The organism is Sutcliffiella horikoshii, from assembly GCF_008180725.1.
In the GTDB taxonomy this organism is placed as follows: domain Bacteria; phylum Bacillota; class Bacilli; order Bacillales; family Bacillaceae_I; genus Sutcliffiella_A; species Sutcliffiella_A horikoshii_B.
This window is the reverse complement of sequence record NZ_VTEV01000002.1, coordinates 403,700-461,370: the sequence shown is the minus strand read 5'-3', so window position 1 is coordinate 461,370 and position 57,671 is coordinate 403,700. Positions and strand designations below refer to the sequence as shown.

Below are 57,671 nucleotides of genomic sequence, written 5' to 3'. Positions count from 1 at the left end.
AAAAACCCATTCACGCTGGATCACATAACTTGCCAGGAAAAGGAGTCCATCCACTACTATTTTGATACCAACTTCCCCAAAACCGACCACCTCAAAGATGAGATACACCCCACCTGCAGATGCCAGCATTTGTGCAATGCTTAGGGAAAAGTATTTTACAATAGCATAAGAGCTAGTAGATTTGAATACCACCTTTCTGTTAACAGTAAAGTTGAATAAGGAAGACAGAACCCTCGCTAGCACAGTTGCCAGAATAATGTAAGATTCAACGAAAACACCATTTAACATCATAACAAAGAGGGCAAACAACAAAATATCCAAGCCAAATGAAAGGACAGAAGATAAGGCAAACTTTAAAAAGGTTGCGTATATTTTTATGGAATCTCTTATCGGCTTAAAGTGGGAAGATTTATTGTCTTCTAGATAGATAGTTTGGATTTTCACTTCTTCTATCTCAATATTATTCGGTTTGCATTCCATTAACATGTTCATTTCGAATTCATAGCGTTGGCCGGTAACATGAATCAGTTTTTGGATAAAGTGGGCCGGTATTCCCCTAAGCCCTGTTTGGGTATCGGAAATTTGCATTCCACAAGCTAATCGGGCGATGTTTTTCGTCAATACGTTTCCAAATTTGCTACGGAAGGGAATGTCCTTTGCTGAAAAGTTACGAACTCCAAGCACGAGGCTCTTCGGTCGCTCGCAAAGCCTCATGGCCACTTTTTTCATATCCTCGACTGCATGCTGACCATCTGCATCCAATGTAACAAGCCCCACAGAATGAGGACTGGTTTTTAAGAAGTGGGTAAAAGCAGTCTTTAACGCCTGCCCCTTCCCTTTGTTTACCTGATGCTCGAGGATGGTGCATTCTTTCCATTCTTTTATCATTTTAAAAATAGACGCACACTCTGGCTTGCTGCCATCATTAACCACCAGAATCTGCTTGAATCCTTCTTTTACAATGTCACGGATCAGATTTATGAGTTGTTTATCAGGATTATAGGCTGGAATAAGGACGGTAACTCCATTTGGATTTGTCATATTATCCCCCAGTTCCTCGCTTTTTTTAAATATGTAAATTTCTCTAGGTACAAATATATGTGTTATATGTATAAAGTAGTAAATCATTTGTAATTATTTTCCCTATTAAGACGTTTTTCTAACTTAAAATGGAGAGTTTTATAAATTATATTCTTGGTTGGTTTACCCTTTTTACACTTCTGGGTATGTAAATCTTATTACAGCACTCTAAGGAGGAAGTTGCATGAACGAGCAACGTAAAGAGGTTATTGGTTCTTATTTAATGGAAGAAGAGGCACTTTCTAAAATTGATTGGCTTCAATCGGAAGGCTACCAACCAGAGGAAATCTGGATTATTCGTGATAATCGAGGTATTGTTGAGCAATTTGGCAAGGGTGGATTCTCGCGTGCTCATGATGAAAGGGAAGCCCAACTGAATGAGTATTCTAGCATCAACCCAAGCAGTTCCATCGTTACACCAAAGAGCCTCTTCACACCGGAAAATAAAAGCGTTGCTGTTACGTTGATGGAGATGGGCATCGCAAAAGAGGAAGCCTACCGCTACGAGTTCGACGTAAAAGTCGGAAAAGTGCTTGTACTGGCAGAACCAATCTCAAGCATGAAACTACGTCAAAAAGCTTTGACAGAGAGCCGGATGGAAAGATATGCGACGGAAGAGCCTTCCCTGCATTTAGATGAAAGTACCGAACCCACAATGGCGGAGAAACCTGTAGTTTCAGAGGATAAGAGATTGGCAGAGTCAAATACCTCCATTAATCGTCCGATGCCTGATACGAATTTAGATGGGAGCATTCCGTTAGACGAGCAAATCTTGAGCGGGGATCCAGTTGAAACTGAGAAAGACTACGCCCGTGAAGAGGTTACTGCTCTCCATGACCAGGCAAGTGTGACGACTGAAGCAACTACACTGAATAGGACGGGAAATCCTGATTTGGAAATAGAGGAAAATTTGGCTAGAGAGCAACGAAATAACGGAAAGCGTTATGCCGAAAATAGTTCTGAGGAAGACGTGGACAAAGCGTTACTTTATGAGCACGGACAACCGTTCCCGATGGAAACACCCTATGAGGAAGATGTCTATGACAAGCGTGTGATTTCAGATGGCCCACTAGGTGTGGAGTTGGAGGAAACAGCTGGAGATATGAGCCGTAGTCAGGACGAAAAGCCGCTTTTCAGCTCAAAGGAAACACGGGACGCCTCTATTAAAACTAAAACTGTAAACTCTACGTCTGCAGTAAGTCGAGATGAGCGTTTAACAGAAACAGAAGACAAAGGACCCATTCTCTTTGAAGATACATTACAGGAAATCGAAAGAGACGAGCCGTTGGTAGATAGCTATGAACCTACATCTCATGAAACAGAGCAACCTGGTGACATATATGCTCCAGAAGAGGAGACATCCGTGCATATAGACGAGGAAACATACATGCAAGAGGAGAATGTCCGACATACAGAAGAGCGCGATGGCTCATTATTTGAAGAGGATCACTCAGAAGGACCCTTCTCAGACCGCAAAAAAGAAAGAATGACCCAAAAACGCAACAACCTATTCAATGGCGAAGACAACGACCTTTTTAGAAGATAAAATGTTTAAGAAAAGAGCAAGAAAAAGCAGAGCAGGGATTCCGTAGAATTCCTGCTCTGCTTTTTTTTTCGAAAAGGGGTCAGACCCCTAAAGGATTTTTGCCTTCGACGTCGAAACCCTCTTTCCACCTAGTTTAAACTTATAAGCTCACACTTTTTCCCGTCTCGCTGCTGCGGTAGATGGCGTCGATGATGAGAGAGACTTGCATGGCTTGTTGAGGTTTGACGATTAGTTCTTCGTGTCCGAGGCAGCTGTTTACGAAGTTTTCAGCTTGCGGGATACTTGGGTCGTCTTCGCCTGGCACCCAGTCCGCTTCTGTATTCAACAGCATCCCATGCTTCATCTGGTTGACGTGAAATGGGAACAGGTCCACTCCGCCGCTAATGCCGGAGATACTTACACTCTCTTCGTCCCCTTTTACATTCGCAGCCCAGGATGTTTCAAACAGCAATGAAGCTCCGCCTTCAAATTTGATATAAGCAGTCACGTGATCATCCACTTCAAACGTTTCATGATCAAAGCTTCCCCACTGGTTCACCTGCCCTGGCATTTTACTTAACTCATTATAAGTCGTTCCCATCACTTCCACAGGCTTTGGGTTTCCAAGCAACCACAAGGATAAATCCAACAGATGGCAGCCATAATCAATCAAGCTTCCTCCGCCCTGCAGTTCCTTGTTCGTAAATACACCCCACCCAGGGACCTTACGACGGCGCATCCCCTTAGCTCTTGCCACAATCGGCCGTCCTATTTCATCCGCATCCACCAAGCGTTTTGCTGCAACCGATTCTTTCATAAATCTGTAATGATACGCAATCGCAAGTTGTTTACCTGATTTTTCAGCAGCAGCAATCATTGCATCACATTCATCCGGTCGCATGGCCATCGGCTTTTCACAGAACACATGCAATCCTGCTTCTAGGGCCGCAATCGTAATCTCAGCATGGAACTTATTTGGCGTACAAATGGTCACCGCATCCACATGTTCAAACATATCCGCATAATGGGCATACACATTGGCAATCCCAAATTTCTCCCCTACCATCCTTGCGGTCTCTTCATTTACATCACTTATTGCCGTAATGGTCACTTTTTCTGCCATCTTTAAAAAAGTCGGGATATGCCGATTCTGTGCAATCCCACCAACCCCGATAATTCCCATTCTTAACTGACTCATACCTACACCTCATTTTTATGTATTCTTCAAAAATAATGATCCATAAGGACACTCTAGCTGTTGCTTGGAGCACAGGGCGAAGACTCCCGCGGGAGGAAGGGACAGGGGAGACCCCGCAGGCTTGCCGAGGAGGCTCCCGGACCGCCCGCGGGAAAGCGAAGCACAGTGCGGAAAGCAACAGCGGTGGTACCTATTTTACTAAACTACTCCTATACTCATTTGGCGTCACACCAAAAAACTTCTTATACACCTTACTAAAATACTTCTCATTCTGATAACCAATATGATACGCAATCTCATAAATTTTCAAAGTTGGATTTGCTAAAAGCTCCTTCGCCTTCTCCATCCGGATCCGCGTCACATAATCCGTAATGGTTTCATGATATTCTTGCTTGAACTTGCGGGAAATATGCTCCCGGCTCAAGTAAAAACGGTCGGCAATCTCCTGAAGCGTAATATCTTGTTGATAGTTGGCCCGAAGGTACTCCTCAATCTTTTCCATACTAGAAATGGAAACAGGCTCGGTGGAACGAACAGGAATCGTTTCCATATTGCTCACAGACCCCATTGTCCTTTTGACCAAGGCTTCTTCCTTCCACTTTTTCACTGCCCGCTCTAACGTCTCATTCAGCAGTTCCGGATCAATGGGCTTCAATATATAATCAAAACTTTTATAAGTAATCGCATTTCGCATAAACGTGTAATCATCGTACCCGCTGACCACAATGGTCACGCTTGGCAAATCCGATTCAGCAATCCACTTAAGCAGGCTGATTCCATCCTTTTTCGGCATAGCCATGTCAGTGAAAATAATTTCAGGGCGATGCTGCTTGATGAGCATGATCGCCTCGTCCCCATCCTCTGCTTCATAGATAATATCAATCCCGTTTTCCTTCCAATTTCCCAACAACTGCAGTCCGTCCCGCACATGCTTTTCATCATCCACGATAATTGCTTTCACTCTTTTCACCCCCAACTTCTAGCGGAAGCTTCAATGTCACCATAAAACCACCATTATAATGATTTTCTAAATGAAGCGATGCTAAATTATTGTAGTAAAGCTGCAAGCGTGTATGAATATTTTTCAATCCTATATTAGTCTCTTCTCCGTCAGAGGCTGGTTTCCCTTCTGTTAACAGGCGATAAATTTCTGTCAATCTACTTTCACTCACACCGGCACCGTTATCCCAAATGGCGAGATGAAGATACTCATCTGCTATTCTTCCATGAATGTCAATCTTTCCAACCCCTTCTCGAATATCAAATCCATGTTTAAAATAGTTCTCGATAATTGGTTGGAGGATCATTTTGGGGACCTCAATGTCCAGCGCTTGCTCTTCTATTTCCATCTCATATTCGAAATGCTCCCCGAAACGCTCCTTTTGCAGCAAAAGAAATGCCTTTAAATAATTGATTTCTTTCTTTAACGGGACCATATCCTCCTCCATATTCATCCCATATCTCATGATTTTCGAGAGGTGGGTTAGGAGGGTATAAATTTGCGGCACCTTATTCTTCAAGGCAAGCGTTCCAATCGATTGCAAGGCATTATATAAAAAATGCGGGTTGAGCTGCGATTGAAGCACCTTTAACTGATTTGTTTTATTTTCAATCTCCAACTTGTATTCCCTGTTGATTAAGAGATTAATTCGCTCCATCATCTGCTTAAAACGATATCCTAATATACCAATCTCATCATTTCCGAGTGATGGAAACTGCACATTCATGTTCCCCTCTTTTACTTGCTGAATATTTTGGAGCAACACCCTGATGGGAGACGTAATTTTAAATGAAACAATAAGCGAGGCTAAAATGACCAAGCATAACCCGATGACACCAAAGAGTATGTTAATTTTCGTGACAACAAAAGCATTGTCATAAAGGGTGGTGTAAGGGACCCTTTTCACCAAGATCCATCCACCTACCGCGAGCTCCGTCTGGTCATACATCATAACGCCTTGAAATTGCCCGTTGTCCCATTCCATCGTTCCCTGCGTTGATTCTGATTTCATAATTTCTGGAATCCATAGTTGCTCTTCCTTTTTGGAGGCAACCATTGGATTGGAGCTATAGATCAACTCTCCTGTTGCTGAGAGGATGAAAAATTCTTCCTTTTCCTTATTGTAAAGGTTCTCACTTAACTCCAATATTTTTTCCGTGCCTACTTCAAGGGTGATATAAGCAAGCACCGTATCAGAGGGTACATTCGTCAAGGCACGGTGAACATACAGAACATTTCGCCCCTCTTGTAGCTGAGTGGTGTCAATATTATAGTTGTAAGGACTGAGTTGAGCCCGTTTATATGCGTCTTCGTAGGCATTGGAGATGCGGTCAGAGAAAACGACCGTGGACCGTTTGGAGGCGGTGATCCCCCTATTTTCCTCTGCAAAAGCGATCTGCACCCTCGTGATGTTTTCTTCCGCGTATAGAATAGTCTGCAGGACGTTTCTGACAATTCCTATTGTTAAATAGTTATTTTCATTGTCAGGTGTCCTCATGTAGTTGATAAAATCGGGATTGTTGTAGAGTGATAGGGTGAGATTATTGAGCTCTTCAAGATAGTTTTCGAGATTTATTTTTCCTTGGTAGAGAAGGTTGCTGTTTTCTTGGACGACAAGGTCTTTGAATGCTTCTTTCGTTTGGTAGTATGTAATGATGATCGACGTTCCGAATGGGAGGATCGTGATGATTAAAAGGAGTGCGATCAGTTTGTTGCGTATGCTTTTTTTAAACATGGATCCTCACCTCCGAAGCGCTTACATTTTTATGAATCTCCTATACTCCTTGTTTCCTTCGTTCCAGGTGTTCGCTTTCCGCGGGACGGTGCTTGAGCCTCCTCGGCTTCTCCTGCGGGGTCTCAACCTACCGTTACTCCCCCGCTGGAGTCTCACACCTTGCACTACAGTCAACAAGGGGATTCTAAGGTATTAAAAGGTCTTTTATTTCTATAATAATTCAAAAACTACGTTAATTAGAGTGGAAAGCACGCAGACTTCCGCGGGAGAAAGAGACAGAGAGATCCCTGAGGTTTGCGAAGCTACTAAAATCTGAAATCTTATGTACTTAGTAATCTTTAGCTGTGGATTGGAGCAAAAGGCGAAGACTCCTGAGGGAGATAGCGGTAGCTTGAGACCCCGCAGCGGAGCGAGGAGGCTTAAGCACCGCCCCTAGGAAAGCGAAGCCATTTGCGGAAATCAACAGCGGTGTCTAATCAACAACCTATTTTCACAAACAATATCTTTCTTTTAATTATACCAGAAAAGCATGCCTGCTATGAGACATGCTTTTCGAAAATAGTGATTATTTTAGGTTATCCCAAGTAGTTTGGAAGCGCTCAAGAACTGTGTCGTAGTCGATTCTTCCAGCAGCGTATTCTTGGATTGTTGCTGCAAACTCTTTGTTTGCTCCATCCGGCCACATGAACCAAGTCCAAGGAACCGTTTTTTCCGCAGTAGAGTACTCAAGGATAGATTGACCAAGGTCACCAAGTCCAGCTGGCTCGATGTTATCGAATGCCGGGATGAAAGCGAACTCTTCAGTGATGTAGCGTTTACCAGTTTCAGAGGATACCATCCAGTTTAAGAATGTCTTTGCCTCTTCGATATTTTCAGAGTTTTTGTTGATCGCCCAGTTGTTTGGAACCCCAACAGGAAGGCTGTCTGCACTTGCATCATCATTGATTGGAATCGGAAGGAAGCCCATGTTCATGTCTGGATCTACTTCATAAATCATGTTTTCCGTCCAGTTACCTTGTTGAAGCATCGCAGTTTGACCACTTGCAAATTGCGTAACTTGTGTGTTGTAGTCTGTTGTTAATGGATTGTCGTTACCAAATTTGATTTCAGCATCAAGAACTTCTTTGAAGTCTTCGAAATGCTTGTTGCCAACGATTTTCTCTGATCCGTCATATAGACCAGCGATGAACGCTTCTGGATCGTCTTGTTGTGCAAATGGAATGTTAAGTAAATGTTGTCCGATTACCCACCATTCTGCATATCCAGCTGAGAAAGGTGTGATGCCTGCCGCTTCTAATTTTTCAGCAGCTGCTTTCAATTCTGTAATATTTGTAGGAGGTTCTGTGATACCAGCTTCCTCAAACAAGTCTTTGTTGTAGATAAATCCGTATCCTTCAAGGTTTACAGGCATTCCGTAAAGCTTGCCGTCTTCTGGATCTGTCATTGGTACTTTACCGATTGGTAGAACGTGCTCTGCCCATGGCTCTTCAGAAAGATCTGCTAAGTGCTCTTTCCAAAGCTCAAGCTCTTTGAATCCACCGTTGTTGAAGATGTCCGGTTGCTCACCAGATGCGAATTTTGCTTTTAAAGCAGCACCGTAATCTGCTCCCCCACCAACTGTTTCTAATTTTACTTTGATGTTCGGATGTTCTGCTTCGAATTCTTTGATCATTTCTGCTAATTGGTCAGCGATTTCTACTTTAAATTGGAAAAGATTCAATGTAACTTGATCTCCATCCCCAGAATTGTTGTCACTGTTGCCGGAAGAATTATCGCTAGAACAGCCTGCGAAAATTCCAACCACTAACGACAACGATAATAAAAGAAGTACTAAGCGTTTCATTGTATTGCCCCCCTTGTTTTAAATGAAAAATTTTATAGTAACTTGACAGTGGCCACAGTAAGGTTGCGGCCCATGCTAAGTCTACTTAACAGAACCTGCGGCAATCCCCTTGATGATGTGCCTTTGTAAAAATAAGAAGAAAATGATGATCGGTGCGATACCTAGCATTAATGCTGCAAGCCCCATATCCCACTGCTTCGTGTATTGCGCGAAGAATGAGCTTGTTGCAAGCGGAATCGTTCTTAGCTCAGCTGTCTGAAGAACAAGTAGCGGCAGTAGATAATCGTTCCAAATCCAAAGTGTGTTCAGGATAACCACTGTGACCGTAATTGGTTTGAGAAGTGGGAATACAATTCTCCAGAATACCCCAAACTGACTGCATCCATCAATTCGCGCTGCTTCCTCAATTTCCACCGGAACTGTTTTCACAAAACCGTGGTATAGGAAAAGAGAAAGCGGTACGCCAAAACCGAAGTACATGACGACGATTCCAGGGATACTATTGATAAGGTTTAGTGCGCCACCTAGCTTCATCAATGGAATCATAACCGTTTGGAACGGAATGACCATCGCAGAAACAATGATGACAAATAATATTTTACTAAACTTTCCGGGAGTGCGGACCATTTTCCACGCAGCCATGGAACTTATGACGACAATTCCGATATTGCTGAGAACCGTGATAATCAGTGAGTTCCAGAAAGCACGCGGGAATTGAATGATTTCCCACACTTTTGCATAGTTGCTAAAAAGGATTTCTGTCGGCAATGCAGCCGCGTCAATCAGTATTTCACTAAAGCTTTTCACTGAATTTATGATGACAAAGTAAAAGGGAATGAGGAATAGGATTGCCAGAAGGATTCCTATAACTTCAAGCACAAAGGTTCTTTTCGTATACTTTTGATCCATTATGCCTCAACCTCCCTTTTCTTTGTTGCCATTACTTGGAATGTCGTAAAGATTGCCACGACTACAAAGAAGATGATTGCTTTTGCCGTTCCAAGGCCATAACGGTTATTCTGGAACGCTTCTTGATAGATGTTAATGGCCACTGACTGTGTAGAGTTGAATGGCCCGCCGCCTGTTAAGCTCAGGTTCAGGTCGAATATTTTGAATGCCATCGCGATTGTCAGGAAGAAACAGATCGTGAAGGCCGGTAAAATTAATGGAATAATGATTTTAGTGATAAGGGTGAAGTTGTTCGCCCCATCAATTCTAGCCGCTTCCAATAAGGAATTGTCCACCCCTTGAAGGGCTGCGATGTAGATAATCATCATGTAACCGCTGATTTGCCAAGCGAATACGATGACGATTCCCCAAAAAGCTGTTGTTTCATCTCCAAGCCAAGGAAGCTTGAAAAACGAAAGTCCCGTAAGTTCTCCAACTGATGCAAATCCTCTGACGAAAATGAACTGCCAGATGAAACCGAGCAATAGTCCTCCGATGACGTTCGGGATGAAAAAGACGGTTCTTAGGATATTTTTCGTTTTCAATGCTGCATTAAGTAACAGCGCAAGGCCGAAACCTATCAAGTTACTAATGATAACTGCTGCGAACATGAACTTCGTCGTGAACATGAAAGAGTTAAAGAATACTTCGTCATTCGTGAAGATCCGCTTATAGTTTTCAAGTCCCACCCACTCAATAGCGGAACTGACACCATTCCAGGAAGTAAAAGAATAATAGATTCCCATAAGAAACGGGATAATTTGGATAACAAAGAAAAAAATAAGTGCAGGTCCAACAAATGCCGTGTACGTTAATATGCTCTTAAGTTTGGCTTTCCTTTTGGGATCGCCCTTCACATCATGCAACTTCATCCTGCCTGAACTATTCGGCACAACAGGATCCACTTTCGGTTCAATTTTAGTCTCCATCATTACTCACCGCCTATTTGTAAACGCTTTCCTACATTATAAAACGCTTCCACACCATTTCAGGGTCACTCAATTGACAACATAGGGGTACTGAATTGATAGAAGGAGGAGAGGTAGGGGGTTTCGACAGAGGGACAAAAATACCTGCTGGGGTCTGACCCCTTATGAAAATTTTTAATAATAATCTTATATTAATTTACAATTCCTAATGTTTCATTGAATATTCTGATATAATGGAAGAAATATGCTAATTAAATTTATTTATTGGAAAAGTAGGAGTACGATGACTATTAGACAGCAGTTTTCATTGTTTTTTGACCAGATGGCAGATATGGTCTTTTTGGTTGAGTGGAAAGATAACGAATTATGGTACACAAGTGTAAACCCATCTGCCCAACAGAAGCTTGGGATCGATATGGTGGGCAGAAGATTGGTAGATGTTCTTCCACATTCCGTTTTTACCTTACTGGACGAGAATTATACAAAGTGCATACAGTCAAAGCAGCCTGTAACCTACTCAGATTTGAATTTATTTGAAAGTCATCTTCCTGCTTCTGAAACAAGCCTCACTTTTATAGAGGAAGATGGAAAAACATTTGTGCTGGCGATCACCAAAGATGTAAGTGCCATGAAAAAGAAAGCGGAGGATTATATTTTTCTGGAATCGTTGGTAGCAAACACAGTGGATGCCATGCTTGTCATCGACGTGGAAGGCGCCGTTCTGAAAATTAATGGAGCATTTGTCCAACAATTTGGTTGGAGTGCTTCTGAACTAATCGGACAATCGTGGGAATCATTCCCCATTACACCAAGTGAATTGAAAACGCAAACATTGGATACGTTGGCCCTTATAAAGAAAAGGCAATCCGTTCCTCCACAAGAAACTGTCCGGCTTACAAAAGAAGGAAGGTCCATTCACACTTCTGTCAGCTATTCACCCATCCTGAATGAAGAAAATAAAGTCGTTGCCATTTCCATGATCTATCGCAACATCCAGCATTTAAAAGAACTTGAGGAAAAATTGGAAGAAAGCCATGACGCCTATAAATCACTATTTTCCTATCATAAGAACGCTGTATGTATGGTAAATGATGATGGAATTATTGAAAATATTAATGATGCCTGTGTGACCATTACAGGTTTTCCTAGCGAAGTCATCATTGGATTTAATATTGTAGAGTACGCCAAAAAGGTTGTTCCGGATTTAGACCTGAACAAGACGAAGCGTGGCGAGGTTACAAACTATGAGTTGTTATTCCCTGATTCTAAGGGACGCGAACTATTCTTGTCCGTCACTAATGTTCCTATTATTGTAAAAGGCGTTGTAAAGGGTACATATATCATTGCCCAAGACATTACGGAAAAACGTTTCATCGAAAAGGAAAGGGAAAAACTGCAGGAACAACTTACCTTTCAAGCCTATCATGATAGCCTGACAGAGCTCCCCAACAGAAGGCTACTAGAAGAAAAGATAGAAGAATCGTTGTTAAACGCTGAAAGAAGCCGAAGCATGCTTGCGTTGTTTTTCTTAGATTGTGATCATTTAAAAGAAGTAAACGACACTTACGGACATGAAATAGGGGATGAACTGCTCATTGCGTTCTCGAAAAGATTGGTGATGTCTATAAGAGAAGGTGATATCGTCGCACGATTAGGCGGTGATGAGTTTGTCATCTTGCTTCACGGCATAGAGGACATGACACAGGTAAACAAAGTGGCTGACCGGATTCTGACAACATTAGGGAACCCTTATACCATTCACGGTCACCAAATACATGCCACTTCCTCCATTGGCATCTCCACTTACCCAGCCAATGGAACAACCGTCAAACAACTATTCCGCAAAGCCGACCAAGCCCTCTACGCCGTCAAAAACGCCGGCCGCAACAACTACCGGATAAGCGTGATTTAGCGGGGTGTCGTGGTGAAGAAGTAAAGAGGGGTCTGACCCTCAGTCGATTAAAGCACTAACGCAATAAAGCTACCCGCTCCCCCGAGTGAAGCCTTCTCGGGGGTTCTTGTTTTTGTTGTATGTTATACTTTTTAAATATACTGATAATGAGGAGTGGTAGTTATGGCTAATCAGACGAGGATGATTGTACAGGAGTCTTTGGATGCGTTACTGGAGGATTCTGCTTTTTTGCCAGAGCTTGATGGAGATTCCAGGAAGCAGGCGTTTACCTCCCTGGGTGCGATCCTTTCTACACCAAACCATTTACATAAATCATTTCTGAGGATTGCGCTCGAAAATGGAAGCGTTGTCAGAATTCCCGCATTCCGGGTACAACACAACAATGCTCTTGGTCCTTATAAAGGTGGGATACGCTTTCATGAAACCGTCAACGAGGAAGAAGTCATTAATCTTGCATCCTTGATGACTTTGAAAAATGCCTTACATGACGTGCCATATGGTGGCGGTAAGGGCGGTATCGTACTAGATCCCCGTTCCTTTTCTGTGAAGGAACTCCATTTAATCTGCAAAAAATATGTTCAGTATTTTAGCGATATCTTAGGTCCAGACAAGGATATTCCCGCCCCGGACATGGGTTCAGGTGAACGAGAAATGGACTGGATGATGGCAGAGTACAAAAGCATTCGCCCAGGCCAGCCGTATAAAGGTAGTTTTACTGGTAAAAGTGTGATAAACGGCGGATCCCTCGGCCGCCGAGAGGCAACAGGGAAAGGCGTTTACTTTTCCTTCCGTTACTTGTTACATGATTTCCTAAAAGAACAGCGTAAATTCCTGACCAACAACGAAAACGTTTTTGCTAAGACGGCTTTGGATTATGACGGAAGCCCGCTGACTATTGCGGTTCAGGGATTTGGAAATGTTGGATCTGTTGCAGCACTAGAAGCTTATCAATGCCAGCATCTGCAAAATAAAGTGGTAGCAGTAAGCGACCGTAATGTCACTTTATATAATTCGGACGGGCTTGATATCCCGTCATTGGTAAAGTTCGTTGCACTCAACAGTGGAGATCTGCCAACTACTGAGAATCAATTAGAGGATGCTCAAATCAAAGCCACCATTCGCGACCGCGGGGACATCTTATATTTTGATGTGGACACGTTAATTTTAGCTGCACTCGAAGATCAAATACATGATGCAAATAAAGAAAAGATTAAAGCGCGGATTATTGTCGAAGGCGCCAATGCTCCAGTAACAAGCGAAGCGGACCAATACTTAAGTGACAAAGGGGTCATTATCATCCCGGATATCCTGGCAAATGCAGGTGGGGTCATCGTGTCCTATTTTGAGTGGATGCAAGGGCGTGAAACCCAATTCTATACCGAAGAACAGGTATACAAACTCCTGCTCGAAAAAATGAAAAACACCATGGACACCATACTGCCAGCCTTCTTCGGCGACCCCCACCCACTAAGACAAAACTGCTACATCCACTCCGTCATGAAACTCTCCACCGTCCTTTACAGGCAAGGGAAGCTTTATTGAGGTGTAGTGGTAAAGAGGTAAAGAGGGGTCTGACCCGCTGTGCGTTAAAGCATTAAAGAACCCCTCAAAAAAACCTGAAAAGAAGTTTGGTCCTCCCTTCTTCTTTTCAGGTTTTGGTTTATGAGATTAGTCGTTTTAGTTCGCTCGTATGTTTTTTGGGGCTTTGTTTCTTCTGCCTAACCAGCGACTTATGAGCGAATATAGGGCTATTCCCACTAAAGCACCCATGCTATCTAACAACACATCACTCACCTGGCCGCTTCTGCCGGGAACGAAAAGTTGATGAACCTCGTCAGAAATGGCGTAAAGGACAGAAATAATAAATGCCACGCCCATGCTCAACCAGCCACGCCCCCCGCTTCTTCTGACTGCATTCAATGTGAGAACCGCAAGCAGCATATAAGCAAAAAAGTGCGCGTTCTTCCTGACGAAGAAACTAATCTCATCTATGTGAAATTCTGCATCGGGTGCAACTTGTTCCACTACCTCATTTACTAACTCTGTAATTCCCCCGCTCAAATCAGCTGACTGTTCTGCGTGCTGAGCAGATAGAAAGAAAATCAATGCCATCCAACCGACAACTAGTGCCCAAGATATTACCGCAATCATTTTTTTCTGTAATTGCAACTGCATTCTTCTACTTCTCCCTCAAAACTGTTAATATTTTACTAGATATTTAGCAAGTATAGCACATCCCCTACCCTTACTCCACCAATGAATGAAACAGAAAAAAGCGGAAAATGCAGAGAGTCCTCTCCACATTTTCCACTTCTATTTTCTATACTATGCAGGTACTTGGCTACCTGATAATTTATCTCTAGATTTAGGTGTCTTTCTAATTTGACCCACGATAAATTTACCAAAAGGAGTCAAATTAAAGATACGAGCAATAAGCACTGGAACAAAAATCCCTGCAGCAAACAAGATGATAATATACAATCCCATATTCATTTTTGGCAACAAGGAATGAATGAAGTCAAAACCTAGGTAGTGCAACAGGTATATAGGAAATGAATATTTACTAATAAACATAACGATCTTCGGTACCTTCTTTACAAAGGAAAAAAGATAATAAAACATGAAAAATAGAGCAACTGTGTAAAACATGATGTCAAATCTAACAGATGTTAGCTGGTCTATTTTGCCTGTCGTATAGTTGTCTAGTAGATACACGAGACTGGCTATGGAAGCGATAATCGAAACAGGAAATGCCCATTTTCTATGATCCTTCACTTGTTTTAAATATCTTCCTACATAATACGCAACCGTAAAGTAAAAAATCCAACCTAGAAATGGAACACGTACTAACGAATACCACTCATGCATAATCGGTGGCATCATATCAAAATTGAAGTTGGCGGTATGCAAATACCTTGCATTAATGATAAATGCAACAGTGAGCATAATCCAAGCAGGTACATTTTTGAATACTTTCACAAATAGTGCATGAATAACAACAAATTGCAAAATGATAAGGATAAAATAACCATGCCAATACGCATACTGAATGTTGGTCAATGTTGCATCCAATACCGTCTTTGCGCTTGCATTTGTGGTAGCAATTTCATAGAGCGCGTAGATGAAAGGTATGGTTAAATACGGGAAAAATAAATACAAGAATCTTTTTTGAAAAAACTTTTTGGGTAGTCGGTCCCAGTAAGCATGACCAAGAATGACTTCAAATATCAAAATAAACATAGGGGTAGCAAACAATAAGGAAATTTGTACAATCTTCATTATATCTATCGTAGACTCTGGTAAGTCATAATTTACATAAGTTCTAGAAACAGCATGAATGAATACAACACTCAAGCAAGCAAGGGCACGAATCCAATATAATTCGTTAATATGCTTCTTCATACGTCCCCTCCTCTTAATAACAATTCACTATAGATTAACACGAAATTTGTCGAAATCTACAAGAAACCAATGTTTGTAATATGAAAGTAATAGTACAGACTTTTCATTTTTGCTGAAAAATTTTAAGTGACTTTATCATTTGGATGAAAAAAATGAAACATATCTAAAGATGTGTTAATATTGGATAAAATCTGTTTCTTAATGGGGGATCATCGGATGGCAATTTTAGTTACTGGTGGGGCTGGATATATCGGAACTCACACTTGTGTAGAATTATTAGATGCAGGGCACGAAATTGTAGTAATAGATAACTTCATGAACAGCAATATGGAGTCTTTACGAAGAGTAAAAGAAATTACAGGGAAAGAGTTTTCATTTTATGAAATAAATCTTTTAGATAAAGATAGATTAGCACGTGTGTTTCAAGAACATAACATAGACGCAGTCATTCACTTTGCTGGTTTAAAGGCAGTTGGTGAATCAGTAGAGAAGCCTTTATTTTATTACCATAACAACATTACTGGCACTCTTTTACTACTGGAAGTGATGCAGCAGTATGGTGTGAAAAATATCGTGTTCAGTTCATCTGCTACTGTGTATGGATTGCCAGAAAGTGTTCCAATCTCAGAGAGCTTTCCATTAAGTGCTACCAATCCATATGGTCAGACAAAATTGATGATTGAACAAATTTTACGAGATTTGTATGTCTCTGATCAGGAGTGGAGCATCTCGCTACTACGTTACTTCAATCCTATTGGTGCTCATGAGAGTGGACGTATCGGCGAAGATCCAAATGGTATTCCAAACAACTTGATGCCATTTATCACTCAAGTTGCGGTAGGAAAACTACCTCAGTTGCAAGTTTTCGGTGATGACTACAACACAGTAGACGGTACAGGCGTGCGTGACTATATCCATGTAGTGGACCTTGCAAAAGGGCATTTGAAAGCATTAGAAAATATCTTGGAAACAAAAGGTGTAGAAGCATATAATCTTGGTACAGGAACCGGTTATAGTGTACTACAGATGGTACAAGCTTTTGAACAAGCATCTGGTAAAGAAGTTCCTTATCAAGTAGTGGCGAGGCGTGCCGGTGATATTGGGGAATGTTTTGCAGATCCTACTAAAGCAAAAGAAGATTTAGGCTGGGTAGCAGAAAAAGATTTAGAGCAAATGTGCTCTGATTCGTGGAGATGGCAAAAGAATAATCCAAATGGTTATGAAGCGAAAAGCTAATATATTTTACAGAGGCGTTGCAGCACTTTCCGACTGCAATGCCTTTTATTTTACAAAAGCTCTTAAATAATACCAAATACAAACAAATTATTACAAATTGTAACAATTTTCAAAAAAGTACTAGGAAATTATACCCATATGACTATATAATATAACTTGTAGGGCTTATTACAAATTTTGGCTCTTGGGAGGGATATAGGGAGTTATGGGTAAACAACTGAATGTGATTCAACAGTACCAAATTAGCCTTACGACAATGGCTTTGTTGTCGAATAGGCATCCTCAGTATCAGACAAAGATAAAGGATATTGAAGGAGAGTTTTTGACGGATGAAACAGCTAGGGAAATCCTGCACAGGGGTTGTTTGAACGATTGCTGTACGTACGAGGGGCGAAGGGTGGCCACCATTTACTTTACCAATTACATTCAAAAAACGCCTATACTTATTGATGAAGCGGAGGGAATTATCGCCATTCCAACACATTCGCCAGATCAGGATGCATGCTGTTGGTTGTTCCTTCAACATCTAAAACATGTAGAAGCTGTTTCTCCGACAAAATGCATCATCGTATTTAACAACCTAGAAGAATTGGAATTAGATGTATCTGCCTCAACCATTTATGAACAAGTAAAGAAAGCTTCTGTCATCCTAACCCGATTTTGTTCAAGTAAACAGTTTAACTTTTCATTAAACCCTAAAGTTAAGCGCTCACGAAAGAATAGGTAATTATACGTTGTACATCATGAATTAGTAAGACATTGCTGCAACCTATCAGGGAGTATGGTTACAACAATCTGTTACTAATAAACTTGAACCCGGGCTCTCGGTTATAGAGAGCTCGGTGGTTAATACTCAAGTTCCTCATTTTTTAACGCCCTGAACGGGTAAAACAGAACTTTTTTCCAAATTACCCCCACGCTCCAAAACCCCAGATCCCAACAACACCCCTGCCACAATCAGTAAAAGACCTATTGAATGATAGACTGTCACTCTTTCACCTAGCATAAATACGGAGCCAATGAGTGCAAAAAATGGAGTGAAATTAAGAAAAATAGATGCTTCTGCAGGGCCAACCTTTCCGATTATAAAATTATAAGACATATGGCCAAGCGCAGTAGCAATGATTGCGGATGTAAAGAAAGCAAACCATATCTCCCCGGATAAGTTGGCAAACTCCTTTATCGCTCCCGGTTCTGTTATCAGCCCAATAATTAAAAGAATACCAGCCCCCATGACCAACATGTATCCTGTCAATAGCCGGGGATCGAGGGTCTTTGCAAGTTTACTAATAAGGATGAAGCTGAAGGCTTGGGTCAATATGGACACGAAAACATAAATATCTCCTATGTTGACTTCTGAAATCCCATTGCTTCCTACGAGAATGGTGATGGTCACTCCTGCCCCACCGAGGATGAAGCCAGTCCATCTTTGTATATTTGTTTTCTTATTAAGTAAAACAGTGGCTATCAGAGCCGTTAGGATTGGCCCCGCCCCTAAAATAATTCCCGCATTTGTGCCTGAGGTCCCCTTTAGGCCAAGGGATAGAAAGTAGTGATGGCAGACGACATTAAGCAAAGTAGCCAGAATGATATATTTAGTTTCCCTTTTTGTTGGCAGCCTGAAAAGTTTAAATATGGATAGAATCAGAAAAACTGTAAGTCCTGCTGTCATGACGCGAAAAGCTGTCATGGTGACCGGACTCAAATTTTCCACAAGTATTTTCACTAATGGAACATTCATGCCCCAGAAGATCATGATGAGGAGGAGTGCTAAGTAATATTTGGTGTTTTGCATGATGGGGACTGGCTCCTTTTTTATTTTTACATATCGTACCATAGTTTGGATTCAAGCATGAAGACATTTTTAAGTTCGGATTTTACTTGAGAGTGTCTTTATCCGTGCTATGAAGACACTTTTGAACTTATTTTCCCTGTGAGAGTGTCTTCATCCATATTATGAAGACACTTTTGAACTTATTTTCCCAGCAAATGTGTCTTCATCCACTTTCCCCTCCCAATATCAACCAAAAAAAGAGTGTGAACCAAGCGTTTACACGCCAGTCCACACTCTTTCCAAACCAAACTACTTATTAAATTTCAATCTTCTTCCCAGATACAACACGCCACCAAACACTACCATCACCGTTCCAAGCATGATGTAATTGAATGAAGATGTTGCTGTTTTAGGAAGCTTATTGCCTTTGCCAGGGTTTTCTCCACCTTTTCCAGGAGGGGTTTTCCCATTCCCATTTCCTTTACCAGGGTTTTCTCCACCCTTACCAGGCGGGGTACCTGGGTTGTTTCCATTTCCATTGCCATTGCCATTGCCGTTTCCAGGGTCCGTTCCTTCCTGCTCCCCGACTCTCACCACAACCGTCGTTAACGGCTCAAGTGTTATATCTTCTGCAGTCAATTCAAAACCGCTCTGCTCAGATACCTCAGCCACGCCAGCCTCATCAGCATCAACCACTACCACACCATCCGTCAAATCCTGCCCTAACGTCAGTGTTCTACTAGTAGTATCCGCATTAATGAATGTGTAATATTCGACACCCGCAGTGGACACGCTCTTGAACGCAACAACTAGATCTTGCTCCTTAATTTCAGGTGCATCAACCATTGTTACATTGGAATCTACCAAAGCACGTTCTCCTAGACGGAATGCATCCGAAGAGCGACGCAATTCGATTAAGCCTGTCGTGTATTCACGAGTCACATTATTTACTGGATATTTCTCAGCATCTGTTGCTTTTTCCCAATCGATTCGGTTGATGATATCCGAAGAATCATAGGAATCGTGGATAAAATAAGGATATACAAAAGGGTTACCTTCAGCATCAGTCATATAAGTGGACTTGTATGGTGCCTCTGTTGCATCTGCTCTCCATTGCTTCGTGCGACCAAATTCCTGGCCTGCATGCAAGAATGCGGTCCCTTGAGACGTTAATACCATCGCATTTCCTATACGGATACGTTTATGAATCTCTAAACTATTTTCCGGATCTTCCGGGTCTTTTTTGATAGATTGTGCAATTACGTCATGCAACGTTAAGTTGTCATGTGCGGCAATGTATTGAACCACATCACCTGGGTCATCCGCTTCGAAGTTATACGGCTGTCCTTTGATGTTATCAAAAATTTGCTGCACGTTACGCGCGCCGCCTGTAATGAATCGAGGCTGCCCTTCGCTTCCGAAGCCAGATTTCAATTCGTTACGGAATTCGTCCGAGAAGCTTCCGACAGCTTCTGTATCTTTCATCCATTGCTGGTCAGCCGCTTGAACCGGCTCGCCTTCATCACCGGCAAATGTTACCCAACCTTCCCCGATCATGACGATATTCGGGTTCAATTTTTTCGCTTCATCAAAAGCAAGTTGGATACTTTCTGCATCATGATCTCCCATCATATCAAAGCGGAATCCGTCCACTTTGTACTCGTCCACCCAATGCTTGATGGAATCTACCAGTACACGACGGGACATTTCATGAGTCGTACCAAGACGTCCGCCACCAAAGCTAGTTCTAGGCGTTCCGTCTGCATCCATGAAGTGGTAGTAGTTCGGTACAAGGTCCTCAAAAATGTGAACCTGTGCTGTATGGTTAAACACCACGTCCAGTACCACACCCATGTCGCGCTTATGAATCTCTTTGATTAGATTCTTGAATTCTTTGATTCTCAGTTCCGGATCCTCTGGGTTCTCCGAATACATACCGGATAGGGAGAAATAACCGTGCGGGTCATAGCCCCAGTTGTAATTCGTATCAGTGGAAGCATAATCAAGCATACGTTCACCGGATTCTAATTCATTACTAAAATAGTAACTCATTACAGGTAGCAGCTGAATATGAGTCACACCAAGGTCTTGAATATAATCCAATTTCTCTACAAAAGAAGCAAATGTACCGAACTGTGCTTTCAGGTCTTCCCCAATGTTCGGGTCAGACGTGAAGTCGCGTACATGTACCTCGTAAATGATTGTGTCTTCTCTCTTTTCAAAACCAGGAATGTCGGCATATTCAAGCTCAGGTCCGATAGAACTTACGTCCACAATTGCCGCTTTTCCTACTTTTTCGCCTGCTTCATTGTTCCAGGCTGCCATCGATTTTGCATAAGGATCCAAGGCAAGGTTCGTTACATCACCATGCGTAATTTCATAATGGTAATAGTATCCTTTTAAACTATCAAGGCCGGTATTATCCTCAGATAGCTTAACAGACCAAACACCGCGATCTCCTTTGACCATTTCAATTGTATCAACAACTTTATTTTGGTCTTTCTTGTCATAAAGCACCACAGACACATTGTCCGCTTTTGGCGACCACACTTTTAGCGTAGCCGTTCCGTCTTCATGCAATTCGGCTCCTAGCTTGCCATCATAAGCATACATTTCGTCAATGAGTTTCCATCCTGATTTTGCAGAAACCGTCACATCACCATAAGTAACATCAAATGGAAGCTTCTCTAAGTCAAACTCACCGTGAACATGGACTGTTTTTTCGCCTTCAATTGTTATATCTGTGAAGGTCACATCGTTTCCATCTACATCAACGATTTTCAACTGTTCTTTCAGTTCTGCTACATCTAAGCCTTCTGTTTTTGTAAAAGTAAGAGTGATCAGCTTATCGGACAAAACCTCTCCGGACACAAGCGCCAATGGCACGGTTCCATAAGGGTTTGTGTAGACCTTATCTTCTCCCTCTTTTACAAAAAGTTGATTGTATTGTTGTAACATTTCAAACGTCATATCTCCCGTTTGTGCTCCTGATTGTTTGTTCACAAAAAGGAAGCCGATTTTGTTTGCATCTTCTTTTAGCTTGATGTCATAGTAGGCACCATATTTTCCGATACCTGCTGCATCCGCAGCTCCATTCGGCCAGCCGTCAGACGGGGATTCTACATCTTCCCAATTCCATAATCCCCAACCATCATAGTCGGCGTTTGTTCTTTCATAATGAATACGGACCGTATTTTCTGGCAGGTCAGCAGGTTCATATAAAAATACTTCATCAGAGCCTTGTTTGATCCATACTTCATTTAAGTCTGGACTAAAGAGCTCAACGCCCTTATCTCCGCCATCCTTATCACCATTGGTAGTATTAAGGACAAGGAAACCGACATTTTGAGCTCCTTCTGCAAGCTCTACATCTACATACGCACCATATTCTGTGACATTTTCAGCTTCAAACGGTGTACCGCCTGATGGCCAGTTTTCAGATGGTGCCGCGACGTCTCCCCATAGCCATAAGCCAAGGTTTTCGTAGCTGTTGTCTGTGCGTTGATAGTGAATGCGAAGCGTATTTTCGGCGATTTCACCTGGTTCTGTTGGTTCTTCTTCCACAGGTGGTGCTCCGCCAACCACTTCAAGCAGGACAGTTCCGCCGTCTTCCATCGCTGGAATCGTGAAACTTACTTGTCCTTCTTCATTTGCTTGATACTCTTGACCGGAATAGTGGTCGGTTACCACTGCTTCGGAAGAACCGAAGTTCAAGGTTACTTCTTTATCAGCAGTTGTAGTATTTAATCCTACATAAACGGAATTTTCTCCGTACGTGCGGGAGAATACAAGGTATCCATCACTGTCAGATCCCGCTACCTTCTCGCGGTTTCCTTTGGCAAACGTGTTTGGATTTTCGTTACGGAAGTCGAGTACCTTTTGATAGTGCTCTAGTACATCATTACCTTCTACGTCATCCCAAGGCATGTTCTGGCGGTTGGTATAATACGGATAATCGTTCTTACCAGGCAAGCCCAGCTCTTCTCCGTAATAAATAACTGGCTGACCTTTTGCTGTCAATTGAAGCGATGCAGCCACTTGATACTTCCCTAGATCTCCTCCAACCATCTCATAGAAGCGGTCCTCGTCATGGCTTCCTAAAAATTGACCTAGTGTTGCCGTATTGTTCAATTTGCTGTTACGCGCCTCAAGCTTTTCCTGAACCGCATCTAGTTGCCCGTTTGCAAAGTCACGAGCATAGTTTTTAAAATCAAAATCGAGTAAAGAGTCCATCATTCCGCTGTTCAGGTAGCCTTGGTCATCATTGACATTTGCTCCCCATGCTTCCCCAATCAGCTTGTGCTCAGGCATTTCTTTCGTTAAAGCATTTTTGAACGCCATCCAAGTCGTGTCTTCCACATGTTTAACTGTGTCGACACGGAAATAATCAATGGTGTTGCCTTTTGCCGTCCTGGACTTTTCGATCCAGTCTGTCTGCCACTGAACCACCTGTTCACGGACATCCGCGTTTTCCGTTAGAAAATCCGGAAGGCCAGCAAGCTCACCGCGAATGGTGTCCGAGCCTCCATCACGAAGCATTCCGTCAAAACGTGCACGATCCTCATCTGTCGGGAAATTCGCCACACTGCTGCTGTCGCCTGGTTTCAATCCATAACCAGTGTGGTTCAATACCACGTCGACCATGATTTTAATGCCGCGTTCATGGGCCTCATCAATTAAGGCATGGAAGTCCGCCATGGAACCGAAATGCGGGTTTAATTCCCCGAAATTATCCGCCCAATAGCCGTGGTAGGCATAATATGGGGTATCCGTACCTTCGTTGTGTCGAACATCATATTTGATATTATCAACAACCGGACTGATCCAGATTGTATTAATTCCAAGCTCGTCCAAGTAATCAAGTTTTTGTGTAATACCTTTGAAGTCCCCGCCCTGATATGTACCAGACTTGCTTGTGTCATAACCAATTCCATGCGGATCATTGTTGGATGAATCTCCATCAAAGAATCGATCTGTTAGCATAAAATAAACTACAGACTGATCCCAATCGAAATCTGCCTCTTCACCAGTGAAGGTACGTGCCTGAACCTCTAAGGTTGCAGTCCCCTCATGGCGATTACCAAATTCATCAATCGCTGTGATAGGCAAGGTTTTGATACCTGCTGTAATATTTTGCTTAACTGCGACTGTCACTTCATTCAGTGCAGGATCAATTGTTACTTTCTCGTTGCCACCAATTTCTGATAGATTGATAGACATCTCACGAATTTTTGTGTCATTTTCAGATTCGATGTCCACTGTCACGACAGCGTTTTGGTTGTAATCGACCTTAGCCGGGGTAACCGAACCTGTCACGTTTAAATCTGAGGCCAAGTACTCCACAACGGATTTGCCATCCACTGTGTTATATGGGTCTGAAATTTCTTTTGTTTCTCCATTTACTGTTACCAAATAAGTATATTCATGCTCGCCTGTAGGAAGGTCGTTTACTGTATAAGTAAAACGCTCATTTTCCGGCTCTGCATTCATTTCATATTTTTCGCCTAGTATGGAAAGCTCGACTTTTTCGACCTTGTCCATGTCACCAGTTGCGTATAAGTCTTTATCACGGAAAAAGAAATCTGCGCTTCCGTCCGCGACAACAGGTGCACTGCCATCAGGGATTTGCGCAATTTGTTCCTGCTGACTTGTTACGTGTACTTTGGTGATGTCATCAATTTTATTGACCTTTATAGATCTATCTCCATCAAAGTCCTTTTCTTCCCAATCACCTTTACGGACAATGAAACCCACACTATCCGCATTTTCACTTACTGCAATGTTAGCAAAGGCAATGCCGTCCTTTACTTCTGTAAAGTCTATCTGGTCGTCCTTCACACCAGTTCCCCAGACCCACAGATTCCAGCCCTCATAATTTCCATCTGGCCGCTCGTAACTAAGTTCTATCCGCTTATCTCCCGTTTCAGCCACTGCTCTTGTTGGTAGATAGCCTGCAAACATGGAAACAACTAGAAGAACAGATAGTAGTACAGCCATTCCCCTTTGAAACCTTCTCTTCATATCCCTGCCCCTTTCGTAATCTTGATCTCAACAACCTTGATCGTGATGACTGACTTGCTAATTTGTGGAAGCGTTTGCACTATTAGGTAAGGTTCACCGAATTGCGGAACCGTTTGCGCAAAGTTGCACAAAAAGCAGCCCCACAACTATAAACCTACAAATTTATGCAAACGCTACCAATATTCTATTTATAACATACTATGATTTCTGAAAATTTTCAATTGGTTTTTTGATTTTGGGGATAGGCCCTCTACGACAAATTGCGACAAAACACCCCAAAGGTCCTATGTCATTACACCGCCTAAAAGACTACAATAGGAATGTACTTTTCATAAATCATGGAAAAAGGCAAAACTAGTGAAAGCTAGTGACGCAAAACTATAGGGACTTCAGTCTGTTTTTCATAACAGACCAGTTAGCCAGTTACCCGCACCAACCTCCGTTGATTTATGAGTGAAAAGGAGGTCCTGCTATGAAGACGGTAAGAAATTTACAGTACTTCTGGCACAATATGAGATCCCACTATTACACTGTCATTGCTGAAGATTGCCTCGACAAGGTCATGAAGCAGCAACTGGTGGAAAAAGCGGAATCCCATAGGCTAGAAGCAATTCAATGCAGAACGAAAATTCAAGATTTGACTTATTAAATCTTGATAGACAGCTAAGAGAAACAGACTTACAAAAAGAAGAGGCCCCGGGTTACGAGGCCTTTTTGTTCTGAAGATATAGTGAAGGGACAGGCACCCTGACCTAAAAAGATCGCCGTACCTGTCCCTTCTGCTCTTTAAATATGTTGTTCCGTTACTTTCGGTTTTCTAACAAATGCCATAATTCCCGCAATCAAGTATAGGACTGCTGGAATGATTCCAAAACCAAGGGTTCCAATTCCGATGACAAGTGCTGCTAGAATTAGCATGATACCTGCAAGTACAGGTTTTTTATTTCCTTTAATGGCAATGATCCCGATAACTCCTAGAATTAAAGAAATGATTCCAACTGTCAGTAGCGTAGGACCTGCCATAGACAATAAATCCATGAATCCACCCATATCCATGCCTTCCATAGCCGGATCTGCCGTCATTTCCTCTTCCATTATCTCTGTAAATTCAGGATCAGACATTCCCAAGTTCATCAACACTCCAAAAAGTGCCGTCAATCCACTAATAATCACTGCGATGACTGTCATCACTATCTCTGCTGTACGTTTCATTCTCATTTCCTCCTCTTATTATGTAACCTTATATGGGTTATACGTAGTTTAACTCCATAAGGTTTCAATCTTCATCAACTAATTTTATCACGTCAAAAAGAAGGATAAAATAGGAAAAAAATATATTGTTTTTCCAAGGTAGAAATTTGCTCTGCCCCTCTTATACCGAGGATTCGATAAAATCCACCTTAATACGCACATTAAAGCGCGGAAAATGTAGGAATTTTTGTTGTTTATATCAAGTTAATAAAAGGTATTTTCAAAGTATAGAAACATAGCAGAAATATACGAAAGAGGGGAAAACACTAATGAAGATTAAAGTGAAAAGCTGGAGAATGTTGACTGCCCAGGATAAATTGTTCATTCTTAAAGCCGTAAGCCGTCAATCGCAATCAAAAGTAAGTGCATAAACTCCACATTGAGAACAGGTCTCTTCCTAATGCCTCATTCCATACACTCTATATTCTACTAATTACTTCTACAAGCAAAGCCTGTACATCCAGTAACATGACCTGTTCTTAACTTAAATTTAAGATTCATACAATTCAATCGGCAGCCCGTCTGGATCAGAGAAGAAAGTAAATCTCCTCTTTGTATGCTCGTCTATTCTTATAGGTTCCACTTTTATCCCCTTCCCTTCTAGTTCCTGCACTGCTTCCACAATATCCGGAGTTTGAAAGGCCAGGTGGCGTAGTCCCTGTGCTTCTGGATAGCTTGGTCTTACAGGAGCATCCGGAAAAGAGAATAACTCCAATTGGGTGCCGTCCGGTAGAGCTAGGTCAAGTTTATAAGAATTTCGTTCCTCCCTGTATACTTCATTGATGATGGGAAAGCCCATCAGATTAACGTAAAACTCTTTGGAAATTTTATATTCGGAGCAGATAATGGCGATATGATGGATACCTGTCAGGTTCATTCTTTAAACCTCCCTTTTCTATTTCATCTTACAGAAAATTTATCGAAGACACAAAAATAGGACAGTATTCACTGCCCTTTCAATCATGTAGTCAACTCTTCTAAAATTAGCAATGACTTTTCCCGCCAATATTAATGCTGATTCCGAAAATATTGATATTGAACTTGTTTTCACATTTTTTGCAATCGCGCTTATCTTTGTGTTTTGGTTTGCAGTGTGTATGATGGTCTTTTTTCGAGCTAAGATAGTAGTAGCATTTCATATGTTGTTGCACCTCCTTTAAAAGATAAGTGACGGGTGGTTGTCAGGTGAAATTGGGCCCCGTCCCGCTACCTTTTCTATTATTCTATGTATGGTGGATAAGGTTGTATGGACTGATGTCCTGAAGGTGGAGTGGATTTTAATAGAGGATGATAGATTGATTTGTATTAAATGGGGTACAAATTCATTCATATTTTTTTATTAGTCACCATATATGTAGTCGTGAAACTTTTTTCTACTCGGAGGCTCATATGTGGTTAATATTGTTGGGGATAATTTATTTGTTTCTTGTTATTAAGGGCCATTTGTGGGCGATTATTGTGGTCATTTTGTGCACAGCTGTTATACTACCTGGTTTCAATCGGAGAGCAAAAATTTTTGTAAAAGAAGAGAACCATCTTCCTAAAAAAACTGAGGTATATAAACAAGGGGATATTTTTGGCCTTTACACAGATCCCCTTGCACTTCATCAACAAAAGAAGGAGCGCGAAAAGTTGGAAATGGAGGGTAGAAAGAAAATCTAACTTTTTGGGTTTCTACTAGACCCCTACCATCACTATAATTTTCCCATCTCCCACCTTGTAACTCTTAATTTTGCCAATAGGAATCTTTCTGACAAGCTCCCAACCATTAAAATCGATTCTAATGTGACCGCTTTTGTAGGTCAGATGTGGCGGTTTGTCAAAAATACGTTTATTAAGAATACTAAGGTTCAAAGGTTTAAGTTTCACAATCTTAAATATTATCTCTCTTCCTTCCATCTGAACCGGCTCGAGGGTAATGGAGAATGAGAGGTCCTTTTTAGTCACCTTAAGATCTGCTTCCGCTCTGCCAGTGACAATAATCTCATCTTCTGTAATTTCCACTGCAACTTCCTGCAGCTTTTCGTTTCTTCGAAGTACCTCTTGGAGCATGTAAGCAGTAATAGGGACCGGAATGACGCCACTCTTGATTTTATCAAAAAAATCCATGTTTATTATCGCCTGCTTTCATAGAACTTCACATTGCCTTAAATGGTACTTTACCCATCACCAATAAGTATTAAAACATCCCGTGCTCATTCGGTGATTCTTCCGGAATTGCCTGGCCGACATCCCACAATTCCACAATCTTCTCTTCCTCAAAACGGAAAATATGAATAACCGCGGCTCCGATGTCCTCAGGGTTCTGTTTGATATGGGAGTGGACAGCAACCGTATTTCCATCTGCAATGGCATGCTTCACTTCAAGCGTTTTATCAGGACTTTGAATTGCGTTCTCTTCCATCGCTACCATTAGCGATTCGGCGTCCCCACGAAAATAAGGATTGTGATGACGCAAATCAGTAGCAATGTGGCGCTCAAATGCTTCACGGATTTTTCCAGAGGCAACCAATTGGAGGAATGAGATGGATGCTTCTTTGTTTTGGTTTTGAATCATGATTGAATCTCCTTTTATCTTTATTTGTATTAATATAGTTCTCTATCACTTCATACAATACCTTCATTTGTGATTAGCTTTTGTATGATACTCCTTCTATCTGCTTTCTCTCAAAAAGTGTCATCAGTAATGGAGTGAAGACACTCTCATACACAAATCCAACTCAAAAGTGTCTTCATCTTTATTATGATGACACTCCCACATACATTTTCACCTGGAAATTGTCTTCATCTTTACTATGATGACATTCTCAAACGTATTTTTAACTCAAAAGTGTCTTCATCTGATCCATCATAAAAGTATTCTTGTAATCAACATTCCAATTAAAATTCATAGTGGCTCCACTGCCGCACTCCATTGCAATTCATATGCTTTTTTAAAGATCTCCCTATGGTCCGCTTCGGAATCGCTCCTTCAAGCCACTCATATATTGTGTTTGTATCAATTTTCTTATCGGGAAACAGCTTAGTAAGTTCCTTAACATTTCTCATAATAAGGGTATCCGATAATTCCATTTTCCCACATTCTTTACAGATACACTTGGTACCTGCAACGCTTATTTTAAATAATCCACAATTCTCGCAAGTATTACCTTTTCGTAGTTCATCGTATTCGTAAGAGGGCGGGAGAAAAAATGGGGCATCTATTAAATGCTGAGCTGTTATTTGTTCTGCTAATTCTTTATGATGGTTTATTAGTTTACCTGAGGTGGTGTTAATATTTTCGAGGAACCGATTAATTTGACTGTGGAATAGGAAAGGCTTATTAATTGGTGTTTGATATAGGGTGAATTCAGGGTTAATAAAGACGATTAAGGATTGAATAGGCAAGTTGCAACCGAGGCTTTGAAGTAGTTGGCGAAGTAACGACTCACTTCTAGTTAGTTGGATCAGTGGGTTTGTTACCTCTGACTGTGGAGGAATTTTAGTGTACAGTCTGTCATAATCATAGAAATAGTCACCTTCAAAGTTTTTGACTTCAAATAGATGAATAGTGTAGGGAGCAATAATTAACGTGTCAATTTGGAAAGTGCTTCTGTTTTGCTGTAGGAGAAGATCATTGAGGATTAGGCATTCGGATTGAATAGATGAGGTCAAACGATCAAATTGCACTTCCCCTTCAAATCCTTTACGAAGGGTATAAAGATGTTTCCTCTCTATTTCTGATAGTTTAATGCGGGTATTTAAATACTGGTAAACTTCCAGTTCGCGTGGTGTGGTTCGAGATTTATATAACATAGCACACTCCTTTCTGTATAAATATAACAGATTACTTGGAGATAGTGAGATTTTTTTAGTAATTTCCGGGAATTTTTATGTGCAATTCTAGAATCTTAGAGATTTTATTGCCATGAAGACATTTTCAGACTAGATTTCTTTTTGAAAGTGTCTTCATTCCCCTTATGAAGACACTTTCAAATCTTTTTTCCTTTTGAGATTGTCTTCATATCACCTATGAAGACAATTCCACTCAAATTTTTTGACCGAAAGTGTCTTCATCCCTTCACAACTCCAACCATTAAACCCCCTTACTAACCACAACCGACCTCTTCATCTGCCATCCCCGCATCAACGTAAACGTATAAATTCCAAGCGCCAGCCATATACAAACAAACGCAACTAAGTGCGCACTGGTAAATGGTTCATGAAACAAATAAACGCCCATAATCAGCTTGATAGTTGGCGCAAAATACTGCAGCAAACCGACCATCGACAGTGGGATTCTTTTCGCACCACTCGCGAAAAGTAGCAAGGGAATTGCCGTGACCACACCGGCAAGCAACAGAAGCAATGTTACATTTAATGAGTCACCAAAAGCTCCACCGCCACTGCTACTCGCCCCATGCACATCCCCCAAAAACAGCAGTGCAAATGGTGTAATCAACAGTGTCTCAATGGCCAATCCAATAAGCGCACCGACTTGCACCATCTTCTTAATCAGACCATAAAAAGCAAAACTTAAAGCAAGCATCATGGCCACCCACGGAAAAGTACCAAAACTGAAAGTCAGTACGAGCACACCGACCCCTGCTAGAATAATAGACAATGTTTGAAGAACAGAAAGTTTTTCTTTTAACACAATGACAGCAAGTAAGATACTCACGAGCGGATTGATATAGTAGCCGAGGCTCGCTTCTATGACTCGGTCAGCATTCACCGCCCAGATATAGAGACCCCAGTTAATGCTGATGAAAATTGAAGCAAGGCTAATCCCAATTAATCGCTTCCGGTTTCTAACCAGAGCCTTAAGCTCCATAGAAAACGCTGGTAACTTTCGCATCATAGCTAAAATTATCAGCATAAAGACGAGCGACCAGACAATACGGTGCGCCAAAATCTCCCCGGCAGGCACGTCATCTACTAACTTCCAAAATAAAGGGAGAATCCCCCAAAAAATATATGCTAAGCCCGCAGAGGCAACTCCTAATCCAAACTCTTTATTTCCTGTCGTGTCATTCATGGCTGTACCCTCTTTACTTAAGAATGTTTGTATTTAGTTTAGGGCCGATTACAAGGGATTGCAATGAAAACATTTCGAGGCGCGAAGAAAACTCCAGAGTTAATCCTCCCCCCTTTATGTTTAACCAACTCGCTTTAAAGGTATTGCAAAAAATGTAGTTTAATTCCTATACTAAATCCGGTCCTTATTACCTAGTGATATTGCTGATTTCTAAATTGGTTTTGTGATATAATCTATTAGGTTCTCAGATTACAAATAAAAGGTAGATTTTGAAAATGATACTATTGAAGATGAAGCTTGGAATTTTCAATTGTTTGTAGGAGGAAAGACTTTGCATCTTGATATTTTCCGTTTTTTTGAAAAGTTTATTTATGTAATATTTTTTTCTGTAATTTCTGTGCTTGTTGGAATAAATGCTTTTGTAACCAAAGGTCATGACTCAATTGCCCAAACTCCTACAAGCTACTTTGAAACATTGACATTTATTTTTGCTCTAATAATAATGGCATGTCTGTTTCGTTTTCGAAACTTAATTCTTAAAACTATTGCAAAGGTACCAGTGTCCCTTTGGATAATCACTATGTTAGCTGGGAGTTTATTAGTGCAACTTGCAGTAATGAAGCTTTTTGTTGTACATCCTACTTGGGATTTCGGTTCATTGGTTAATGCTGCAAAAATGTATATCGAAACTGGTGAGGTAAGCGATTATTTTTCCATTTACCCCAATAATGTTTTTTTATTTTGTCTATTGGTAATAGTCGGGAAGATTTTTACTCCTGATCTAGTAACCTATATGCTTTTTAATAGTTTTATCATATTAGTTAGTCAATATTTAATTTATCGCATTGCGTCCAAAGTAGCGGGGAAAACAGTCGGCATGATTAGTTTAGCTGTAAGTGTATTGTTTTTCCCGTATATCTTTTTCGCGCCAATTGTTTATACAGATACCATTTCATTGATTTTTTTATTGCTCCCATTAAATCTTCTTATCGATAAAAACGGTAAATTTAAACAAAATATCTATATCATTTTAGTTGCATCGGCAGTATTTGCTTTTGGTATGTTGCTTAAAGGATCCCTTATTATTTTTGTTATTGCATTCGGAATTACCTTATTACTTTCTATGAAAGGGTGGAAAAAGGTATATTTTTTGGTTCCTTTCATCATCCTCTTCGTGGTTAAAACATTATTTACTTTTTCGCTTTATCAGCTGGATATACTGGACGAGGAGCAACAGCAGAAAACTAGTTTCCCTGTTTCGCATTGGCTAGTGATGGCACAAAATGCTGATAGATTAGGAAAGTTTTCAGGAGACGATGTAAACTGGACGCTGGAACTCTTGAAAGAACATCCTAGAAGTGAAGTGTCAGCGATTCATTTTGAAGAGTTGAAACAGCGTGTTGGAGAAAAAGGTATTTACGGGAACGTTCTATTTAATTTAGAGAAGATTAAGCATACATGGACAGATGGAACCTATTATTCGTTGAATAAGTTAAGAAGGCATCCATTGGAACCGGAAAATTTCCAGCGACTAGTAGATTATAAATCTGGTGAATTGTTGCAAGCATTTGCCAGAGTGCAGCATTTGGTTATTTTATTGGGGCTGCTCTTTGTTATTCCTTTATTGAAGGAAAAAAAGACATTTGTGACGTTTTGTATGTTGGCTATTATCGGATATTTCTTTTTCTTCCTTTTATGGGAAACAAGGTCAAGGTATCTTGTAAGTGTCACCCCTTTAATCATTTTACTTAGCAGCATGGCTTACTTCAGGATAAAAGGAGATTTAATAGATGAAAAGACTCCTTAAGTTTGGAACTGTTGGCGTATTTAATACGCTTATTACATTTGCCAGCTTTACCATCCTTTATTATTTAGGATTAAATTATTTAGTGGCGAATGTTATCGGATACTGCCTTGGTGTTCTGAACAGTTACTATTGGAATAAAAGATGGGTGTTTCAAGATAACAGGAAAAGGGCTAGTATTTTTTATAAATTCATTGCAGTAAATGTTCTGACACTTGGAGTTCAGACCCTTTTCCTTTTCCTATTGGTTAACAAGCTTGGATTGCAACCAGTTTTGGCAAATTTGGTCGCTATAGGGGCCAGTTTATTTATTAACTACTTTTTAAATGCAAAATGGACGTTTTTTCAGGAACAGGAACAGAAAGCTAGATAGTGGAGGTTATTATGAGAGAATTAATATCTATTGTTGTACCAATGTATTTTGAAGAAGAAGTAGCGCAAGAGTGTTATAACAGGCTAAAAGGAGTCATGGATGCAGAAAACATCCGTTATGAATTCATTTTCGTAAATGATGGAAGCACTGATCGCACGCTTGATATATTAAGTGATATTGCGAGTATGGATCCTCAAGCGAAAGTGGTCAATTTCGCACGTAACTTTGGCCATCAAACTGCAGTAACCGCAGGCATTGATTATGCAAATGGCGATGCTATCGTTATCATCGATGCTGATTTGCAGGATCCTCCTGAGGTTATCCCAACCCTTTTGGAAAAATGGCGTGAAGGGTTCGATGTTGTTTATGCCAAACGGAAAAAACGTACGGGAGAAACGAAATTCAAACTACTAACCGCAAAATATTTCTATAAATTCTTGAATTACATGTCAGATATTGATATTCCAAAGGATACTGGGGATTTTCGCTTAATCGATCGGAAAGTTGCAGATGTTTTTAAGCAAATGACGGAGAGAAATCGGTTCGTTCGAGGGATGTTCTCATGGATTGGGTTTAAGCAAACATTCATTGAATACGAACGCGACGAGCGATTTGCCGGAGAAACAAAATACCCGTTAAAGAAAATGATTAAATTTGCTTCAGATGGAATTATTGCTTTCTCGACCAAACCTTTGAAAATAGTTATGTCACTCGGTTTCTTTTCTGTTCTTGTTTCCTTCGGGGTTTTGGTATACGCCATTCTAGTAAAGCTATTTGGGCAAGGGGTAGAAGCAGGCTGGGCCTCCATCATGGTCGCTATTACCTTTTTCAGTGGCATACAATTACTAGGGATGGGAATTGTAGGAGAATATATTGCGAGAATATATGACGAAAGCAAAAATAGACCTATTTATATTGTTAGAGATACGGTAAATCTGGAAAAGCAGGATGAGGTAGAAATTAAACAGACTGTTGGGACTAAATAAATTATGTTGAAGGAAGCACTAGGAGCAAGTCATAGTGCTTCCTTTTATTTACTGAAATTATTTACGATTTCGAGAAAGCACTTCCTCACGCTTCATTAATAAACATACTAATACTCCAACTACAGTACCAGCCAACATAACCATAAACAGGTAAAATCATCTAATATTACCCAACTCCTCTTATAAAATTGTTATAATATTATTGGATAGAACTTAATACCCAAAAACGATTAAAGGAGTACCTCGTAACATGGGAATATATAATCAAGAGCTAAACCTCAGAACCCACATTTCAAAGCACTTCCACTTACATCCCAAGTCAATTGAACACATCTTAAAAGACTATCATGTTAATTCTTCACTTAATCACGCATTGGTCTCTAGTTTAAAGGAAAAAATAATTATAAACCTACGGAACCATAAGGTGTGGGATCGATATTCAGATGAAGAAATTGAGAGATTAATTGAGCAAGAGCTGCGTAATTATATTGAAAGAAGCATAACCTCTAATCAAAACTTAATAGCAAGGACCAACGCAAATAAGCTCTATATAACAATCCGTTATTCAGGAACGGTTTTACTAACTATATTTCTACTAATTTATACTGTCTATCAAGTAATGGAAAAAGATCTCTATCATTCTATTAATAATATTCAGTATATCAAAAGGGTTATAGACCCTTCCGATATCTTACTTTTACTATTCATAGGTATTGTCAGTTTATTATTTACAGGACCACTACTTGAAAAAATGTACGGTTCAGTAAAGTTCTTATATCTTTTTTTTCTGCCAGGCTGCATTGTATTTCCTTTTCAAAATGGAACTATAGTTGAGCTTTTATTCGGTTGTATTAGTGGATCGATAGGCTTTTACCTTGGATTGACCGTATTAAGAAGAAGAGGAATAACCTTAAATAAGGTTTGGATGATATGGGGATACTTTTGCTTTTATCTAGCATTATTCTATTATAAAATAGGGGTTTTGTTTGACCCATTCCCACTAATTTCAGCCTCTATAATTGGATTGCTTTTATCAATATGGATAAAACCCAAAGTTCATGTAGTAAAGTGAACACATATAGCCGATATACCCCTTGCCAAATTTCTATATAACCCTCATATTTAAAGTTAGGAGGTGCGATATGCGAAACGATATACAACCTAATGAGCGGGCATATTCGACCAAAGAAGTGGCGGAAGAAGTGGGGATTGCCACCCCTACTGTACGAAAGTATGGACAGATACTAGAACGGAATGGGTACGAGTTTTTAAAGGATGGGGACAGGCGGATCTTTGTTGAATCGGATGTTAAAGCGCTTATAGCGCTACGCGATACGGACAAGCCTCTCGACAGCACGGCACGGGATATAGTTGATATGCAAAAAGAGCGCTTGGAGAACACCACTCAAACAGACATAGCGCTACCCGATACGAGCGAAACATTACCAAGTGATCCAGAACAAATGAAGGAGTTTTTTAAATACTTAGCGACCGAACTTGCTGCAGCACGTGAAATGAACATTCAGTTAAAACAAGATATGTCACAAATCAAAACGACGGTAGCCCAGCTTCAGCAGGACCATCACTTTATTAGTTCAAGTATCGGTAATTCGGCACAAAAAACGAATAACAAGATTGAGAAATTAACAGAAGAACAAAGAGAACACTACGAAACTCTTTTGGAACAAGAAAGAGAAAGAACGGAAATGCTACAGGAAGAAATCCAGAAAATGCGAGACGAACAGAAAAAAGAATGGGTTTCTCAGAATGATTTTAATAAGCGTCTAGAAGAAGAAATGCAAAAACGGGATAATGGTAATTGGGGTTGGCTATTGTCGTTGTTTAAGAAATGAGCGTATCGTCACGCGATATAAACCGACATGTACTATTTTGATTAATAAATCACTACATATATCCGATGTCTGATACAGGAGTAGTTAAATATCGTATCGCCTATGATGCATGCACAATGTAAACATAGGCGTTTTTTTGACTAAAGCTGGCTCTCTGAGTCACTTTTTGATGTTTTCACTCAACTTATTTCAACAATTTCCCGAGAAATATCTACAAAAATGACTTTGTGTCGACATCATAAGTCGAGTGCTGTTATTTGGTTAATGGCACTCAGAACCCGTGATCTGTCTTTATTGCTGTCCTAAAAAAAATAGACCTTAGTTATCTTTTTTAACCTCGGCCTACTCATTTCCTCTATTCTTCTTCCAAAACACTCATCAATGTATTCTTAAAACTATCATACACGTAAGACCATAGCATTTCCTCGCCTATATATCTCTGCCTTAACGTAGCAATGACTTCCTTTTGCTTTTCTGAAAAACTAGGATCTTCCTTAGGTGGTAGCGCCCCCCGGAGTTCGTCTACAATCTGTTGTACTTCAGGTGCACGCGGTCCCCATTTCCCCAAAAGTTCGCCTTGTTCGCTCAGAATTATTATCATGGGAATCGCCCGTCCCCCATTTGTCAGATGACGGTCAATTAGACTGGTGTCTGCGTCTCTCAGAGCAACTCGGAAATCTATGTCTGCAGCCTCAGCAAGCTTACGAATCACCGGGTTGATCATCATGGCATCACCGCACCAATCTTCTGTAATGGTAAGAAAATGCAGGGAGTGCTGTTGCAGCTTTTCTACCAATCCATCTGCAGGCAATTGGAACCTTTCATAGACACTTAAGCTTTCCTCTTTTAGCATACTCATTTCATCCATGTATGCTTGAATGGATTTTCCTTCTTGAAAAAATTGTTCTTCTGTTTTCATGCTGGTAACCTCCTTGTTTGAATAAAAGCTGTATAATCATCATAATTGTAGTCGTAGAAGTCAATTTATAGTGATATTATTTGTAATCGTCTAATTTTCGGGTTCCCACATGGCAATTTCATCCCCGGGCATGGCAACCACTAACCAACCATCTCCATCTTCATCTCCAGCTTGCCAACACTCATTATTGGTCATGCTTTCCATTAACGTACAATATTTTCCCGTGTTCAAAATGAATAAGTAGGTGCGGCGTTTCTTCTCCAAGGGATACATCAATCACTTTCTTTCTTCGCATGTCGATAATCCATTGGTACATTTCTTCTTCAGATCTAATGGGGATTTCCTGTGTAAGTTCTAGAGTGTCAGCAAATACTGTCCATTTACTTTCCATGTTTAGAAAGAGAGTGAGCGGTTGGCTTTCCATAGGATGCTGGTGGATAAAGAATACTTTTATTGAACCTGGGCCGACTCCAAATTCTAATCCATTTAATTGACTTCCTATAAATATTCGCTTTAACAATTTTTCTGCATAAGTTTTTTCTTTTATATTCATGTCTCTATACCGGTTTTCCTTAATGGTAAAGCCAGATCAAAGAAAGATACTCCTAACGAAATGCCAAAAGCGATAGAGACAGTTTTATAGTAATCTGGATTACTGAATTTAATTAAAAAACTCATACCAAAGATTACTACAAAATAAAAAATGAATCGGCGTAATCTCCTTCGCAGCTCTATACGTGATAACTTACTTGCTTTCCACAAAATTGCCAGGAGAAAATAACACAAAGATATAATTAAGAACATTGCGTAGCCACCAACCATTGCTGTTGCAAATGGGTGGTTTACTTCCTTGTAAACTAGGAAGAACGTTAGAATGGTGGTGATTGTGAAAATTAATAGGAATACGACAGAAAATCTCCTCATAGCTTAGACTCCTCTTCTAGTTATTTCCTACTAAAATTGATTATTTCAGAGAATGATTGGAAGCTCAAGAGAAATATTCTAGGGATTAAAAATAGTCTTTCCCCCCAATCCCCTACCGCTACCAAGGGTGGATTCTGCAAAATTCCTTCTGTTGTACTCAGAAAGCTAGTCCAATGGTAAAACTTCCAATGAACCATTTCTTTTTTATAAGGAAGTCGGCATTCTAATAAGGGCTTTGGGTGAATCGAGTTTTGACAAATTTCTGCATCCTTTAAGAAATAGTCCATATCTAACGGTTTGGAGTTGTAAGAACTTATTAATTTGATACAACCACCCCTGTTACCAACAGGTTTACCTCTACTCCTAAAAGGGTATATAAAATTGTTTATATTGAAAATTAATCTGATAGAGTATGCGGTCAGAATAAAAAGTAAAGAGGGTCGTGGGGTATGGCTAAGGGAGATTTATTGATTATTGGCGGCAATGAAGATAAGACCGGTTCAAAAGTTATTTTGTCGAAGTTTGCTTCACTGTGTAAAAGCCGCAAAGGCCCAATAGGAATTTTAACCACTGCTACTGGGTACCCGGAAGAGGTCGGGACTGAATATTATCATTTATTTCAGGAGTTGCATGGCGAGGCACCAGTACTTTTTCACTTAGATTCCAGGGAAAAAGCGGAAGACAGTGAACTTCCTACTAAGCTTGCCGGCTTGTCGGGATTGTATATGACAGGCGGAGATCAACTGAGGCTTACCAGCATCCTAGGTGGAACCTCTTTTTACAAGCACCTTATTCAGGAATGGAAAAATGGATTAATCATTGGAGGAACCAGTGCCGGAGCTGCCGTCATGAGTAAATTGATGATTATCTCTTCCAAACTTTTCGATAAGGATGACAATTCTATACTTGAAATGGGATCTGGGTTCGGCTTCATGGAAGACGTAATAATTGATCAGCATTTTTCGCAGCGGGATCGTTTTAGCAGACTAATGAGAGCGATCTCATTAAACCCTCAAATTATCGGTATTGGTATTGATGAAAATACCGCCATATGGGTCCAAAATGAGGGAGAGAAGTTTGAAGTCGTCGGCGAGTATAACGTGATTATTTTCGATGGCAAAAAATCTACATATATAGATGTAGCAGAAAACAAGGGAAATATGACCATAACGGATATACGCTTCCATACGCTTGGCGGAGGAGCAATTTTTAATTTAGCTAAAAGTGAACTAATTATCCCTTAAGGAGCGAAAGCAATCAATGAAAATTAATCGCGTCAGTTATTTATCTGGTCCCAATTTATATAGCTTCAGACCCACTATTTGTGTAGAACTTGATATTGAAGAGTTGGAAGAAAGACCATCAAACACCATCCCTGGCTTTACTGATCAACTACTTGAAGTCTTACCCTCCCTCTATACCCATACATGTTCGAGAGGCTATGCGGGCGGATTTGTGGAACGTCTAAAAGAGGGAACCTGGATTGGACACATCCTTGAACATATAGCATTGGAAATTCAGCACCTTGCTGGCATTAAAGTAAAACGAGGGAAAACAATTACAAGTGAAAAAAGAGGGATCTATTTTGTGACCTTTGATTATTTAGAACCCAAGTCAGGCTTTTATGCATTCGAGGCAGCACTTAAAATTGTACAAGCTATCCTAAATGGGAAAGAGACCAATGCGGAATCCTACATTCAGCATACTTCGAACCTTTTTTATGAATATAAATTGGGTCCAAGCACAGATTCCATTTATCAAGCTGCCCGCGCCCGAAAGATTCCGGTTGAACGGGTAGGGACTAACAGTTACTTAAGAATCGGCACAGGCAAAAAGCAAAAGTCCGTTCAGGCAACCATCACTAGCCAGTCCTCCTATTTGGCAGTGGAAAATGCTTGTGATAAGGATATGACCAAAACTTTACTAAAAGGTGCAGGTCTTCCTGTTCCGAAGGGTGTCGTCATTTCTGATGAATTTGACTTATTAAAGTCAGCGGAAGAAATCGGCTATCCTTTAGTCATAAAACCACTTAATGGGCGCCAAGGACAAAATATTATTACTGATATTAAAAATGACTCTGATCTATTGGCAGCCTTTCGTTGTGTATATAAAGAAGACACGCAATATATTCTAGAAAGATATTACAAAGGGATGGATTACCGCTTCCTAGTGGTAAACCATGAGCTTGTAGCGGCCAGTCTCCGCCTCCCACCGACAGTTATCGGAGACGGTGTTAGAACCATTTCCCAATTAATCGAGGAAGAAAATCTCGATCCGTTACGCGGGGACGGTCATGAAAAAGCCATGAGCAAAATCCCCCTTGATGATCGTACGACGGTGCATTTGGAAAAGAGCGGCTACTCCCTTCATTCTGTTCTGGATGTTGGTCAAACGCTAGAAGTGCTGGGGAATGCCAATCTTTCCACAGGGGGATCTGCCATTGACGTAACAGATGATGTTCATCCTGACTATAGAAAAATGGCGGTTGCTACTGCGGCCGCAGCAGGACTTGATGTTGCTGGAATCGACATCATTTCCACAGACGTTTCTGTCGCTTATAAAAAAGAGGAAGCGGCCATTCTTGAAGTGAACGCAGCACCTGGAATACGGATGCATCTGTATCCTTCAAAAGGAAAAAGCCGTGATGTTGGTGGAGCAATTGTGGACTATTTGTTTTCCTCCCGTGAAGAAGCAGCCATTCCCGTCGTTGCAGTCACAGGTACAAATGGGAAAACAACCACATCCCGTCTCGTCAAACATCTTTTACAAAAGGATAATGTAACAGTGGGACTTACATGCTCGGACGGCGTGTGGGTTGGAGATCAGCAACTTGATAAAGGAGATTGCAGCGGACCCATTAGTGCCAGAAAAGTGCTAGCTAACCCGAACGTAGATGTCGCAGTACTTGAAACAGCTCGCGGCGGCATGCTTCGAGAAGGATTGGCATTCCGCTATTGCGATGTAGGCATCGTAACAAACGTAAGCGAGGACCATCTCGGATTGAGAGGCGTGGAAACTTTGGATGACCTTCAAAGATTAAAACAAACCATTCCAGAAGTGGTGTTGCCTCAAGGTGCATGTATTTTAAATGCAGATGATCCTATGTGCGTGAAAATGGCACCACATACAAACGGAGAAGTTGTCTATTTTTCCTTATCCCATACAAACCCTGTCGTTCAGAAGGCAATAGAAGACGGCACGAAAACATGGTATGTGGAAAACGGATGGATTATGTTCAGTGAAGCAGGCAAAACGGAAAGGTTCCTTCCGGTTACCCATATCCCAATTACCATAAACGGTGCAGCGCGTCACAATATTGCAAATGTCCTATCTGCCCTTGCTGCTGCTTATTCACTTGGTCGCCCGTTTTCAGAGCTAAGAAGCAATATTATCACCTTTCTTCCTACCGAAGAACAAAACCCAGGCCGTTTCAATGTGGTGAGTGTTCAAGAAAGGACGATTGTGGTGGACTATGCTCACAATCCTGCAGGGTTAAAGGCGCTTTTTGAAACGATTGATTTATTGAAAAATGGACGACTAATCACTGTTGGTTCAGCCGCTGGCGACAGACAAGATCATGCCATATGTGAAATGGGCCGCATCATTGGAAGCTACTCCGACATTTTCATCATAAAAGAAGAAGACAACTTACGGGGAAGAACACCAGGAGAAACCATTTCTCTTCTCTCAAGGGGAGTCGAACAGGCAACAAGCGCAACTGCCGTTTACGTCCATTATAAAGAGCTTGAAGCGATGATCAAGGGCTGGGAACTCTCAGAGCCAGGAGATACTCTCGTGCTGCTTTATGATCAATACGCTTCGATTCAAATACTTTTGGAACATATCAGACAGGTTGAAGCTACCCGTGTTTTTGAAAAAATTTAATAACAAGAAGAAACAGTCCAGGCATTCTAGACTGTTTCTTTTTTTATAACGAGGATTGCGTCTACTATGCCAGGTGACAAACTAATTGATTGCTTCTTCTTCCTGTACCTTTGAGAAGAACCAACCTCCTGCTGCAATCAGAAGCAAAACCACGTAGAACGTTACTTTCCACTCTGTGGATTTTGGGAATGTTTCGGGTAATATACCTAATTGGGGATGTGCTAGTGTATACACTAATAGCTTTACCCCAACCCATCCGACAATGAGGAATGCAGCAATTTCAAGACCTGGTCTTGATTTCAATAATGCTACAAATAAGTTAGCTGCAAAACGCATAATAATTAACCCAATTAATCCTCCAGCAAAAATTACAAGAAACTTTCCTCCGTCTAACCCTCCAATGGTAGGAAGAGGTGTATCCGGCAATGTTACGGCAAGTGCAACCGCAGCTAGGATTGAATCTACAGCAAAAGCGATGTCTGCTAACTCCACCTTGAGTACGGTACCCCAGAAGCCGGCTTTCTTTTCCTTTTCTTTCTTTACTTTTTGTCTCTTAAAGACATATTTTCTAAGGATATGGTTCAGCGAAATGAAAAGGAGATAAATAGCACCGATTGCCTGTACTTGCCATACATCCACTAAAAATGAGATGACGAACAAAGATCCGAATCGGAAAACAAACGCACCAGCCAGACCGTAAAATAAAGCTTTTTTCCGCTCTTTTTCTGGTAGATGCTTCACCATAATTGCTAACACCAAGGCGTTATCAGCTGCCAAAAGTCCTTCAAGTGCTACAAGCAAGAGCAAAACCCATGTATATTCTAATAAAATGGATACATCCATCATTAAACCCCCTAAAAGCTGTTGGCTTACTAATAGCGTTTGCAACGCGGGAAATTTTTAGTGATGGAGGATTTAGGTAGCTAAATTTTGCTTAATGTAAAGGCTTATAAAAAATGAATTATCCCGTTTACTTACTATTCAAATTCGGATAACTGTGTTTGCTATTATTGATTTTTTCCAACCTGCCTCTAAAAAACGTATCCTGAAACTCTTGAATTCGAAATGGGATGATGGGGGATAAGTATGGTACACCAACCGATCGAAGGAACACCATATAAAGGAGCAAGAGCGTCGAGCCTACCACCATGCCAGTAATCCCAACAAAATTCCCAATCCATAAAAACGCAAAACGCAGTGTATTGGTAGGGGCTGCCATTTGTTTACTGGCAAGTAAAGTGCTGGTTAAATAGGTAATAGCCACTAGAATAAGGCTAAATGGATGTATTATTTTTGCTGAAACTGCTGTTTCGCCAATTGCTATAGTAGCCAACAAAGAAACAAAAACAATGGCACTCTGAGGAATACGAAAAATTGCATCAGCTAAAACTGTAAGTAAAAAGAATAAGGCAATCATACTCCAGAACGGGGAAAGTAACTCATCCCCTTTAAATAAAGTTTCAGCTATATTTTTAGGTAATCGGTCGGAATAGAACTTAGAAATCACAACATAAGCGCTTGGAATATAAATCGTCATAATAAAACTTATCAGCCTTATTAAGCGAATAGTAAAACGCCCCAGCTTTTGGTTATACTCATCTGGTGCTTGAAGAGAAGAGACAAACAAGCCTGGTAAAATAATCCCATATGGATTTCCATCAACTAGCACTACTACTTTTCCATCGTATAGGGAGGATGATATGACATCAGGACGTTCTGTGATTTCAGACATAGAAAATAGAAAAACCTTTGAGGGATCTTCCATGGCTTCTTCAATTAATTTTCCCTCTAGGACATAGTTAACTTTTAGTTTGTCTATACGCCTTTTAACTTCAGCTAACACATCTTGATCTACGACACCTTGAATGTAGAGAATTGATACGGAAGTTTTTGATAAGTTTCCAATATTCAGCGAGTCTGCACAAAAATGAGGAGTTTTTATCATACCGCGCAGTAAACCCAAATTTGTATTTAGTTTTTCCGTTAAGGCTACCATTGAGCCCTTCGGAGATCGTTCGCTTATAACTTGCTCCAAGTTTCTTTCTTTCATCTGAGCAGTTTTGGCAATGATCCCCCTAGTCAGTCCATCTATAAATAAGACAGTTTGTCCGTCTAGGAGAGCATCTATCACTTCTTGCATCGAGTCGGCAATGTTTACGCCTGCGGTTTTAATGATTTTTTGTGTAATGTGTTCGATGCTTTTTTCGTCCCAATGAATTTCTTCATGAAATTTTAAAAGAGGTTCAATTAGATGAGTTTCAATCTTTTCAGTATCTACCAATTCTTCCATGTACACGAGCGTCATACATATAGTATTTTCAGTGCCTACTTCTAACTTTCTTGTGGAAAGTGATGGTGTATGATAAAAGCATTTTTTAAGACCGTTTATATTTTTTTCGAGCTCTGGATGGATGGACTTATTCACGTATATCAATCACCTTACAAAAATTAGTATGTATTTTCCCTTTAGCAGTTGGTCGTTAACTAATATGCTCGTAAAAAGGGAAACTATACTGGAGATGGTGAGCTTACTTTACTTTTAAAATTTGCATCACGTTTAATATCGCGTCTAGTTCCTGACTAATTGAAATGGTCGTTTCACTATCAAGACCATTTTTAAGATAAGATTGATACAACCTTTCTTTTAATATCTCAACTAGATTTTCTAATTTTTCTTTTTGCATCTTATGCATAGGTATCTTCTCATTCCTTTGTATATTTAATTCCAGTTGTATTAAACTAAATATTGTTAACCTTTCCAAGGCTATTTATAATAATGAAGGCTCTGTTAAACACCGCTGTTGATTTCCGCACTAGGCTTCGCTTTCCTAGGGGCGTTTGGGGAGCCTCCTCGGAAAAGCGCCTGCGGGGTCTCCCCTAAACGCTATTTCCCTCAGGAGTCTTCGCCCATTGCTCCAATCAACAGCTAGGTTGCTGAAAAAATCAATAGTACGCTTTAACAGAGCCGTAATGAAAATAATAAATGATATCAGGTGGTCTCCGAGTCTATGAATCTTGATCAAATAAAATATATCTTAGAAGTCGCAAAAGAAAAATCGCTAACGAGGGCAGCAAATAATCTGCACGTGTCCACACCAGCGATAAGCAAGTCCATCTCTCAACTTGAAAAGGAATTAGGCATTTCTATCTTTCATCGTTCTCGCCAAGGCACTATCCCGACCTCACAGGGAAAAAAGATTATTAAAAGTGGACTTGAGATCTTATCTATAATGGATGATCTCCATAAACAACTAACAACAGAAAATACATGGAAGACACTCAGAGTAGGGTGCGGGCCATCCTTGACATATGTTATTTATGATGCGTATTTGCTTTTTATTGAAGAGCATCGTCACATTCAAGTAGAGATTATTGAAATGGACCAGGATGATCTATTAAGAGCGCTAAAATACAAGGAAATAGACATTGGGTTTACACAATTTGATGAAGAAGAGCTGAAGAATGCAAATATTCAAGATTCTATCTTTTATGATTTGCTTTATACTGGTCATGCATGCGTATATGTTAGTAAGCATTCCCATCTCTATCACAAGGATCATATCTATATGGAAGACATAAGGGATGAAAAAGTAGTCCTTTATAATTCTAAACGCGCTCGGCTCCTAAATGAAAAATTCTTAAAAAATGTGCAACCTTTCCTCACATCAAATAATGTAGAGGTTTTAAGGGATTCCGTCTTACATGGACATGCTATCTGTATTCTTTATGATTTTTCATTCAAAAATCATTTAGATGTAAGAAATGGTAATCTAGCTGTGATTCCGCTGGGCAATCCCAGTCTTATAAATTTTGATTTCTGGACATTTAGCCACAAGAATGTAAGCATGTCTGTTGAAGCGAAAAACTTTCAGCACAAGGTGATAAAGATGCTTCGGGGATAGTCCAGATTCATTTATAGAAAAGTAACGTTAAGCTTCTAATTCGCATAAATTAGAAGCTTATCTTTAACTTATTTATTTTTTGTGGTGATATATGCGTAGAAAACAAAAAAGCATGCAAGTTGAATGAGGACAATTATTTTATCGACAGGAAGTAATAAGCTACTTATGAATAACCCGATATTAACGCTCACTAAAAGCAGGTAATGTTTAAGTTTTAGTCGATTTGTTTTGTAACGATACTTGTGAAAAACTAAACTAGTACCACCTACATAAATAAGGGTTGATGCAAAAGCTATTGCTACCCATACATCTTTTCCAATGTCATATAAAAATCCCAGTTGAATGACCGAAGCAATAACACTCATAGACATAAATATTATTAAGTGCCCATAAACAATAAGTTGTCCGGAAGTTTTATATTCTTTATTGACTTTCTTTTCTAGCGTATCAAAATACTGCCACCACATTGCCATGACTAATGTAAATGTTAGGAGTAAAATCCCGATGCTGTTCCACTGATTTTTTTCTACCTCTATGATGGAAACGATACTTACAATAAATTCCCCAAAAAGGATAATGGTCAGTAAGCCGAATCTCTCTAATAGATGAGGAGTATTAATCGGTACTTTTTTAATATGTTTACGACCTATGAGCGGAACCACTATATCAACGGAAATCCCTAAGTACAATACAAAATACTTGATCCACGAGTCAAATAAAAGAGAACCTAACGAAATGAGTGCACCAATTAAAAAACCATAACCGAGGAACTTTGCAACCATTTTTCGTTCAGCTACTTCACGTTGAATGGCGGATATATACTGAATGGAAACAACCAATCGCACCCCTAAATATCCGATGAGAAAAGGGAGATAGTAGGTATCAAAATCAACGGAAAGACTTGCCGTCATAAGAATTACAAATACCATTTGTACACTCATCCATATGCGGTCTCTATTCGTATCTTCTCCATAACGGTTAACAAACAAGGTCTGACCTACCCAAGCCCACCAAATCGGGATAAATATTAGTATAAATTTCACCATATATTCAACAGGTATGGTCTGGTCTTCAACATGCAATAAAGTATGGGTCGCTGTTGCAATGGCAGCAACATATATTAAGTCATAGAATAACTCTATCCAGTTTACTTTTTTGTGAGGCACATAATCCCCCCTATTATTTATTCTTCTCTTTCTTGTACATCATGACAAAATCTTTTAACTGATTAGCAAATGAGCGGAGATGACTTATTGTTCTCTGATCAATTATCTGCTTAGTCTCACTATCTACTTTTTGATGCACGCCTCCTACCAGAACCTTAGGGCCGCTCATGACATTTGCATTCATCGCTACAAGAATTTGTCTTAGTTGCATTTGAGAAAGAGCTGTTCCAATACTGCCAGGAGTCGCACCGGCTACCGCTACAGGAAGGTTGGCAAATATGGAAGATTGAATGGGACGCGAAGCCCAATCCAACGCATTTTTCAATCCACCAGGTATTCCCGAATTGTATTCAGGCGTGACAATCAGAATTCCATCTGCTTCTCTAAGCTTTTCCTTAAAATCAATTACCTCTACAGGATCTCCACCTATTTCAAGGTCCTCATTAAATAAAGGTAATTTGTCAATTTCTACAATGGTTATTTCCATATCTCCTACTTCTTTTGATTCTTGTTTTATAGCTTCTAATAGCATTTTATTAAAAGAATCCTTCCTTAAGCTCCCACAAATCGATACAATTTTTAACATGTAGATCTTCCTTTCCTTCTTTATTTAAATGTCTTGTTCCACCATTTAGTTGCTTCTGTAATCTCTGAATCTCTTATTTCATGCCCATAATCCGTCATATGCAAGGAAACACGCGCGCCTAGATTGGTGAGATGGCTTTTTAGTTGTACTGCTTCACTCGGTAGTACCATTTGATCTCTTGCACCCGCGGTGATAAAAATGTCCAAAGCATCCAGTCGAGCTTCTTTAAAAGACTTTAGGGGATGACTTGGGTGTAATAATATAGCACTTTTGAATATTTCAGGTTGGTGAAGAATTAAACTGACAGCCATATTGGCACCGTTTGAATAACCAATTAGATGAATATTCTTTTTATTAAATGGATAGATGGAAGCTGCTTGATTCAGAAAATCCAAGAGGTCTATGGTTTTTGCTCTGATTGATTCTTCATCTATGGAACCGTCGATTTTCCGACTAAAGTAGCGAAACCGTCCATCCTCTATTACATCTCCTCTTACACCTAATACTGATAGAGAAACATCCACTTTACCTGCTACGGATAATAAATCTGTCTCCCTTCCGCCGGTTCCGTGTAATAGAAGGAATACTTGATCTGATTCACTACTGTTATGAAAGAAGTGCTTCAATATGGAAGCTCCTCCTTTTGACCATTACGATACAAAGGAGTCCGAAGTGGTTTTAATTTTGATTCAATTTCAGAGCGTTTAGGCTCCAGGAAAGTCGGCAAAGATAGTTGTTCCCCTAGACGGTCTTGTTTTTCATCCAAGGAAAACCCAGGTCCATCTGTCGCTATTTCGTACAGAATTCCGTTAGGCTCGGAAAAATACAACGAATGAAAATAATATCTGTCTACAAAACCGGAAGTCTTAAAACCCTCGTTCTTGATTTCTTCTATTGCTTTCTTCAATTCTTCTGAGTTTTCAACCCTAAAAGCTACATGATGTACACTTCCACGCCCCTGTCTCTCATCAGGAAGATCTTTTCTTTGTTCTACATGTATTTGTGACCCATTTCCCCCGGCTCCAGAATCTAATACATGTACCTCTCTAACGGGAGCGTCATCCACTTGAAAAGAGCCGATTTTTCTAAATCCCATCACATCAGTCAAAACCTGAATGGTAGGTTCAAGATATTTGACTGTCAATGTCACAGGGCCAAGACCAACAATGCCATACTGTTCCGGAATGTCCCACCGCGTCCATACCTTTCCTCCAGGTACACCATTATTTAGTTGATCAGAGATAAGTGCCATTTTGTGTCCTTCGCTATCACTGAAAGGAAGGATAGCATGCCCAAAACGCTTCGTAATTGGTTGATAGTTCACTCCTAATTTTTCAAACCGATTCTGCCAAAAGATTAAAGCATCATCTGACTTTACCCGCAGGGAGATGCTGGAGATACTGTTAGTACCCGGATGTTTTTTAGCCATATTGGGAATTTCAAAGAAGGTCAACTCTGTCCCAGGATTCCCATCCTCATCTCCATAAAACAGATGATAGTAAGCAGTATTATCTTGGTTAACCGTCTTTTTGACTAAACGCATTCCTAATATTCCTGTGTAAAAATCCAAGTTCTTTTCTGCATTTGCCGTTAATGAAGATACATGATGAATTCCCTTGATATTCAAAGGTTTTCCCCCTTTATGCTGCTAATGTGAAAATATTTATTTTTTAATCAATCATTAATAATCATCAAACGACTACAATTATATGCTCTTAATTACTTAAAGTAAATTCAATGATTTTAAACTTAAGTTAACTATTAGTTAACTAATTGGTGTTTTTACTTTTACCCCTTCCCCTTCTCAAAAAGAACGTTCATTCATATAAATAGAAATAAAATGGTTTTAAGGAGCGAAGTATATGGCCATTAAACCACTTGCGCTTCAAAGGGGAGATACGATTGGTTTGGTTACTTTGGGGAGTCCTCTTGATGCAACCACAATAAATACCAGGGTTCAATTTTTGCGGGATATGGGATTTAACGTTGTTTTTGGAAGGTATGTATATTCTATTGATGGGATTGTCTCCGCTCCTGCTGACAAAAGAGCAGAAGATCTCATGGATATGTTTAAGAATCCGAATGTGAAAATGATTCTTGCGACACGAGGCGGGACAGGTGTTCAACAGATTCTTCCTTACCTTGATTTTACTATCATCAGGGAGAATCCAAAGTTAATTTCAGGGTACAGTGATATTACCGTGCTGTTGAACAGTTTATATCAGTTCAGTGATCTCATTACGTTTCACAGTTTGATGCTTATTGATTTTCGAGCAGAAACACCGGCTTACAACTTTAATCAATTTTTTGCAGCGACTTCTACGTTTGTCTCCCCGCGAGCTATTATTAATCCACCAGAATTGGTGCGGATGGGGATAAATCCTGGAAATGTGACCGGGCCAATTGTTGGAGGAAATATCACTTCCATCGTGAATACGCTTGGCACGCCGTATGAAATTGATACAAAGGGCAAAATTCTTTTTCTAGAGGACACGCATACACCTTCCAACATGATTCTTCGCTACTTTACCCAACTGTCGATGGCAGGAAAATTTAGGGATTGCCTCGGCATTATTATGGGGGAATGTACGAATTGCCCGGTAGCATATAACACGTCCTATACAGATCTCATTAATTCTGTTCTAGTGCCGACGAGAAAGCCCTTGATTATGAACTTCGCCACAGGTCATGGGAGGTTCAAGGCCGCCATTCCGATTGGTGCTACTGTTAATATAAACGCTACGAATAATACGATAACGGTGATGGAGCCAGCGGTGTCGTGGGGACAGGAACCGTAACCCTTTTTGGAGAGTAATCTCGGTGATTCAGAAGGTTGGTTGTGTAAAAATATGGATTATCGTTCATTTGAATGGATTTATTTTATAATTGAGCGGGTTTATTGAATACTTTCAGTCTTTTATTGACTGATTCGTCTCGTTTATTGCATAATTCTGCTTCGCTCGATTAGCTTAGGGATCTCAAGCCACCAAGCATTATATCAGGTCTGCCAAATCAACGTTATCTTAATATACCATGCTGAAATAGTCGACATCTGTCTTCTTCTCCTCATTGTTAATCTTTAGGTAAAAGAAATAGACTTATCCAAACGTTTGTTTAAATTTTAATATGCAAAAATAATAACAGCTTTTACACCATTAAAGTCACTGCTCAAAGAAATCATACACTTTCTCCACGTCATACGTCTTAAAGACCAGTTCCTCCCGATTAAAGACCAAAACTACTGGAAACTGCTCGACTCCAATCTCTTTTTTGTAATCCACCACATACTCATCATCGTAGACAATCCAAGTGGCTACCACTTCCTCCTCTGTGAGATTGAGAACCTTTTCATAAAGAGGGTCTTGCAATTCTGGAGGCAATACAGCCCCTTCTTCATACATAACAACAAGTTTATAGCCATCTATATGTGATAGGAATCGTGTATATTGTTCTTGAAAGGTCATATCTAATAGGACGAGCTCCTTAGGCTTTCCTTCAAAACTTTCTCCCCTTGGTGGATTTACTAACACTTTTTGTCCCTTCTTAAGGTCTTTAAGAAATGCTTCTTTCCCATTCTCGTATTTGATTGTGGTCTCATCCGTAATCTGAGCTAGGTAGGAGTAACCCTCTTCTGTTCCATTCGCTCCTTTCCTATCTCGCTTTTCCCACTCCGAAATATCCACCTCCACACTGTCCCCACTAACATTCCAAACCGTTCCGGTCATTTTTTCATCGTCATAATGAGTATTTGGATTCTCCTCACCACCAACTGCATTGCTACCACAAGCGGTAAGAACTGTAATGCTAAAAAGTATTAACACCAAAAATGAATGTCGCATAATTTCTCCTCCTGGTATGAAAGGGTTAGGTACTTCGACCCACCCTTTATTTTCCTTATCTTTTCTTCGTGGAACAACAGCTGATATCCTTCTTTTCCCAAAGTTCAAATTAAAATCACTCCTGGTGGGGCACTATAAGCGTAACTGGAGGGATTAAAAATGAAGAAGTTTACCTTACTTTTTTGTATAGCATGCTTTCTATTTGTTGGTTTACAACCTGTTTCATCAGTAGAGGCCACACAAGTTGCAACTCAACAAGTACCAAGTTACGCAAAGTGGGGACAGCTCGCGATGAAACGAACAAAAGAGACCTATCCAAAAGCGGAAATTGTGGACTATTCACATCTCGGAAGACAGGAAGGCCCAATATTAACAACGGAGAAATTCAGGCTTTGGTTAGAAGAAGGGGAGAAAGAGTTCGGGGTGAATGTAACGATTAGCTTTTATAAGGAGACGGAGTCGGTTAAAGAGGTGAAGTTGGAGGAGATAAAGCGGAAGGGGAAAAGGAAAAAGCGTAGGTAGTGGGAGATAAGCAAGTTGGGGAGTAGCTCTAGGTTACAATATAGGGCTACTTCATATGTATTGTTTATTGACTAACTATTTTAGTTAATAAAATAAAAGGTATATTTTTGAAAATTATATATTTTCATCCACTTAACTGTTATAGTTAAATAGACTCTCTATAGAAGGATGTGGGACATGCTAGTTAAATCACGTACTATGTCAAGGGAAATGCAAATCTACTTATCGTTGAATGCCCGAATGACGCTGCATGAAAAGGAACAGCAATACTTGTGGAACTTGGAGAAAGGTTATGAAGGAGAGTGTATGTTTGATGCCCTGACTGAAAAATTAGAGGGTTGTAATCACTTCATTTTGAATGACCTCTTGCTAAAGCATAATAACACCACATTTCAAATTGACTCCTTTATTATCACTCCCCGGAATGCTTATCTTTTTGAAGTGAAGAACTTTGAAGGGGACTATTATTATGATGCCTCCTCTGATCACATGTACTTTAAATCGTTATCTAAGCCCAAAGAAGTTACCAATCCCCTGACACAACTAAATCGTTGCAACTCATTGCTTCGCCAACTGCTGAGTAATTTTGGATATAATATCCCCATTCTCGCTTCCGTGGTTTTCATCAACTCCGAATTCACCCTGTACCAATCACCTCTTGATAAACCTTTTATTCATCCAACTCAAATAAACAGATACCTTAAAGGCTTAGAAAATACTTCTTCTGGGCTGAATAACAAGCATACGGAGCTTGCTGAAAAACTAACGTCCCTTCATATGGTGGATTCTCCTTTTAAGAACTTGCCAGGTTATTCTTATGATCAAGTGAAAAAGGGGTTGGTGTGTGCAGGATGTGCCTCTTTGTCTGTATTTATTGAGGGGCGGTCTGCGCGGTGTGTGAGGTGTCATAAGGTAGAGGCGCTTGAGGAGATTGTGCTGCGACATGTGCGGGAGTTTAGGATGTTGTTTCCGGTGAGTAAGATTACTACTAGTGGAATTTTTGAATGGTGTGGGAGGGGGATTTCTAGTAAGACGATAAATCGCATATTAGATAAACATTTTTCAATTAAAAGAAGCCGTAGGTGGAGATATTACGAATAGAATTATGGAATGCTTGTGAGAGAGAGGATTTTGGGGATTTCAGACATTATTAGTTTTATAGATTGGATTTCTGGTGAATAGATGATTTCTATTAGACATTTCTCTTGCTGTAGGTGGGGGTTTGGGCGATTAGAGCGCTTCTATTAGACAGTTCTTGGCTTTCACACGGCTATTCGGGCAAATAGAGCGCTTCTATTAGACAGTTCTTGGATTTCAAACCGAGCTTCGGGCGATTAGAGCGCTTCTATTAGACAGTTCTTAGCTTTCGAACTGAGCTTCGGGCGATTAGAGCGCTTCTATTAGACAGTTCTTGGATTTCGAACTGAACTTCGGGCGATTAGAGTGCTTCTATTAGACAGTTCTTAGCTTTCGAACTGAGCTTCGGGCGATTAGAGTGCTTCTATTAGACAGTTCTTGGATTTCGAACCGCGCTTCGGGCGATTAGAGCGCTTCTATTAGACAGTTCTTAGCTTTCGAACCGAGCTTCGGGCGATTAGAGTGCTTCTATTAGACAGTTCTTGGCTTTCGAACTGAGCTTCGGGCGATTAGAGCGCTTCTATTAGACAGTTCTTGGCTTTCACACGGCTATTCGGGCAAATAGAGCGCTTCTATTAGACAGTTCTTGGATTTCACACGGCGATTCGGGCAAATAGAGTACTTGTATTAGACAGTTCTTAGCTTTCGAACCTGGTTTTCGGCGAATAGAGCTCTCCTATTAGACAATTCTTGCTGCCACACATCGATTTCGGCAATTAGAATGCTTCTATTAGACAATACCGCGGTTTCCAATCAACCTTCGGGAGTATAGAACTTAGGCACCGTGCCTGCCCCATCACCCCACAAAAAAGAGAGGCGTCCACAACACGGACGCCTCTCCCCTTAATCAAAAACCTAATTCTCCTGCACTTCCCTACGGTTCTTCTTAAACATCTTCGACAACACTTCATACACAATCGGCACAATAATCAGTGTCAACAATGTAGAACTTGTCAGTCCACCAATAACGGTAATACCAAGGCCTTTTGAAATCAGACCACCGCCACCGTCAATTGCTAGAGGGATTAGTGCTCCAATCGTCGCGATAGCTGTCATCAAGATTGGGCGTAAACGGGTTGCGCCTGCTTCTAGGATGGCTTCGCGCATTGTCAATCCGTCACGCTCCATGTGGATGATGCGGTCGACAAGTACGATCGCGTTCGTTACAACGATACCAATTAGCATGAGTAGTCCCATCATAACTGGAACGGAAATCGTCTCTCCTGCAAGTAACAGTCCAACAAAGGCTCCGATTACTGCAAACGGTAACGAGAATAGAATCGCAAATGGTGCTACTCCTTCCCCAAATGTCACAACCAGGATGAAGTAAACAATCGCAATCGCTGCAAGCATCGCAAGACCGAGCTGCGTGAACGTTTCTTGCATGTCTGCTGTCACACCGGCAACTTCCATTGTGACGCCGCTTGGCAGTTCCACATCACTGATTGCGTCATCCACTTCTGCTGTTGCTTTGGAAACGTCATCTCCAATGACCGTTCCGCTGACAGATGCATAGTATTCGCCTTTTGATCTAGCTAGGGTATTCAACGTGGTGCCTTCTTCTACTTCCACAAGTTCTGAAAGTGGCATCGTCCCACCCATAGCAGTCGGTACTTCTGTTTCTAACAATTCATCAATTGATTTTGGCTGTTCTTGTTGTTCTTGTTTTACAATGACATCAAGGGTTTTGCCGTCTTTTTCTACATTTGTCAGTACTTCTTCAAATTGCGGACTCAGCATCATTACGATTTGACCTGCTGTCAGACCGTATTGAAGCAGCTCATCTTGACTAACTTTCAAAGTATGCTCCACATACGCTTCCTCGGCAGTGGACGAAACATTTTCTAAAGAATCTGTTCCGCTCATCGCGTCTTCTACCTTTTTCACCGCTTCATTTAAGTTTTCAAGGTTTTCACTAGAGAATGTGTAGCTAATCTCGTTTGAAGCCATGGCTCCAGTGGCGAAATTTTGGCTTTTCCATTCACCGGATTGGCCGATATTGAACACATAGTCTTCCACTTCTGTTCTTGCTTCTGGGAAGTTTTCCATGTCTTTGTCAAAAATAAGGTACATCAACACACCGTCAGATCCGCCGCCCATCATGGCCATCTGTTCATTGGCTCCTTCTGTAACAGATAGCTGGACAATGTCGATATCGTCACGTTCCATCATGGCTTTTTCGACTTCTTCTACGTTCTCAAGAGTCTCTTCTTTTAACTCCCCTGCTTCTGGTGTATACGTCAAGTACATGACTTTTTCTTCTTCGCTTCCTAAAAAGCTGAATCCGATCAGAGGAGTCAAGCCAAGACTTCCGACCAATAGTACAATCGCTAAAATAGACGTTATGATTTTATGGTTCAACGACCAGTTCAAGACACCTTTGTACCAGTTTGCAAGTTTTCCAACTTCCTTATGGCCGCTTTCTGTCTTTTCGCTATAGAGCTTTTTCTTGAAAAGGAAGTGCGACATCGCCGGAACGATGGTTACCGCCACAATTAGTGATGCACCAAGCGCAAAGGTCATTGTTAGTGCAAACGGCATGAATAGCTCTCCTACCATTCCACCAACAAAAATTAACGGAGCAAATACAGCAACCGTTACAAGCGTCGAGGAAAGAATAGGCTTGAACATTTCAAGCGTTGCTTCCCGAACTAGCTCGCGGCCCGTTAATTTTTCTTCCTTCAGGTGCAATCTTCGATATATATTTTCCACAACAACGATGGAGTCATCGATAACACGACCGATTGCAACGGTTACCGCTCCTAGTGTCATGATATTCAACGTAATTTCCATCCAGTTTAAAAGTAAAAATGCCATGAAAATGGACACCGGAATGGACACGATCGAGATAAGGGTCGATTTAATATCCCTTAAGAATAAAAGGATGATTAAAATCGCAATCGCTCCACCAAACAAGGCTTTTTCCACCATTGTTGACACGGATTTCTCGATTGGTTCTCCTTGGTCAAGCGTGACATCCACTACTAAACCATCGATACGTTTTTCTTCTTCTTCCATTAATTCTTTAACTGCATTCACCACATCCACCGTGTTTGCTTGTGGATGTTTCAACACTTGAATCGCAATAGCGTCTGCTCCATTCGTTCTGGAGACAGATTCCACTTTACCAATTACTTCGATTTCAGCAATATCACTTAATTTTACAAAAGGAACTTGAACTGTTTCGGACGGAGTGACTGGAATCAGCATTTCCTCCAGTTCCGCTGCGGTCATGAATTTCCCGTCAACCGAAACGGCTTCTTCTCCCTCTTCAAACTCGTAAAGTCCTAAGGAAACATCCAAGTTGCTTGCTTGAATCATCTGTTTGACATTGTCTTCGGTTAACCCAAGTTCCGTCATACGGTCTGTGTTATAGCGAAGCTCGACTTCTTCTATATGCTGTCCGGCAATAGTTGCAGATGCAACACCTTCAAGCTTTTGAATTTTCGGAAGCAAGGATTCTTCCACAGTTGCGGAAAGTTCCACGATATCCTCAGTTTCACTGCTTGCACTTAAGGCAACAACAGGCATCATGTTCATGCTGATGGCCGTGACCATCGGTTCTTGCGCACCCTCAGGCAGTTCCACATCGTCGAGTGCGGAAGCTAACTCGCGCTTCGCCTCATCCATATCTGTTCCATATTCATATTCAATCTGTAAGTTTGCAATGTTGGAATACGAATTGGAATAAACAGCTTTTACATTGTCTAGCCCTTCCGCCACCTGCTCAAGCGGGATCGAGACATCCTCCATTACGGTTTCCGGTGTTGCTCCAGGATAAACATCCATCACCACTAAAAATGGGATCGAGATATCTGGAATCGTTTCCGTTTTCATTTTTGTACCGGAATAGATTCCTGCTACGGTAATGATAATAGTCAGTAACCATACTGCCAGCTTATTTCTAATTACAAAATTGACTAACCCTCTCACGGTTGCACCTACCCTTTTATTGACTTTATATACTCCATTTCATATACTAATGACTATCCGGTCATATGTCAACGAATTAGTATAGGAGAAAATACATGTCTAAAAAACAACTAATTATGGAAAAAGCGACAGAGCTGTTCGCGAAGCAAGGTTTTGAAGCAACTTCCATCCAACAAATAACAGAACAATGCGGCATATCAAAGGGGTCTTTCTACCTGTCTTTCAAATCAAAAGACGAGTTGATCACTGAGATGCTTGACCACTTTTTCATGGAGGTCACAACAGAAACTGACCAGTTAGTCAATTCTAGTAAAAATGATCCCCAATTACTTTATAAATTCTACCAATTGATGTTTCACTTCTTTGCAAAACACGCCGATTTTGCAAAAGTGCTTATAAAAGAAATGCCCCATTCTTTGAATCAGGAATTACTGATCAAATCCCGTTCTTATGATATTCAGACTTCCAAGAACATCTTGGTAATGGTGGAGAGTATTTATGGAGATAAGGTTCAGGCAACCAAGTTTGATCTTGTTTATTGTATCAAGGGGTTTCTGCGAATCTATTCGGAGCTGTTTCTTTTCTACGAGGTGGATTTGGACATGGATTTGCTGTGTCAGTCACTCGTCGAGAAAACGGACAGCCTTGCGAAGCATTCTAACATTCCATTTATAACGGAGGAACTGGATTTTTATTTGAAAAATGCAGAGAAAATTGGGGATTCTGGTTCAAGGGAAGACGTGCTTGCTTTGGTTGATGGTAAGGCTGCGGAAGTAGAAGATCCGGTGGTTAAAGAATCGTTACAGATGTTGCGCGAAGATATTATGGAACCTTCCCTGCCGCTTGCCGTTCGGAGAGGATTGATTGAGAACGTGCGGGTTCACGCTGACGGCAAATGGGTGGCGTTGGTGTTGGATCGGTGGTTTGGGTTTTAGGGACAGGCAACGCGACCCATTGAGGGGCGGCGAGCC

The 57,671-nt window shown here is 40.6% G+C and carries 48 protein-coding genes and 1 riboswitch (1 of these 49 cut by a window edge); of the genes, 19 read left to right on the top strand and 29 right to left on the bottom strand.

Features of this window, described 5'->3' with window-relative positions:
• Positions 1-1,041: the 5' portion of a bifunctional glycosyltransferase family 2/GtrA family protein gene (locus tag FZC76_RS06165; RefSeq protein ID WP_148987372.1), read on the bottom strand. Its footprint begins 33 nt before the window's first position; only the first 1,041 of its 1,074 coding nucleotides appear in the window; it begins with the start codon at positions 1,039-1,041; its stop codon lies beyond the left edge, outside the window.
• 223 nt (positions 1,042-1,264) lie between these two features.
• Here FZC76_RS06165 and FZC76_RS06160 point away from each other — a divergent pair, with 223 nt between their 5' ends.
• Positions 1,265-2,626, top strand: coding sequence for a general stress protein (locus FZC76_RS06160; protein ID WP_148987371.1), 1,362 nt, complete (start codon positions 1,265-1,267; stop codon positions 2,624-2,626).
• A 139-nt stretch (positions 2,627-2,765) separates the two neighbouring features.
• On the opposite strand, the gene FZC76_RS06155 is transcribed toward FZC76_RS06160, so the two are convergent.
• From FZC76_RS06155 to FZC76_RS06125, 6 genes are all read right to left on the bottom strand, one after another.
• Positions 2,766-3,803: a Gfo/Idh/MocA family protein gene (locus FZC76_RS06155; RefSeq protein WP_148987370.1), complete on the bottom strand. Its 1,038-nt coding sequence runs from the start codon at positions 3,801-3,803 to the stop codon at positions 2,766-2,768.
• Between the two features lie 190 nt (positions 3,804-3,993).
• A complete protein-coding gene (locus tag FZC76_RS06145) occupies positions 3,994-4,764 on the bottom strand; it encodes a response regulator transcription factor (protein WP_148987368.1) in 771 nt (256 codons plus the stop codon).
• Complete coding sequence (locus FZC76_RS06140) at positions 4,742-6,538, bottom strand: sensor histidine kinase (RefSeq protein ID WP_148987367.1); 1,797 nt, start codon at positions 6,536-6,538, stop codon at positions 4,742-4,744. The genes FZC76_RS06145 and FZC76_RS06140 overlap by 23 nt, the downstream gene beginning before the upstream one ends.
• A gap of 565 nt (positions 6,539-7,103) precedes the next feature.
• Positions 7,104-8,381 carry an ABC transporter substrate-binding protein gene (locus FZC76_RS06135; protein WP_148987366.1) on the bottom strand — a complete coding sequence of 426 codons (1,278 nt, stop codon included), beginning with the start codon at positions 8,379-8,381 and terminating at the stop codon, positions 7,104-7,106.
• A gap of 81 nt (positions 8,382-8,462) precedes the next feature.
• Positions 8,463-9,290 carry a carbohydrate ABC transporter permease gene (locus FZC76_RS06130; protein WP_148987365.1) on the bottom strand — a complete coding sequence of 276 codons (828 nt, stop codon included), beginning with the start codon at positions 9,288-9,290 and terminating at the stop codon, positions 8,463-8,465.
• Positions 9,290-10,201, bottom strand: a complete 912-nt coding sequence (locus tag FZC76_RS06125) for a carbohydrate ABC transporter permease (RefSeq protein ID WP_148987511.1) — start codon at positions 10,199-10,201, stop codon at positions 9,290-9,292. The genes FZC76_RS06130 and FZC76_RS06125 overlap by 1 nt, the downstream gene beginning before the upstream one ends.
• A 340-nt stretch (positions 10,202-10,541) precedes the next feature.
• Here FZC76_RS06125 and FZC76_RS06120 point away from each other — a divergent pair, with 340 nt between their 5' ends.
• Together FZC76_RS06120 and FZC76_RS06115 are read left to right on the top strand one after the other, a co-directional pair.
• Positions 10,542-12,170 carry a diguanylate cyclase domain-containing protein gene (locus FZC76_RS06120; RefSeq protein WP_187441964.1) on the top strand — a complete coding sequence of 543 codons (1,629 nt, stop codon included), beginning with the start codon at positions 10,542-10,544 and terminating at the stop codon, positions 12,168-12,170.
• A gap of 162 nt (positions 12,171-12,332) precedes the next feature.
• On the top strand, positions 12,333-13,712 hold the full coding sequence (locus FZC76_RS06115) for a Glu/Leu/Phe/Val family dehydrogenase (RefSeq protein WP_148987363.1): 1,380 nt from the start codon (positions 12,333-12,335) through the stop codon (positions 13,710-13,712).
• A 135-nt stretch (positions 13,713-13,847) separates the two neighbouring features.
• On the opposite strand, the gene FZC76_RS06110 is transcribed toward FZC76_RS06115, so the two are convergent.
• Both FZC76_RS06110 and FZC76_RS06105 read right to left on the bottom strand, forming a co-directional pair.
• Entirely contained in the window at positions 13,848-14,345 is a 498-nt protein-coding gene (locus tag FZC76_RS06110; protein WP_148987362.1) for a VanZ family protein, read from the bottom strand.
• A 150-nt stretch (positions 14,346-14,495) separates the two neighbouring features.
• The gene (locus FZC76_RS06105) at positions 14,496-15,572 is read right to left on the bottom strand and encodes an acyltransferase family protein (RefSeq protein WP_148987361.1); all 1,077 of its coding nucleotides are present in this window, start codon (positions 15,570-15,572) and stop codon (positions 14,496-14,498) included.
• Between the two features lie 216 nt (positions 15,573-15,788).
• Here FZC76_RS06105 and galE point away from each other — a divergent pair, with 216 nt between their 5' ends.
• Positions 15,789-16,808, top strand: coding sequence for a UDP-glucose 4-epimerase GalE (gene galE / locus FZC76_RS06100; RefSeq protein WP_148987360.1), 1,020 nt, complete (start codon positions 15,789-15,791; stop codon positions 16,806-16,808).
• Positions 16,809-17,013: 205 nt separating this feature from the next.
• Positions 17,014-17,535 (top strand): competence protein ComK, encoded by a 522-nt coding sequence (locus FZC76_RS06095; RefSeq protein ID WP_148987359.1) that lies wholly within the window; start codon positions 17,014-17,016, stop codon positions 17,533-17,535.
• 135 nt (positions 17,536-17,670) lie between these two features.
• On the opposite strand, the gene FZC76_RS06090 is transcribed toward FZC76_RS06095, so the two are convergent.
• Both FZC76_RS06090 and FZC76_RS06085 read right to left on the bottom strand, forming a co-directional pair.
• A complete protein-coding gene (locus FZC76_RS06090; RefSeq protein ID WP_148987358.1) occupies positions 17,671-18,603 on the bottom strand; it encodes a DMT family transporter in 933 nt (310 codons plus the stop codon).
• Positions 18,604-18,891: 288 nt separating this feature from the next.
• Positions 18,892-24,603 (bottom strand): pullulanase, encoded by a 5,712-nt coding sequence (locus tag FZC76_RS06085; protein WP_148987357.1) that lies wholly within the window; start codon positions 24,601-24,603, stop codon positions 18,892-18,894.
• Between the two features lie 337 nt (positions 24,604-24,940).
• A riboswitch (cyclic di-GMP riboswitch) is annotated at positions 24,941-25,034 on the top strand.
• A 41-nt stretch (positions 25,035-25,075) separates the two neighbouring features.
• Here FZC76_RS06085 and FZC76_RS22895 point away from each other — a divergent pair.
• Complete coding sequence (locus FZC76_RS22895; RefSeq protein ID WP_187441963.1) at positions 25,076-25,252, top strand: hypothetical protein; 177 nt, start codon at positions 25,076-25,078, stop codon at positions 25,250-25,252.
• 137 nt (positions 25,253-25,389) lie between these two features.
• Here FZC76_RS22895 and FZC76_RS06080 read toward each other — a convergent pair whose 3' ends face one another.
• Positions 25,390-25,815 carry a DUF4064 domain-containing protein gene (locus tag FZC76_RS06080; RefSeq protein ID WP_148987356.1) on the bottom strand — a complete coding sequence of 142 codons (426 nt, stop codon included), beginning with the start codon at positions 25,813-25,815 and terminating at the stop codon, positions 25,390-25,392.
• Positions 25,816-26,344: 529 nt separating this feature from the next.
• Positions 26,345-26,731, bottom strand: coding sequence for an SMU1112c/YaeR family gloxylase I-like metalloprotein (gene gloA2 / locus FZC76_RS06075; protein WP_148987355.1), 387 nt, complete (start codon positions 26,729-26,731; stop codon positions 26,345-26,347).
• 512 nt (positions 26,732-27,243) lie between these two features.
• On the opposite strand from gloA2, the gene FZC76_RS06070 reads away from it, so the two are divergent.
• Positions 27,244-27,516: a hypothetical protein gene (locus tag FZC76_RS06070; protein WP_148987354.1), complete on the top strand. Its 273-nt coding sequence runs from the start codon at positions 27,244-27,246 to the stop codon at positions 27,514-27,516.
• A 15-nt stretch (positions 27,517-27,531) separates the two neighbouring features.
• Here FZC76_RS06070 and FZC76_RS06065 read toward each other — a convergent pair whose 3' ends face one another.
• The 4 genes from FZC76_RS06065 to rarD form a co-directional block, all read right to left on the bottom strand.
• Positions 27,532-27,963 (bottom strand): hypothetical protein, encoded by a 432-nt coding sequence (locus FZC76_RS06065; protein ID WP_148987353.1) that lies wholly within the window; start codon positions 27,961-27,963, stop codon positions 27,532-27,534.
• A 70-nt stretch (positions 27,964-28,033) separates the two neighbouring features.
• Entirely contained in the window at positions 28,034-28,411 is a 378-nt protein-coding gene (locus FZC76_RS06060; protein WP_187441962.1) for a nuclear transport factor 2 family protein, read from the bottom strand.
• 323 nt (positions 28,412-28,734) lie between these two features.
• Positions 28,735-29,649 carry a nuclease-related domain-containing protein gene (locus tag FZC76_RS06055; RefSeq protein ID WP_148987352.1) on the bottom strand — a complete coding sequence of 305 codons (915 nt, stop codon included), beginning with the start codon at positions 29,647-29,649 and terminating at the stop codon, positions 28,735-28,737.
• 280 nt (positions 29,650-29,929) lie between these two features.
• The gene (gene rarD, locus FZC76_RS06050; protein WP_148987351.1) at positions 29,930-30,871 is read right to left on the bottom strand and encodes an EamA family transporter RarD; all 942 of its coding nucleotides are present in this window, start codon (positions 30,869-30,871) and stop codon (positions 29,930-29,932) included.
• Positions 30,872-31,202: 331 nt separating this feature from the next.
• Here rarD and FZC76_RS06045 point away from each other — a divergent pair, with 331 nt between their 5' ends.
• The 5 genes from FZC76_RS06045 to FZC76_RS06025 all read left to right on the top strand — a co-directional run bounded on the left by FZC76_RS06045 (position 31,203) and on the right by FZC76_RS06025 (position 35,887).
• Positions 31,203-32,678 (top strand): glycosyltransferase family protein, encoded by a 1,476-nt coding sequence (locus FZC76_RS06045; protein ID WP_148987350.1) that lies wholly within the window; start codon positions 31,203-31,205, stop codon positions 32,676-32,678.
• Positions 32,662-33,048, top strand: a complete 387-nt coding sequence (locus FZC76_RS06040) for a GtrA family protein (protein WP_148987349.1) — start codon at positions 32,662-32,664, stop codon at positions 33,046-33,048. The genes FZC76_RS06045 and FZC76_RS06040 overlap by 17 nt, the downstream gene beginning before the upstream one ends.
• A gap of 11 nt (positions 33,049-33,059) precedes the next feature.
• Entirely contained in the window at positions 33,060-34,034 is a 975-nt protein-coding gene (locus FZC76_RS06035) for a glycosyltransferase family 2 protein (RefSeq protein ID WP_148987348.1), read from the top strand.
• 250 nt (positions 34,035-34,284) lie between these two features.
• Positions 34,285-35,106, top strand: a complete 822-nt coding sequence (locus FZC76_RS06030) for a hypothetical protein (RefSeq protein ID WP_148987347.1) — start codon at positions 34,285-34,287, stop codon at positions 35,104-35,106.
• Positions 35,107-35,176: 70 nt separating this feature from the next.
• On the top strand, positions 35,177-35,887 hold the full coding sequence (locus FZC76_RS06025; RefSeq protein ID WP_148987346.1) for a MerR family transcriptional regulator: 711 nt from the start codon (positions 35,177-35,179) through the stop codon (positions 35,885-35,887).
• A gap of 355 nt (positions 35,888-36,242) precedes the next feature.
• On the opposite strand, the gene FZC76_RS06020 is transcribed toward FZC76_RS06025, so the two are convergent.
• The 3 genes from FZC76_RS06020 to FZC76_RS06010 form a co-directional block, all read right to left on the bottom strand.
• The gene (locus FZC76_RS06020) at positions 36,243-36,806 is read right to left on the bottom strand and encodes a thioredoxin family protein (protein ID WP_148987345.1); all 564 of its coding nucleotides are present in this window, start codon (positions 36,804-36,806) and stop codon (positions 36,243-36,245) included.
• A 184-nt stretch (positions 36,807-36,990) separates the two neighbouring features.
• The gene (locus tag FZC76_RS23410; RefSeq protein WP_262372445.1) at positions 36,991-37,359 is read right to left on the bottom strand and encodes a hypothetical protein; all 369 of its coding nucleotides are present in this window, start codon (positions 37,357-37,359) and stop codon (positions 36,991-36,993) included.
• Entirely contained in the window at positions 37,356-37,730 is a 375-nt protein-coding gene (locus tag FZC76_RS06010; protein WP_148987344.1) for a hypothetical protein, read from the bottom strand. Before FZC76_RS06010 ends, FZC76_RS23410 begins: the two co-directional genes overlap by 4 nt.
• A 449-nt stretch (positions 37,731-38,179) precedes the next feature.
• Between FZC76_RS06010 and FZC76_RS06005 the strand changes: the two genes are divergently transcribed.
• Positions 38,180-38,974 carry a cyanophycinase gene (locus tag FZC76_RS06005; RefSeq protein ID WP_148987343.1) on the top strand — a complete coding sequence of 265 codons (795 nt, stop codon included), beginning with the start codon at positions 38,180-38,182 and terminating at the stop codon, positions 38,972-38,974.
• Between the two features lie 16 nt (positions 38,975-38,990).
• Entirely contained in the window at positions 38,991-41,615 is a 2,625-nt protein-coding gene (cphA, locus tag FZC76_RS06000) for a cyanophycin synthetase (RefSeq protein WP_148987342.1), read from the top strand.
• 81 nt (positions 41,616-41,696) lie between these two features.
• On the opposite strand, the gene FZC76_RS05995 is transcribed toward cphA, so the two are convergent.
• The 3 genes from FZC76_RS05995 to FZC76_RS05985 all read right to left on the bottom strand — a co-directional run bounded on the left by FZC76_RS05995 (position 41,697) and on the right by FZC76_RS05985 (position 44,308).
• Positions 41,697-42,458, bottom strand: a complete 762-nt coding sequence (locus FZC76_RS05995) for a TerC family protein (protein ID WP_148987509.1) — start codon at positions 42,456-42,458, stop codon at positions 41,697-41,699.
• A 127-nt stretch (positions 42,459-42,585) separates the two neighbouring features.
• Positions 42,586-44,040, bottom strand: coding sequence for a spore germination protein (locus tag FZC76_RS05990; RefSeq protein ID WP_187441961.1), 1,455 nt, complete (start codon positions 44,038-44,040; stop codon positions 42,586-42,588).
• 103 nt (positions 44,041-44,143) lie between these two features.
• On the bottom strand, positions 44,144-44,308 hold the full coding sequence (locus tag FZC76_RS05985; RefSeq protein ID WP_148987340.1) for an aspartyl-phosphate phosphatase Spo0E family protein: 165 nt from the start codon (positions 44,306-44,308) through the stop codon (positions 44,144-44,146).
• A gap of 315 nt (positions 44,309-44,623) precedes the next feature.
• Here FZC76_RS05985 and FZC76_RS05980 point away from each other — a divergent pair, with 315 nt between their 5' ends.
• Positions 44,624-45,517 carry a LysR family transcriptional regulator gene (locus tag FZC76_RS05980; protein ID WP_148987339.1) on the top strand — a complete coding sequence of 298 codons (894 nt, stop codon included), beginning with the start codon at positions 44,624-44,626 and terminating at the stop codon, positions 45,515-45,517.
• 68 nt (positions 45,518-45,585) lie between these two features.
• On the opposite strand, the gene FZC76_RS05975 is transcribed toward FZC76_RS05980, so the two are convergent.
• From FZC76_RS05975 to FZC76_RS05960, 4 genes are read right to left on the bottom strand one after another with little or no spacing between them, the layout of a single operon-like run.
• Positions 45,586-46,683 carry a low temperature requirement protein A gene (locus tag FZC76_RS05975; protein ID WP_148987338.1) on the bottom strand — a complete coding sequence of 366 codons (1,098 nt, stop codon included), beginning with the start codon at positions 46,681-46,683 and terminating at the stop codon, positions 45,586-45,588.
• Positions 46,684-46,696: 13 nt separating this feature from the next.
• Positions 46,697-47,269, bottom strand: a complete 573-nt coding sequence (locus FZC76_RS05970; protein WP_148987337.1) for an NADPH-dependent FMN reductase — start codon at positions 47,267-47,269, stop codon at positions 46,697-46,699.
• A gap of 20 nt (positions 47,270-47,289) precedes the next feature.
• Positions 47,290-47,895 (bottom strand): alpha/beta hydrolase, encoded by a 606-nt coding sequence (locus FZC76_RS05965; protein WP_187441960.1) that lies wholly within the window; start codon positions 47,893-47,895, stop codon positions 47,290-47,292.
• Positions 47,892-48,896, bottom strand: coding sequence for a ring-cleaving dioxygenase (locus tag FZC76_RS05960; RefSeq protein ID WP_148987335.1), 1,005 nt, complete (start codon positions 48,894-48,896; stop codon positions 47,892-47,894). Before FZC76_RS05960 ends, FZC76_RS05965 begins: the two co-directional genes overlap by 4 nt.
• A gap of 235 nt (positions 48,897-49,131) precedes the next feature.
• Between FZC76_RS05960 and FZC76_RS05955 the strand changes: the two genes are divergently transcribed.
• Entirely contained in the window at positions 49,132-50,067 is a 936-nt protein-coding gene (locus FZC76_RS05955) for a S66 peptidase family protein (RefSeq protein WP_148987334.1), read from the top strand.
• Between the two features lie 363 nt (positions 50,068-50,430).
• Here the strand turns inward: FZC76_RS05955 and FZC76_RS05950 are convergent, their stop codons facing one another.
• Positions 50,431-51,108 (bottom strand): hypothetical protein, encoded by a 678-nt coding sequence (locus FZC76_RS05950; protein ID WP_148987333.1) that lies wholly within the window; start codon positions 51,106-51,108, stop codon positions 50,431-50,433.
• A 159-nt stretch (positions 51,109-51,267) separates the two neighbouring features.
• On the opposite strand from FZC76_RS05950, the gene FZC76_RS05945 reads away from it, so the two are divergent.
• Positions 51,268-51,630, top strand: a complete 363-nt coding sequence (locus tag FZC76_RS05945) for a DUF3889 domain-containing protein (RefSeq protein WP_148987332.1) — start codon at positions 51,268-51,270, stop codon at positions 51,628-51,630.
• 177 nt (positions 51,631-51,807) lie between these two features.
• Positions 51,808-52,731 carry a nuclease-related domain-containing protein gene (locus FZC76_RS05940; protein ID WP_148987331.1) on the top strand — a complete coding sequence of 308 codons (924 nt, stop codon included), beginning with the start codon at positions 51,808-51,810 and terminating at the stop codon, positions 52,729-52,731.
• A gap of 891 nt (positions 52,732-53,622) precedes the next feature.
• On the opposite strand, the gene FZC76_RS05935 is transcribed toward FZC76_RS05940, so the two are convergent.
• The gene (locus FZC76_RS05935) at positions 53,623-56,700 is read right to left on the bottom strand and encodes an efflux RND transporter permease subunit (RefSeq protein ID WP_148987330.1); all 3,078 of its coding nucleotides are present in this window, start codon (positions 56,698-56,700) and stop codon (positions 53,623-53,625) included.
• A 95-nt stretch (positions 56,701-56,795) separates the two neighbouring features.
• Here FZC76_RS05935 and FZC76_RS05930 point away from each other — a divergent pair, with 95 nt between their 5' ends.
• Complete coding sequence (locus tag FZC76_RS05930) at positions 56,796-57,635, top strand: TetR/AcrR family transcriptional regulator (RefSeq protein ID WP_148987329.1); 840 nt, start codon at positions 56,796-56,798, stop codon at positions 57,633-57,635.
• Positions 57,636-57,671: the final 36 nt, after the last annotated feature.

Excerpts from the sequence above, each read along its gene's own strand:
- FZC76_RS06160 (WP_148987371.1), top strand. The coding sequence starts at position 1,265 with ATGAACGAGCAACGTAAAGAGGTTATTGGTTCTTATTTAATGGAAGAA.
- FZC76_RS06155 (WP_148987370.1), bottom strand. The coding sequence starts at position 3,803 with ATGAGTCAGTTAAGAATGGGAATTATCGGGGTTGGTGGGATTGCACAG.
- FZC76_RS06140 (WP_148987367.1), bottom strand. The coding sequence starts at position 6,538 with ATGTTTAAAAAAAGCATACGCAACAAACTGATCGCACTCCTTTTAATC.
- FZC76_RS06135 (WP_148987366.1), bottom strand. The coding sequence starts at position 8,381 with ATGAAACGCTTAGTACTTCTTTTATTATCGTTGTCGTTAGTGGTTGGA.
- FZC76_RS06130 (WP_148987365.1), bottom strand. The coding sequence starts at position 9,290 with ATGGATCAAAAGTATACGAAAAGAACCTTTGTGCTTGAAGTTATAGGA.
- FZC76_RS06125 (WP_148987511.1), bottom strand. The coding sequence starts at position 10,201 with ATGAAGTTGCATGATGTGAAGGGCGATCCCAAAAGGAAAGCCAAACTT.
- FZC76_RS06120 (WP_187441964.1), top strand. The coding sequence starts at position 10,542 with ATGACTATTAGACAGCAGTTTTCATTGTTTTTTGACCAGATGGCAGAT.
- FZC76_RS06115 (WP_148987363.1), top strand. The coding sequence starts at position 12,333 with ATGGCTAATCAGACGAGGATGATTGTACAGGAGTCTTTGGATGCGTTA.
- FZC76_RS06110 (WP_148987362.1), bottom strand. The coding sequence starts at position 14,345 with ATGCAGTTGCAATTACAGAAAAAAATGATTGCGGTAATATCTTGGGCA.
- FZC76_RS06105 (WP_148987361.1), bottom strand. The coding sequence starts at position 15,572 with ATGAAGAAGCATATTAACGAATTATATTGGATTCGTGCCCTTGCTTGC.
- galE (WP_148987360.1), top strand. The coding sequence starts at position 15,789 with ATGGCAATTTTAGTTACTGGTGGGGCTGGATATATCGGAACTCACACT.
- FZC76_RS06095 (WP_148987359.1), top strand. The coding sequence starts at position 17,014 with ATGGGTAAACAACTGAATGTGATTCAACAGTACCAAATTAGCCTTACG.
- FZC76_RS06090 (WP_148987358.1), bottom strand. The coding sequence starts at position 18,603 with ATGCAAAACACCAAATATTACTTAGCACTCCTCCTCATCATGATCTTC.
- FZC76_RS06085 (WP_148987357.1), bottom strand. The coding sequence starts at position 24,603 with ATGAAGAGAAGGTTTCAAAGGGGAATGGCTGTACTACTATCTGTTCTT.
- FZC76_RS22895 (WP_187441963.1), top strand. The coding sequence starts at position 25,076 with ATGAAGACGGTAAGAAATTTACAGTACTTCTGGCACAATATGAGATCC.
- FZC76_RS06080 (WP_148987356.1), bottom strand. The coding sequence starts at position 25,815 with ATGAAACGTACAGCAGAGATAGTGATGACAGTCATCGCAGTGATTATT.
- gloA2 (WP_148987355.1), bottom strand. The coding sequence starts at position 26,731 with ATGAACCTGACAGGTATCCATCATATCGCCATTATCTGCTCCGAATAT.
- FZC76_RS06070 (WP_148987354.1), top strand. The coding sequence starts at position 27,244 with ATGTGGTTAATATTGTTGGGGATAATTTATTTGTTTCTTGTTATTAAG.
- FZC76_RS06065 (WP_148987353.1), bottom strand. The coding sequence starts at position 27,963 with ATGGATTTTTTTGATAAAATCAAGAGTGGCGTCATTCCGGTCCCTATT.
- FZC76_RS06060 (WP_187441962.1), bottom strand. The coding sequence starts at position 28,411 with ATGATTCAAAACCAAAACAAAGAAGCATCCATCTCATTCCTCCAATTG.
- FZC76_RS06055 (WP_148987352.1), bottom strand. The coding sequence starts at position 29,649 with ATGTTATATAAATCTCGAACCACACCACGCGAACTGGAAGTTTACCAG.
- rarD (WP_148987351.1), bottom strand. The coding sequence starts at position 30,871 with ATGAATGACACGACAGGAAATAAAGAGTTTGGATTAGGAGTTGCCTCT.
- FZC76_RS06040 (WP_148987349.1), top strand. The coding sequence starts at position 32,662 with ATGAAAAGACTCCTTAAGTTTGGAACTGTTGGCGTATTTAATACGCTT.
- FZC76_RS06035 (WP_148987348.1), top strand. The coding sequence starts at position 33,060 with ATGAGAGAATTAATATCTATTGTTGTACCAATGTATTTTGAAGAAGAA.
- FZC76_RS06030 (WP_148987347.1), top strand. The coding sequence starts at position 34,285 with ATGGGAATATATAATCAAGAGCTAAACCTCAGAACCCACATTTCAAAG.
- FZC76_RS06025 (WP_148987346.1), top strand. The coding sequence starts at position 35,177 with ATGCGAAACGATATACAACCTAATGAGCGGGCATATTCGACCAAAGAA.
- FZC76_RS06020 (WP_148987345.1), bottom strand. The coding sequence starts at position 36,806 with ATGAAAACAGAAGAACAATTTTTTCAAGAAGGAAAATCCATTCAAGCA.
- FZC76_RS23410 (WP_262372445.1), bottom strand. The coding sequence starts at position 37,359 with ATGAATATAAAAGAAAAAACTTATGCAGAAAAATTGTTAAAGCGAATA.
- FZC76_RS06010 (WP_148987344.1), bottom strand. The coding sequence starts at position 37,730 with ATGAGGAGATTTTCTGTCGTATTCCTATTAATTTTCACAATCACCACC.
- FZC76_RS06005 (WP_148987343.1), top strand. The coding sequence starts at position 38,180 with ATGGCTAAGGGAGATTTATTGATTATTGGCGGCAATGAAGATAAGACC.
- cphA (WP_148987342.1), top strand. The coding sequence starts at position 38,991 with ATGAAAATTAATCGCGTCAGTTATTTATCTGGTCCCAATTTATATAGC.
- FZC76_RS05995 (WP_148987509.1), bottom strand. The coding sequence starts at position 42,458 with ATGGATGTATCCATTTTATTAGAATATACATGGGTTTTGCTCTTGCTT.
- FZC76_RS05985 (WP_148987340.1), bottom strand. The coding sequence starts at position 44,308 with ATGCATAAGATGCAAAAAGAAAAATTAGAAAATCTAGTTGAGATATTA.
- FZC76_RS05980 (WP_148987339.1), top strand. The coding sequence starts at position 44,624 with ATGAATCTTGATCAAATAAAATATATCTTAGAAGTCGCAAAAGAAAAA.
- FZC76_RS05970 (WP_148987337.1), bottom strand. The coding sequence starts at position 47,269 with ATGTTAAAAATTGTATCGATTTGTGGGAGCTTAAGGAAGGATTCTTTT.
- FZC76_RS05955 (WP_148987334.1), top strand. The coding sequence starts at position 49,132 with ATGGCCATTAAACCACTTGCGCTTCAAAGGGGAGATACGATTGGTTTG.
- FZC76_RS05950 (WP_148987333.1), bottom strand. The coding sequence starts at position 51,108 with ATGCGACATTCATTTTTGGTGTTAATACTTTTTAGCATTACAGTTCTT.
- FZC76_RS05945 (WP_148987332.1), top strand. The coding sequence starts at position 51,268 with ATGAAGAAGTTTACCTTACTTTTTTGTATAGCATGCTTTCTATTTGTT.
- FZC76_RS05940 (WP_148987331.1), top strand. The coding sequence starts at position 51,808 with ATGCTAGTTAAATCACGTACTATGTCAAGGGAAATGCAAATCTACTTA.
- FZC76_RS05930 (WP_148987329.1), top strand. The coding sequence starts at position 56,796 with ATGTCTAAAAAACAACTAATTATGGAAAAAGCGACAGAGCTGTTCGCG.